39 protein-coding genes and 1 pseudogene are annotated in these 42,204 nt (G+C 70.8%); 18 read left to right on the top strand and 22 right to left on the bottom strand.

All coding sequences use genetic code 11. The features are described from left to right. Window positions 1-286: 286 nt before the first annotated feature. The 4 genes and pseudogenes from E1294_RS27645 to E1294_RS27630 form a co-directional block, all read right to left on the bottom strand. Entirely contained in the window at window positions 287-1,093 is an 807-nt protein-coding gene (locus E1294_RS27645; protein WP_132513072.1) for a DegV family protein, read from the bottom strand. A 13-nt stretch (window positions 1,094-1,106) separates the two neighbouring features. After that, window positions 1,107-2,317: pseudogene (gene hutI / locus E1294_RS27640) on the bottom strand (imidazolonepropionase). A gap of 486 nt (window positions 2,318-2,803) precedes the next feature. Continuing rightward, on the bottom strand, window positions 2,804-4,225 hold the full coding sequence (gene hflX / locus E1294_RS27635) for a GTPase HflX (protein WP_425465229.1): 1,422 nt from the start codon (window positions 4,223-4,225) through the stop codon (window positions 2,804-2,806). Between the two features lie 75 nt (window positions 4,226-4,300). After that, window positions 4,301-4,993, bottom strand: a complete 693-nt coding sequence (locus E1294_RS27630) for a DUF4097 family beta strand repeat-containing protein (RefSeq protein ID WP_132513070.1) — start codon at window positions 4,991-4,993, stop codon at window positions 4,301-4,303. A gap of 162 nt (window positions 4,994-5,155) precedes the next feature. On the opposite strand from E1294_RS27630, the gene aceB reads away from it, so the two are divergent. From aceB to E1294_RS27595, 7 genes are all read left to right on the top strand, one after another. Then, the gene (aceB, locus tag E1294_RS27625; RefSeq protein WP_132513068.1) at window positions 5,156-6,733 is read left to right on the top strand and encodes a malate synthase A; all 1,578 of its coding nucleotides are present in this window, start codon (window positions 5,156-5,158) and stop codon (window positions 6,731-6,733) included. A gap of 36 nt (window positions 6,734-6,769) precedes the next feature. Beyond that, window positions 6,770-8,206: an FAD-linked oxidase C-terminal domain-containing protein gene (locus E1294_RS27620; protein WP_132513066.1), complete on the top strand. Its 1,437-nt coding sequence runs from the start codon at window positions 6,770-6,772 to the stop codon at window positions 8,204-8,206. Continuing rightward, the gene (locus E1294_RS27615; RefSeq protein WP_132513064.1) at window positions 8,206-9,393 is read left to right on the top strand and encodes an FAD-binding oxidoreductase; all 1,188 of its coding nucleotides are present in this window, start codon (window positions 8,206-8,208) and stop codon (window positions 9,391-9,393) included. The genes E1294_RS27620 and E1294_RS27615 overlap by 1 nt, the downstream gene beginning before the upstream one ends. Before the next feature lies 1 nt (window position 9,394). Continuing rightward, a complete protein-coding gene (locus tag E1294_RS27610; protein WP_132513062.1) occupies window positions 9,395-10,597 on the top strand; it encodes a (Fe-S)-binding protein in 1,203 nt (400 codons plus the stop codon). Further along, window positions 10,594-11,346, top strand: coding sequence for an IclR family transcriptional regulator (locus E1294_RS27605; RefSeq protein ID WP_132513060.1), 753 nt, complete (start codon window positions 10,594-10,596; stop codon window positions 11,344-11,346). The genes E1294_RS27610 and E1294_RS27605 overlap by 4 nt, the downstream gene beginning before the upstream one ends. Before the next feature lie 110 nt (window positions 11,347-11,456). Further along, window positions 11,457-12,197, top strand: a complete 741-nt coding sequence (locus tag E1294_RS27600; protein WP_181958560.1) for an IclR family transcriptional regulator — start codon at window positions 11,457-11,459, stop codon at window positions 12,195-12,197. 3 nt (window positions 12,198-12,200) lie between these two features. Beyond that, complete coding sequence (locus E1294_RS27595; RefSeq protein WP_132513058.1) at window positions 12,201-12,413, top strand: DUF2277 domain-containing protein; 213 nt, start codon at window positions 12,201-12,203, stop codon at window positions 12,411-12,413. Window positions 12,414-12,422: 9 nt separating this feature from the next. Here the strand turns inward: E1294_RS27595 and E1294_RS27590 are convergent, their stop codons facing one another. Then, window positions 12,423-12,845 (bottom strand): hypothetical protein, encoded by a 423-nt coding sequence (locus E1294_RS27590; RefSeq protein WP_132513056.1) that lies wholly within the window; start codon window positions 12,843-12,845, stop codon window positions 12,423-12,425. Window positions 12,846-12,939: 94 nt separating this feature from the next. On the opposite strand from E1294_RS27590, the gene E1294_RS27585 reads away from it, so the two are divergent. From E1294_RS27585 to E1294_RS27570, 4 genes are all read left to right on the top strand, one after another. After that, the gene (locus E1294_RS27585) at window positions 12,940-13,620 is read left to right on the top strand and encodes a response regulator transcription factor (RefSeq protein WP_132513054.1); all 681 of its coding nucleotides are present in this window, start codon (window positions 12,940-12,942) and stop codon (window positions 13,618-13,620) included. Further along, a complete protein-coding gene (locus tag E1294_RS27580) occupies window positions 13,617-14,873 on the top strand; it encodes a sensor histidine kinase (protein WP_132513052.1) in 1,257 nt (418 codons plus the stop codon). Before E1294_RS27585 ends, E1294_RS27580 begins: the two co-directional genes overlap by 4 nt. A 51-nt stretch (window positions 14,874-14,924) precedes the next feature. Then, a complete protein-coding gene (locus E1294_RS27575) occupies window positions 14,925-15,497 on the top strand; it encodes a hypothetical protein (protein ID WP_132513050.1) in 573 nt (190 codons plus the stop codon). 76 nt (window positions 15,498-15,573) lie between these two features. Further along, window positions 15,574-15,900 carry a PepSY domain-containing protein gene (locus E1294_RS27570; RefSeq protein WP_132513048.1) on the top strand — a complete coding sequence of 109 codons (327 nt, stop codon included), beginning with the start codon at window positions 15,574-15,576 and terminating at the stop codon, window positions 15,898-15,900. 42 nt (window positions 15,901-15,942) lie between these two features. Here the strand turns inward: E1294_RS27570 and E1294_RS27565 are convergent, their stop codons facing one another. Beyond that, window positions 15,943-16,527 carry a TetR/AcrR family transcriptional regulator gene (locus E1294_RS27565; protein WP_246083320.1) on the bottom strand — a complete coding sequence of 195 codons (585 nt, stop codon included), beginning with the start codon at window positions 16,525-16,527 and terminating at the stop codon, window positions 15,943-15,945. A gap of 268 nt (window positions 16,528-16,795) precedes the next feature. Between E1294_RS27565 and E1294_RS27560 the strand changes: the two genes are divergently transcribed. Together E1294_RS27560 and E1294_RS27555 are read left to right on the top strand one after the other, a co-directional pair. Beyond that, complete coding sequence (locus E1294_RS27560) at window positions 16,796-17,692, top strand: LLM class flavin-dependent oxidoreductase (protein ID WP_132513044.1); 897 nt, start codon at window positions 16,796-16,798, stop codon at window positions 17,690-17,692. Continuing rightward, a complete protein-coding gene (locus E1294_RS27555) occupies window positions 17,689-18,606 on the top strand; it encodes an alpha/beta hydrolase family protein (RefSeq protein WP_132513042.1) in 918 nt (305 codons plus the stop codon). The genes E1294_RS27560 and E1294_RS27555 overlap by 4 nt, the downstream gene beginning before the upstream one ends. A 592-nt stretch (window positions 18,607-19,198) precedes the next feature. Here E1294_RS27555 and E1294_RS27550 read toward each other — a convergent pair. Further along, complete coding sequence (locus tag E1294_RS27550; RefSeq protein WP_132513040.1) at window positions 19,199-19,798, bottom strand: CGNR zinc finger domain-containing protein; 600 nt, start codon at window positions 19,796-19,798, stop codon at window positions 19,199-19,201. Window positions 19,799-19,900: 102 nt separating this feature from the next. Here E1294_RS27550 and E1294_RS27545 point away from each other — a divergent pair, with 102 nt between their 5' ends. Then, entirely contained in the window at window positions 19,901-21,073 is a 1,173-nt protein-coding gene (locus tag E1294_RS27545; RefSeq protein ID WP_132513038.1) for an epoxide hydrolase family protein, read from the top strand. Between the two features lie 60 nt (window positions 21,074-21,133). Next, window positions 21,134-22,732, top strand: coding sequence for a hypothetical protein (locus E1294_RS27540; protein WP_220447970.1), 1,599 nt, complete (start codon window positions 21,134-21,136; stop codon window positions 22,730-22,732). A 223-nt stretch (window positions 22,733-22,955) separates the two neighbouring features. On the opposite strand, the gene E1294_RS27535 is transcribed toward E1294_RS27540, so the two are convergent. The 6 genes from E1294_RS27535 to E1294_RS27510 form a co-directional block, all read right to left on the bottom strand. Further along, the gene (locus tag E1294_RS27535; RefSeq protein ID WP_165977503.1) at window positions 22,956-23,714 is read right to left on the bottom strand and encodes an endonuclease/exonuclease/phosphatase family protein; all 759 of its coding nucleotides are present in this window, start codon (window positions 23,712-23,714) and stop codon (window positions 22,956-22,958) included. Window positions 23,715-23,781: 67 nt separating this feature from the next. Further along, complete coding sequence (locus E1294_RS27530; protein WP_246083319.1) at window positions 23,782-24,450, bottom strand: HNH endonuclease family protein; 669 nt, start codon at window positions 24,448-24,450, stop codon at window positions 23,782-23,784. Between the two features lie 60 nt (window positions 24,451-24,510). Continuing rightward, window positions 24,511-27,618, bottom strand: a complete 3,108-nt coding sequence (locus E1294_RS27525) for a 2Fe-2S iron-sulfur cluster-binding protein (protein WP_132513034.1) — start codon at window positions 27,616-27,618, stop codon at window positions 24,511-24,513. Then, window positions 27,615-27,857 carry a sarcosine oxidase subunit delta gene (locus E1294_RS27520; RefSeq protein WP_132513032.1) on the bottom strand — a complete coding sequence of 81 codons (243 nt, stop codon included), beginning with the start codon at window positions 27,855-27,857 and terminating at the stop codon, window positions 27,615-27,617. The genes E1294_RS27525 and E1294_RS27520 overlap by 4 nt, the downstream gene beginning before the upstream one ends. Beyond that, on the bottom strand, window positions 27,857-29,059 hold the full coding sequence (locus tag E1294_RS27515; protein ID WP_132513030.1) for a sarcosine oxidase subunit beta family protein: 1,203 nt from the start codon (window positions 29,057-29,059) through the stop codon (window positions 27,857-27,859). The genes E1294_RS27520 and E1294_RS27515 overlap by 1 nt, the downstream gene beginning before the upstream one ends. Next, window positions 29,056-31,506, bottom strand: a complete 2,451-nt coding sequence (locus E1294_RS27510; protein ID WP_132513028.1) for a GcvT family protein — start codon at window positions 31,504-31,506, stop codon at window positions 29,056-29,058. Before E1294_RS27510 ends, E1294_RS27515 begins: the two co-directional genes overlap by 4 nt. Window positions 31,507-31,764: 258 nt before the next feature. On the opposite strand from E1294_RS27510, the gene E1294_RS27505 reads away from it, so the two are divergent. Beyond that, a complete protein-coding gene (locus tag E1294_RS27505; RefSeq protein ID WP_132513026.1) occupies window positions 31,765-32,763 on the top strand; it encodes a helix-turn-helix domain-containing protein in 999 nt (332 codons plus the stop codon). A gap of 68 nt (window positions 32,764-32,831) precedes the next feature. On the opposite strand, the gene E1294_RS27500 is transcribed toward E1294_RS27505, so the two are convergent. From E1294_RS27500 to E1294_RS27475, 7 genes are read right to left on the bottom strand one after another with little or no spacing between them, the layout of a single operon-like run. Continuing rightward, a complete protein-coding gene (locus E1294_RS27500) occupies window positions 32,832-33,212 on the bottom strand; it encodes an SDR family oxidoreductase (RefSeq protein ID WP_246083318.1) in 381 nt (126 codons plus the stop codon). After that, complete coding sequence (locus E1294_RS56095; protein WP_246083317.1) at window positions 33,212-33,355, bottom strand: SDR family NAD(P)-dependent oxidoreductase; 144 nt, start codon at window positions 33,353-33,355, stop codon at window positions 33,212-33,214. Before E1294_RS56095 ends, E1294_RS27500 begins: the two co-directional genes overlap by 1 nt. 33 nt (window positions 33,356-33,388) lie before the next feature. After that, window positions 33,389-35,665, bottom strand: a complete 2,277-nt coding sequence (locus E1294_RS27495; RefSeq protein WP_165977501.1) for a tetratricopeptide repeat protein — start codon at window positions 35,663-35,665, stop codon at window positions 33,389-33,391. A 19-nt stretch (window positions 35,666-35,684) separates the two neighbouring features. Beyond that, complete coding sequence (locus E1294_RS27490; protein WP_246083316.1) at window positions 35,685-36,440, bottom strand: SCO6745 family protein; 756 nt, start codon at window positions 36,438-36,440, stop codon at window positions 35,685-35,687. A gap of 48 nt (window positions 36,441-36,488) precedes the next feature. Continuing rightward, window positions 36,489-37,301 carry a diaminopimelate epimerase gene (dapF, locus tag E1294_RS27485; RefSeq protein WP_132513022.1) on the bottom strand — a complete coding sequence of 271 codons (813 nt, stop codon included), beginning with the start codon at window positions 37,299-37,301 and terminating at the stop codon, window positions 36,489-36,491. A gap of 9 nt (window positions 37,302-37,310) precedes the next feature. Then, complete coding sequence (gene miaA, locus E1294_RS27480) at window positions 37,311-38,216, bottom strand: tRNA (adenosine(37)-N6)-dimethylallyltransferase MiaA (protein ID WP_246083315.1); 906 nt, start codon at window positions 38,214-38,216, stop codon at window positions 37,311-37,313. Window positions 38,217-38,229: 13 nt separating this feature from the next. Then, entirely contained in the window at window positions 38,230-38,766 is a 537-nt protein-coding gene (locus E1294_RS27475) for a methylated-DNA--[protein]-cysteine S-methyltransferase (RefSeq protein WP_132513018.1), read from the bottom strand. Between E1294_RS27475 and E1294_RS27470 the strand changes: the two genes are divergently transcribed. Beyond that, the gene (locus tag E1294_RS27470; RefSeq protein ID WP_132513016.1) at window positions 38,765-39,664 is read left to right on the top strand and encodes a ribonuclease Z; all 900 of its coding nucleotides are present in this window, start codon (window positions 38,765-38,767) and stop codon (window positions 39,662-39,664) included. The two genes, E1294_RS27475 and E1294_RS27470, sit on opposite strands and share 2 nt — an antisense overlap. Here the strand turns inward: E1294_RS27470 and E1294_RS27465 are convergent. Both E1294_RS27465 and E1294_RS27460 read right to left on the bottom strand, forming a co-directional pair. Then, a complete protein-coding gene (locus tag E1294_RS27465) occupies window positions 39,658-40,398 on the bottom strand; it encodes an isocitrate lyase/PEP mutase family protein (RefSeq protein WP_132513014.1) in 741 nt (246 codons plus the stop codon). The genes E1294_RS27470 and E1294_RS27465 overlap by 7 nt on opposite strands. A gap of 137 nt (window positions 40,399-40,535) precedes the next feature. Next, window positions 40,536-41,039, bottom strand: coding sequence for a hypothetical protein (locus tag E1294_RS27460; RefSeq protein WP_132513012.1), 504 nt, complete (start codon window positions 41,037-41,039; stop codon window positions 40,536-40,538). Between the two features lie 471 nt (window positions 41,040-41,510). Between E1294_RS27460 and E1294_RS52980 the strand changes: the two genes are divergently transcribed. Further along, entirely contained in the window at window positions 41,511-41,966 is a 456-nt protein-coding gene (locus tag E1294_RS52980; protein WP_165977500.1) for a hypothetical protein, read from the top strand. Window positions 41,967-42,204: the final 238 nt, after the last annotated feature.

The following is a 42,204-nucleotide window of genomic DNA, read 5'->3' as shown; positions in this document are numbered from 1 at the left end:
AGAGACAGGTGGCATCGTGATCGAGCGCAGCCGGGACTCGGCGATGGCTCGTTCGGCCGTCGGATCGGGGGTTCGCACGCGGGTGAAGGTAGGGCCACAGGCGATCGTGCCAGGGGACCGAACGGCGTTCTGTGGACAGCGCCCGCGGCAACGGAGGGGTTGTGGAAGCGCGGGCGACACCACGCTCTGCGGACAACCCTCGCGACAACCGAGAGGCTGCGGAAACCCGGGCGACACCACGCACTATGGACAACGCCCGCGGCAAGGGAAGGGCTGTGGAAGGCGGCTAGAGAGCGGTGACGGTCAGGCCGAGCATGCCGGGCCCCACGTGGGCGCCGATCACCGCCCCCACCTCGACCACCCGCAACTCCGCCAATGAGGGCATCCGCTTGGACAGCTGCTCGGCCAGCGCCGTGGCGCGTTCCCGGGCCTGCAGATGTTGCACCGCCACCTCCACCAGCCCCTCGCCCGCCGCCTCCACGGCCAGGTCTTCGAGCCGGGCGAGGGCGCGCGACGAGGTGCGGACCTTTTCGAGGAGGGAGATCTGGCCGTCCACGATGTGGAGCAGCGGCTTGATCATCAGGGCCGAGCCGAAGAGGGAGGCCGCTGTGCCGATGCGGCCGCTGCGACGCAGGTAGTCGAGGGTGTCGACGTAGAAGAACGTACGGGTGGCCGCCACGCTCCTGCGGGCGGCCGAGGCCGCCTCCTCCAAGGAGGCCCCGCCGGCGGCGGCGCGGGCCGCCGCGAGGACCGGGTAGCCGAGGCCCATCGCGATCGAGCGGCTGTCGACCACCTCCACCGGTACGGGGGCCTCGGAGGCGGCCGCCAGGGCGGACTCGGCGGTGCCGGACATCGCGGCCGAGAGGTGGACCGACACGATGCCCGTGGCGCCCGCGGCGGCCAGGGACGCGTAGCAGGAGGCGAACGTGGCGGGCGCGGGCCGGGAGGTGGTGGCGGAGGCGAGGTCGCCGGTGAAGGAGCCCTCGTCATGAGGCACGCCCTTGGCTATCACTTGGACGGGCACGACCGTGACCCGCGGCACGGGCGGCAGGTAGGCGGTTGAGTCGGTGACGACGGCGACCGTGGGCGGCATGTCCCGGGGTCAGTTACTGGACAGGGGTGCCGCCCCGCCACACCCGGCGCGGCTGGAGGCCGAAGGACCAGGCGAAGGCGCCCTCGTGGTCGGCGTCCCACTGCACGATGTCGGCCAGCCGGCCCGGGGCCAGCACGCCGCGGTCGGGGGCGCCCAGAACGGTGGCGCCGCCGAGGGTGGCCGCGCGGAGCGCGTCGTTGACGCTCATCCCGAACGCCGACACCGCCATGGCGATGACCAGGGCCATCGAGGTGATGCCGCAGTAGCCGGGGTTGTGGTCGCTGCCGAGCGCGATCTGCACGCCGTGCTTGATCATCTGGCGGACCGGCGGAAGGTGGCCGCGCTGCAGGGCGGTGGCGGGGCAGACGACGGCGGGCACGCCGTAGCGGGACATGATGGCGATGTCCTCGTCGGACATGTGGTGCAGCCCGTCAGCGGAGGCGCAGCCGAGCTCGGCGGCCAGCTGCACGGCGCCGCGGCGGCTGTATACTGGCCGGCGTGGATGCGCGGCAGCAGGCCGACGTTGCGGCCGGAGGCGAGGACCCAGCGGGACTCCTCGGTGGTGAAGTGGCCCTCGTCGCAGTAGACGTCGACGCTGTCGGCGCCCGCGGCGGCGGCGTCGGCGCACCAGGAGCCGACGGCCTCGACGTATTCGCGCTGCCGGCCGAAGTATTCCGGCGGGACGACGTGCGCCGCGAGGAAGGTGACGTGCACCCGCGGCATCATCGGCTCCTTCTCCAGCTCGCGCAGGAGCCGCACGTCGGCCAGCTCGCCGTCGCGGGTGAGGTGGTAGCCGGTCTTGGCCTCGACGGTGGTGGTGCCGCTGAGCAGCCAGTCGCGCAGCCGCTCGCGCACGCCGTTGCAGAGCGTCCAGGGGTCGGTGCCGCGGGTCACGGTGACGGTGGAGCCCACGCCGCCGCCTGCCGCGGTGATCGACGCGGACGTGGAGCCGCCGGTGCGGATGGCCAGCTCGGCGTAGCGGTTGCCGGCGTAGACCGGGTGGGTGTGGGCGTCGATGAGGCCGGGCGTGACGAGAGCGCCACCCAGGTTTTCGACGTGGTCGACGTCGACGATGTCGTCGACGACTCCGGGCACCGTCTGCGGCAGGTCGGGCGCGCGACCGACCCACGCGATGCGGTCGTTGTGCACGAGGATGGCGGCGTTGCTCAGGACTTCGTTGCCGGTCCAGAGACGGCCGATGTTGGTCAGCAGCCGAACGGTCACCGCATCACCGCCCCGCGAGGGCTTCTGCCCGATTCCCGGCATGGCCCCAGCGCCCAGTGCACGGCCTGCGCCGCGCCCACTGAGTCCGCTCCGGGTCCGGACGACATGGGGGGTCTCCTGCTCTAGTCCGCGTCATGCTGTGCGGTGACCGTATCGCCGGAGACATGACCCGGCGATTTCAGTTCAGTTACGTTATTTCACAGGCTGGGCCGCTGTACAGGGTTATTCGGAAGAAAGACCACTGATCCCATCCGTCACCCAGCCCTGCCTCGTCCCCATGGCCCCCGTTGACGACTTGCACACCACTAGTCATCATCGAAACCTAGAACCCGAACCCAAAATGCAGACCAACGTTAGGTCTGGCCAATGGTAGCAACCCCAGGGTGCGGGGACCACTGCCGCTTTTGGGCAGCTCTGCACGCTTTGAGGCGAGAGCTGCCCAACCGCTCCGCGATATAGCGGCGGGCGCCGGCCTCCCAGGGAGCCCTAGGAGACGCGCTCGACCGGCTTGCCCACCCGCACCAGCTCCTGAGACAGGCTCGGCAGCACGCGGGCGTGGAGGATCGTGCCGTCCTCGACGTGCTCGACGGAGAGCACCTCGCCCTCCTTGTGAGCGCGCGAGATCAGGTCACCCCTGTCGTACGGCACCAGCAGGTTGACCTCGTGGTCGAGCCGCGGCAGCTCCCGGTCGATGAGCGACATCAGCTCGGGGATGCCCTTGCCCGTGCGGGCCGACACCACGATGCTGTCGCGCTCGCGCCGGAGGATCCGGTCGACCGTTTCCTGGTCGGCCAGGTCGGCCTTGTTGATCACGACGATCTCACGGATGCCGGAGGCGCCCTCGATGTCGGCGAGCACCTCGCGCACGGCCGCCAGCTGACCCTCGGGATCGGGGTGGGAACCGTCGACGACGTGCAGGATCAGGTCGGCGTCGGCCACCTCTTCCAGCGTGGAACGGAACGCCTCGACGAGCTGGTGCGGCAGGTGCCGGACGAAGCCGACGGTGTCGGCGATCGTGAACAGCCGGCCCTCGGGCGTGCGCGCCCGGCGCACGGTCGGGTCGAGGGTCGCGAACAGCGCGTCCTCCACCAGCACGCCCGCGCCGGTGACGCGGTTGAGCAGCGAGGACTTGCCGGCGTTGGTGTAGCCGGCGATCGCCACGGCCGGGACCTCGCGCCGCTGGCGCTGGTAGCGCATGGTGTCACGCGAGGTGGACATGCTTCCGATCTGGCGGCGCAGCTTGGCCATCCGCTCGCGGATGCGCCGGCGGTCGAGCTCGATCTTGGTCTCACCCGGGCCGCGGCCGCCGATGCCGACGCCGCCCGCGGCGCGCCCGCCGACCTGCCGGGACAGGTTGCCACCCCAACCGCGCAGGCGGGGCAGCAGGTATTGGAGCTGCGCCAGCTCGACCTGGGCCTTGCCCTCGCGACTCTTGGCGTGCTGGGCGAAGATGTCGAGGATCAGCGCGGTGCGGTCGATCACCTTGACCTTGACCGTCTCCTCGAGCTGGCGGAGCTGGCCAGGGGTCAGCTCACCGTCGCAGATCACGGTGTCGGCGGCGGTCGACTCGACTACGTCGCGCAGCTCAAGAGCCTTGCCCGAGCCGATGTAGGTCGCCGGGTCGGGCTTCTGGCGGCGCTGGATCAGGCCGTCGAGCACCTCGGACCCGGCCGTCTCGGCCAGGAGCTTGAGCTCCAGAAGGGAGTTTTCCGCGTCGTCGACGGTGCCGGAGGTCCAGACGCCGACCAGGACGACCCGCTCGAGCCGCAACTTGCGGTATTCGACCTCGGAGACGTCCGTGAGCTCTGTGGACAGGCCCGCCACGCGCCGCAGCGCCTGGCGCTCCTCGAGGTCCATGTCGCCGGTCTCGTACGCGTCGAGCGTGGAGTATTCGTGCATTCGTGTCATCTCTATGAGGAAACGTCTGGACACCACGGTGTCTTCCCACGATGGTGGCATGACATCCCTGGCGCAATCACCTGGTTATCCCGGCTCCACGTCGACGTTGCCCGAACCCGCCGTCACCGAGATCTTGTGCGGCGAGGAGCCGTCGTTGTCGACCTTGACGTTCTCGTCGCCGGATCCCACGTCGGTCGTCACCGCGTACTTGCCCGCGGGCACGACGAGCTTCGTGTCGCCCGAGCCGGTCTTGAGCCGCGCGTCGTCCGGGGCGCTGCGGTATTTCAGCTCGATGTTCCCCGATCCCGCCTCGGCGTACACCTTCTTGCCACCGAGACCGGCGGCGTCGACGTCGCCCGAGCCGAGCTTCACGTCGATCGTCCCGGTCAGGTCCCTGAGCGTGATGTTGCCCGAGCCGGCCTCGAGGTCGACGGCCAGCCCCTTGGGAATCTCGATCTTGTAGTCGACGCTGCAACTGCCGAAGCTCGACGGGCAGTCGTAGGTGACGAACAGCGCCTCCCCCTCGACCTTGTGCTCGGGGGTGGGCTTGTCGTCGCCGCGCCAGCGGAGCGTCTCGGTGACGCGGACGGCGGCGCCGTCGGTCTCCGTGATCACGGTGTCGCCCGCACCACTCTCGAGCCGCAGCTTGGTGACCTTGTCCGTCACCTGGTAAGAAGCGGTGTCCTGCTCGGTGGGGCCCCCGATGTTCGCGAGCCCGCACCCGGTCAGCGCCAATGCGGAGGCCAGCAGCCCGCCCGCGATCGCCATCGTTCTCATGCCCCGCATCCTTTCGCGGCGCGCCACCCGTCCACATCGGGGATGCCCCGGACGATCCCCTGGAGGAACCCCGTCTTTGACCGGGAAAGGACCATAAGGGTAGCGTCGATTCCATAATCCAGAAGTCGTTTTCCACATCGCGAAAATGCGGAAAGAGGTCCCATGGAGATCACCGGCCCGATGCTCGACCGGTTCGACGAGATCCTCACGCCGGAGGCGCTGGCGTTCGTGGCGACTCTCCAGCGCGAGTTCGACGCCAGGCGGCTGGAGCTGCTGGAGGCCCGCCGGACGCGGCAGGCGGAGTTGTCGGCCGGCGCCATGCTCGACTTCCTGCCGGAGACGAAGGAGATCCGGGAGGGCGACTGGCAGGTCGCCTCCCCGGCGCCCGGTCTTGAGGACCGCCGCGTCGAGATCACCGGCCCCGTCGACAAGAAGATGACCATCAACGCGCTCAACTCCGGCGCCAAGGTCTGGCTGGCCGACTTCGAGGACGCCAACTCGCCGCTCTGGGAGAACTGCGTGAGCGGCCACGTCAACCTGCGCGACGCGCTCGACCGCACGATCGACTTCGAGTCCGGCGGCAAGACGTACGCGCTGCGCCCCGACGACGAGCTGGCCACGGTCGTGGTGCGGCCGCGCGGATGGCACCTGGACGAGAAGCACGCCCAGGTTGACGGGCGTCCGGTCGCGGGGTCGCTGTTCGACTTCGGCCTCTACTTCTTCCACTGCGCCCAGCGGCAGCTCGACAAGGGCAAGGGCCCGTACTTCTACCTGCCCAAGATCGAGTCGCATCTGGAGGCGCGGCTCTGGAACGACGTGTTCACCCGGGCGCAGGAACTGCTCGGCATCCCGCACGGCACGATCAGGGCGACCGTGCTCATCGAGACCTATCCGGCGGCGTTCGAGATGGAGGAGATCCTCTACGAGCTGCGCGACCACTCCGCGGGACTCAACGCCGGCCGCTGGGACTACCTGTTCAGCGTGATCAAGAAGTTCCGCACCAGGGGCAGGGAGTTCCTGCTGCCCGAGCGGAACGCGGTGACGATGACCGCGCCGTTCATGCGCGCGTACACCGAGTTGCTGGTGCGCACGTGTCACAAGCGCGGCGCGCACGCCGTCGGCGGGATGGCGGCGTTCATCCCCTCGCGGCGTGACCCCGAGGTGAACGCGGTGGCGCTGGAGAAGGTGCGGGCCGACAAGACGCGCGAGTCCGGCGACGGGTTCGACGGGTCGTGGGTGGCGCACCCCGACCTGGTGCCGGTCTGCCGCGAGGTGTTCGACGGCGTGCTGGGGTCGCGGCCCCACCAGCTCGACCGGCTGCGCGAGGACGTCAGCGTGTCCCCCGCCGACCTGCTGGCGGTCTCGGAGACGCCCGGCGAGATCACGGAGGCGGGGCTGCGCAACAACGTGGACGTGGCGCTGCGCTACCTCGCCGCCTGGATGGGCGGGCAGGGCGCGGTGGCGATCCACAACCTCATGGAGGACGCCGCCACGGCCGAGATCTCGCGCTCGCAGATCTGGCAGTGGATCCACAACGACATCGACCTCGCCGACACGGGCGCGCGGGTGACGAAGGAGCTGGCCGAGCAGATCATCGCTGAGGAACTGACCAGGATCGCGCAGGAGCCGGGCTACGACGAGGGGCTGTACGCCCAGGCCACGGCGCTGTTCAAGGAGGTCGCGCTGGATGACGACTTCGCGGAGTTCCTGACTCTTCCGGCTTATGCTCGAATGCCATAAGAAGGGCAGATACCCACAGGAAAAGGGGGATCGGTGATGGAAACGCTGATAGCGGCCCTGCGGTCGCTGCTGCCCCACGACTCGGTGATCACCGATCCCGTACGCCTGCGCACGTACGAGTGCGACGGCCTGACCTACCACCGGGCGACCCCCGGCGTGGTCGTGCTGCCCGGCACGGCCGAGCAGGTCGCCCGCGTGGTGCGCCTGTGCAACGAGTTCGGCGTGCCCTTCGTGGCCAGGGGCTCGGGCACCGGCCTGTCAGGGGGCGCGCTCCCCCGCGAGGACGGAGTGCTCATCGTCACCTCGAAGATGCGCGCGATCCTGGAGATCGACCTCGGCAACCGCAGGGCGGTGGTCGAGCCGGGCGTCACCAACCTGGCCATCACCGAGGCCGTGCGCGACCGGGGCCACTATTACGCCCCCGACCCCTCCAGCCAGCAGATCTGCTCGATCGGCGGCAACGTCGCGGAGAACTCCGGCGGCGCCCACTGCCTGAAGTACGGCTTCACCGTCAACCACGTCGAGGCCTGCGAGATCGTCACTCCCGACGGCGACCTGGTGACGCTCGACCGCATGGACCCCGGTTATGACCTGCTGGGGGCGTTCGTCGGCTCGGAGGGCACGCTCGGCATCGCCACCAAGATCACGGTACGCCTCTGCCGCGCGCCCGAGTCGGTGACCACGGTGCTGGCCGCGTTCGAGAGCATCGAGCAGGGCGGCGAGGCCGTCTCCGCGATCATCGGGGCGGGCATCGTGCCGGCCGCGATCGAGATGATGGACGCGCTGGCCATCGAGGCGGCCGAGGCGGCGGTGGCCTGCGCCTATCCCGAGGGCGCGGGCGCCGTGCTCATCGTGGAGCTCGACGGGCCCGCCGCGGAGGTGGAGCGGCAGTTCGCCCAGCTCAGGGAGATCTGCTCGGACGCGTTCGAGCTGCGCGTGGCGGCCGATCCGGCCGAGCGGGCGGCGATCTGGAAGGGCCGCAAGTCGGCGTTCGCGGCCGTGGGGCGCATCAGCCCGGCCTACATCGTCCAGGACGGCGTGGTGCCGCGCACGTCGCTGCCCGGCGTGCTGGCCGCCATCGACCGGCTCTCGGCCGAGCACCGGATCAAGGTGGCCAACGTCTTCCACGCGGGCGACGGCAACCTGCACCCGCTGGTGTTGTTCGACGACGCGGAGCCGGGCGCGGGCGAACGGGCCGAGGTGGTCTCCGGCGCGATCCTCGACCTGTGCATCGAGCACGGCGGCTCGATCACGGGCGAGCACGGGGTCGGGGTCGACAAATCGCGCTATATGCCAAGGATGTTCAGCGAGGACGACCTGGACACCATGCAGCTCGTCCGGTGCGCGTTCGACCCGCGGGGCCTGGCCAACCCGGGCAAGGTGTTCCCCACGCCGCGATTGTGCGGCGAGGTGCCGGGCGTGCGCAAGGGCGTGCACCCGCTGGTCGAGTCGGGGAAGGCGGAGCAGTTCTGATGACCCTGGCGGCGACCGGCGTGACGGTCAGGCGGGCCGGCGAGAAGGACGCCGTGAGCGGCGTGGCGCCGCGCTGGGTGGCCCTGCCCGAGACGGTGGAGGAGATCTCGGCGGTGCTGCGGGCCTGCGCGGAGCAGGACCTCGCGGTGGTACCCGCGGGCGGCGGCACCAAGCTGCACTGGGGCCACCCGCCCGAGCGGTGCGACGTGCTGCTCGACATGTGCTGCATGAACGAGATCATCGAGCACGCGGCGGGCGACCTCGTGGTGCGGGCACAGGCGGGCGTCACCATGGACGCCCTGGCCGCCGCGCTCGCGGACGAGGGCCAGGAGCTGGCGCTCGACCCACCGTTCACGGAGCACACGACGGTCGGCGGCACGCTCGCCACCGCGACCGCGGGCCCGCGCGCCTTCCGCTACGGCACCGCCCGCGACCTGCTCATCGGCATCACCGTCGTGCTGGCCGACGGCACCGTCGCCAAGTCGGGCGGCAAAGTGGTCAAGAACGTCGCCGGCTACGACCTCGGCAAGCTCTTCACCGGTTCCCGCGGCACGCTCGGCGTGATCGCCGAAGCGACCTTCCGCCTGCACCCGCTGCCCGCGGAGCGGCGCTGGATCGTGACCCGCACGAAGGTCGCCGATCTCGCCGGCGAGACACTGCGGCGCCTGGCCGCCTCCCAGGCCGAGCCCTCCGCCGTGGACATCGACTGCCCCGACGGCCGGAACGCGACGATCGCGGTGCTGGTGGAGGGGTCGGCCGCCGGGCAGCGGGCGCCGGCCCTGCGCGACGTGCTCGGCGACGGCACCATCACGGCCGAGCCACCCGACTGGTGGGGGCTGATCCTCACGGACGACGTGCTGCTGGAGGTGCGCTTCCCGCCCGCGCGCACGGCCGAGACGCTGGCGGCGGTGGGCGAGACCAGGTTCTCGTTCCGCGGCTCGCCGGTCACGGGACAGGCCTACCTGGAGCTCTGGGACGACGTCTCCGAGGAGGAGCTGACAGCCGCCGTCGACCGGCTCAGGGCGCGGCTCGAGGCGCTGGGCGGGCGGGTGACCGTTCCCGCCTCGCCGTACGAGGGCGTCGACAGGTGGGGGCACGTGAGCACGTTGCCGCTGATGCGGCGGGTGAAGGAACGGTTCGATCCCGGGCGCAGGATGTCCCCCGGCCGGTTCGTGGGAGGGATCTAGCGTGGACCCTGAGCTGATCAACGACTGCGTCCACTGCGGGTTCTGCCTGCCGACGTGCCCGACGTACGCGTTGTGGGGCGAGGAGATGGACTCGCCGCGCGGCCGCATCCACCTGATGAAGCAGCACGTCGAGGGCACGCCCATCACCCCGGAGATGGCCGGGCACTTCGACGCCTGCCTGGGGTGCATGGCGTGCGTCACGGCGTGCCCGTCCGGAGTCCAGTACGACCGGCTGATCGAGCAGACCAGGGTCGTGGTCGAGCGGGAGCACGTGCGCGAGCCGGAGGACCGGGCCGTGCGCGGGATCGTGTTCAGCCTCTTCCCCTACCCGCGCAGGCTGCGGCTGCTGCGCCCGACGATGTGGCTGGCCGGGCGGATGGCGCCGTTCCTGGTCCGGGTGCACCCCGGCCTCGGCTCCATGGCGGGGCTGGCGCCGCGGGTGGAGCACCGCCAGCGTATGCCGCGCGTCGTCAGGGCCAGGGGGGAGCGCAGGGCCGTGGTCGGCATGCTCACCGGATGCGTACAGGGAGAGTTCTTCCCCCAGGTCAACGCGGCCACCGCGCGGGTGCTCGCGCTGGAGGGCTGCGACGTGGTCATCCCGCGCGGCCAGGGCTGCTGCGGCGCGCTCAGCGTGCACTCCGGGCGCGCCGAGCAGGCCAGGAGGCTCGCCCGCCGCACGGTCATGACGTTCGAGAAGGCGGGCGTCGACACCGTCGTGGTGAACGCGGCCGGCTGCGGCTCCTCCATGAAGGAGTACGCCGAGCTGCTCGGCCGCGAGCCCCGGTTCAAGGTCGCCGACCTGTCCGAATATCTCGCCAAGCTGGGCCCCGTGGCCAAGCGGCACCCGCTGCCGCTCACCGTCGCCTACCACGACGCCTGCCACCTGGCCCACGCCCAGGGCATCCGCGACCAGCCGCGCGAGCTGCTGCGCGGCATTCCCGACCTGGAGCTGCGCGAGATCCCCGAGTCGGCCATCTGCTGCGGGTCCGCGGGCACGTACAACATCCTGCAGCCGCAGGCCGCCCACGACCTCGGCGACAGGAAGGCCCGTGCGGTCGGCACGACCGGCGCCGGCCTGCTGGTCTCCGCCAACCCCGGCTGCACCATGCAGATCGCCGGCGCCATGCGGCGCGCCGGCGAGGAGATCAGGGTGGCGCACACGGCCGAGGTGCTCGACGCCTCGCTCCGCGGTGTGCGCCTATGAGCGTCCAGTCGGTCGAGCGGGCGCTCGACGTGCTGGAGGCGCTGGCCGAGCACGGGGGCGAGGCCGGCCTGTCGGAGATCGCCGCCAGGACGGGCCTGCCGTACGGGACCATCCACCGGCTGCTGCGGACACTGCTCGCGCGCGGCTACGTACGCCAGGAATCCGACCGCCGGTACGCCCTCGGCGGCGGGCTCGTGCGTCTGGGCGGCATCGCGGAGAGCATGGTCGGGGTGTGGGCGCAGCCGTACCTCGCCAAGATGGTCGAGTTGTCCGGCGAGACCGCCAACCTGGCCGTGCTCGAAGGCGACTTCATCGTCTACGTGGCCCAGGCGCCCTCGCCGCGCAGGCTGCGGATGTTCGCCGAGGTCGGCAGGCGGGTGTTGCCGCACAGCACGGCGGTGGGCAAGGTGCTGCTGGCCGGGCGGCCGGCCTCCGAGGCGGTCGCCGTGTTCGAGCGCACCGGCATGCCGCGGCGCACCCCCAACACGATCACCGGGCTGACCGCCATGCTCGCCGAGCTCGAACGGGTCAGGACGTGCGGCTACGCGATGGACCTGGGCGAGGAGGAGCTGGGCGTCCACTGCCTGGCCGTGCCCGTCTGGGACGGCGACCGGGTGGTGGCCGCGATGTCGGTGTCGGGCCCCGCGGAACGCATCGACTGGCTCGACCGTGACGAGCTGGCGGAGGGCATGCGTAAGATCGCGCTTGACTTCGGGAACGAGCTCAGCCCGGTGGCCGGCGGAAGTTGAGTAGTCAACCACTTTCTGGCCCCCTGACGTGCGGAAACGCGGCGGATACCCCTCACCGAGCACGAAGATCCCCGTGAGAAGCTCCGTGCGGCGAAGTATGCTGTTGCGGTATGAGCAACACCGCGACCGTGCAATCAGTAGATCGGGCCATCGCCATCCTGGAAATCCTCGCCCGTGAGGGCTCGACCCGAGTGACGGACCTCGCGACGGAGCTCGACGTGCACAAGTCCACGGCGTTCCGGTTACTCGCCGCCCTCGAGCAGGGCGGTCTGGTGGAGCAGAGCAGCGACCGCGGCCGCTACCAGCTCGGGTTCGGCGTGGTGCGGCTGGCCGGCGCGGCCACGGCCCAGCTCGACCTGTCGCGTGAGGGCAGAGACGTGTGCCTGCGCCTGGCCGAGGAGATCGGCGAGACCGTCAACATCGCGGTCCCGCAGGACGGCGACGCGGTCAACCTCACCCAGATCCGCGGCCCCGCCGCGATCAGCGGGCACAACTGGGTCGGGCAGAGCACCCCCGCTCACGCCAGCTCCAGCGGCAAGGTGCTGCTGGCCTTCGGCGCCCTGCGCATGCCCGACGAGCTCGACCACTACACCCCCAGGACGATCACCTCCGAGGAAGAGCTGGAGCTCGACGCCATCAGGGAGCGCGGCTGGGCCTCGGCCGTGGAGGAGCTCGAGGTCGGGCTCAACGCGGTCGCCGCGCCGATCAGGGGCAACGACGGCTCCGTCGTGGCCGCCGTCAGCGTCTCCGCACCCTCCTACCGGCTGACGCCGGCCCGGCTGCCCGAGGTGGGCGAGCTGCTGGTCGAGGGCGCGCGGGAGATAAGCCAGCGCATGGGCTATTACCGTTAAGGCATGTGCAGAAGCATCAAGACCCTCCGTCCCCCGTACACCGAGAGCGTCACCGAGGAGGACGTACGCGCGGCGGCGCTGCAGTACGTCAGGAAGATCTCCGGCTTCCGCGCACCCGCCGCGCACAACGCGGAGGCGTTCGACCGGGCCGTCGAGACCATCACCAGGGCGTCCGAGGAGCTGCTGGGGGCGCTGCAGGTTCGCGGGAGCAGCTGACCGGCGTGGCTAGGACGAGGTGCGGGCGACGGGCCGGCCGCCCGAGCAGACGATCGTGAGCTCGATCTCGTCGCCCTCTTCCGGCTCGAACTCGACCTTGGTCACCCGCGCGGGCCCCGGCTCGACGCCGTCCACCGCATAGCCCTGGGCGGGGCTCCACGAGCGCAGCGTCACCCGGTCGCCGTCGCAGGAGGCGATCACGGTCCCGCCCGCGCTGCGGATCAGCTTCTCCTGCTGGGGCCTGGCGGTCGAGCCGGTCGGCGTCGCGACCGCACGCGGGGTCGCGGTGGCCAGGGCCGCACGCACCTCCGGCGCGCTGAGCACGTGGCTGGAGGCGCCGGTGAGGCCGTTGCCGAGCAGGCCGAGCACCGCCACGCCCGCGCCGGTGGCGGCGACGGCGGTGGCGGCCCAGGCCAGGACGAGTCTCTTCATCGGCTCCCAGCCTCCCCTCTCTCCGGCTAAGACCAGGTTAAGGCGACCCTAAGGCGGCCCAAGGCATCACCATCGAGCGTCTACGTTCATGTACATGGCTGACATCCTGCTCATCGAGGACGACGTGGCGATCCGCACGGCGCTCAGCCGCGGGCTGCGCGAGCTCGGCCATGCCGTCTCCTCCTCGCCGACGGCGCTGGACGGGCTGCGGCTGGCCGTACAGGACCGTCCCGACCTGATCGTCCTCGACCTGGGGTTGCCCGACCTCGACGGGGTGGAGCTGCTGCGCATGTTGCGGGCGGTCAGCCGGGTGCCGGTCATCGTGGCGACCGCCCGCGACGGTGACGCGGAGATGGTGCCGGTGCTGGACGCGGGCGCCGACGACTACGTGGTCAAACCGTACAGCGCGGCGCAGCTCGACGCCCGGGTCAGGGCCGTGCTGCGGCGGTCGGGCGGCGACTCCGCGCCGGAGCCGCTGGCGGTGGGAGCCCTGCGGGTGGATCCGCGGGCGCGGACGGCCACGCTGGACGGGGCGGCGCTCGACCTGACGCCGCGCGAGTTCGACGTCCTGCACTATCTCGCCGCGCGGCCGGGCGAGGTGGTCACCAAGCGGGAGTTGCTGACGGAGGTGTGGCAGCTCCCCTACGGCGGGGCCGACAAGACGGTGGACGTGCACCTGTCGTGGCTGCGCAGGAAACTCGGCGAGACGGCTTCCGAGCCCCGCTACCTGCACACGGTGCGCGGCGTCGGCGTCAAGCTGGTCGAGCCGTCATGAGACGGTGGCTCGCGCTGCTGGTCGCCGCGACCACGTCCGTCGTGCTGATCGCGCTGCTGGTGCCGATGGCGCTGCTGATCCGCGCCGTGGCCGAGAACGGCGCCATGAGCAGGGCCACCGCCACGGCCGAGTTCGTGGCGGTGGCCGTGGGCACGCCCGACCTGACGCTGGCGGTGCAGCAGGCCGGGCGTCCCGTGACCGTGTTCCTGCCCGGCGGCGGCACGGTGGGCGGGCCCGCTCCCCGCTCCGACGCCGTACGCCTGGCCTCGACCGGACGCAGCGTCACCGCCGCGGCCCCCGGGGGCAGGGAGGTGCTGGTCTCGGCGCAGACGCTGGAGGGCACGGCCGTGATCAGGGTGTTCGTGCCCGACACCGAGCTGACCAAGGGGGTGCGGGAGGCGTGGCTGGCGCTGCTCGTGCTCGGGCTCGCCCTGGTCGTGCTGGGCATCGTGCTGGCCGACCGGCTGGCGCTGGCCGTGACGCGGCCCGTGGACGGTCTCGCCCGGGTCTCGCACCGGCTGGCCGGCGGCGACCTGTCCGCCAGGGCCGAGCTCGGCGGTCCCCCCGAGGTGCGCTCCGTGGCGCTGGCGCTCAATCATCTCGCAGGGCGAATCGACGACCTGCTCGCGGCGGAGCGGGAGTCGGTGGCGGACCTCTCGCACCGGCTGCGTACCCCTCTGACGGGTCTCAGGCTGGACGCGGAGTCGCTGTGTGACCCGGAGGAGAGGGCGCGCGTGCAGAGCCGGGTCGACGCGCTCCAGCGCGCGGTGAGCACGGTCATCACGGACGCGCGGCGGCGCTCGGCAGGTCGTGACGCGTGCGACGCGGCGGCGGTGGTGCGGGAGCGGGTGCGGTTCTGGTCGGTGCTGGCCGAGGACCAGGGACGGGACGTGTCGCTCGCGCTGTCCGACGCCCCGCTGCCGGTGGCGGTGGGTGCCGAGGAACTCGCCGCCTGCGTGGACGCGCTGCTCGGCAACGTGTTCGCGCATACCGCCGAAGGGGTTCCCATGGCGGTACGCCTCGGGCCGCACGACGCCGGGGCCCTGCTGGTGGTCGAGGACGCCGGCCCCGGCTTCGATCCGGCGCTGCTGGAGCGCGGGACCAGCGGGGGCGGCTCGACCGGGCTCGGCCTCGACATCGCCCGCCGCACCGCCGCGTCGTCGGGCGGCGGCCTGACTGTCTCCACCGCCGCCGGGGGCGGCGCACGCGTGGAGGTCGTCCTGGCCACGTCCGTGCCTGAAGCCCGTCGATAGGCCTGGCTGCGGTACGGGAGGGGTCCCGACGCATCGGGTGAAGATTGTGACATGGATGAGGATGAAAGGGTCGGCAAGGAGCTGGAGGAGTCGGAGCCTCTGCCGGCCTGGTGGCGCGTCATTGTCCTGTGCCTCGCGCCGGTCGCCCTGGCGCTGTCCGTCAATGCGGTCTTCCAGCACCTTGCCACGGCGAACCTCGGACTCTCCCACACAGCAGGCCCTGCCCCGGACATCCACTTCAGCTTCCGTCACGTGGGCGCTGGGCTCATAGACGACGAGCACTACGCCTTCACCTGGCAGGTACGCGACAGCCTCGAAAGCACCCTGAGCGTCCGGCGGCCGTACTCTGTGCCCCACCTCCGCCACGTCGACGACGTGTCGGGCACGCTGACCGCGTACGTCCCGGCGGGCTGCGCGGACCGTGCGATCCGATGGCGGATCACCGTCAACGGGCGGGAGGCCGGCGCAGGTACTTTCCAGGGGCGGCGGGCGTACGCGATCCCCACCGATTACTCCTCGGACGGCGACCTGGACACCGTCGTGGTCGCCGCCGGCTGGGACGGCGGCACCGAGACGTGCCCCCGCTTCCGGCTGGTGTGGGACACCAAGGCGCTGGAGCCGTAGACCGCATCCGTCCACGCCACCGTCCGTTAACCGTGGCTTAGCGCGCGATTAGCGGCGATCGCGGTTTCGTGGAGTCATGCGAATCACGAAGAAGTTCATCGTTGCCGGTGCCGGGGTCGTCACGCTGGTCGCGGGCGGAGGCGCGGCCGTCGCCGCCACCTCCGCGCCCGCCCCGAAGGTCACGGCGGAGCAGGCCATCGAGATCGCGCACAAGCAGGTGGCGGGCGCCTGGGTCAGCGAGCTCGACTTCGACTCCCAGGGCACGCGGGCGGACGTGTGGGAGATCGAGCTGACCAAGGGGTCGCAGCTACACGAGCTGAAGATCGACGCTGCCACGGGCAAGGTCACCAAGAACGAGACGGAACGGGCGGACAAGGACGACGACGACAGCGACGACGACTGACCGGATCTCGCGAGGAACGCCGGGCCACCGTGGCCCGGCGTTTCATGGTTGTGGGCGGAGTCCGGCGATGAGGAGGGCGACCATCCGCCGAGCGTCGTAGCGGGGGTCGTTGTCGGCGCCGATGCAGAGGTTGCCGACGCCGCGCATGAGTTCGAGGGCGTTGAGGTCGGAGCGGATCTCGCCGGCGGCGGCCGCCGCGTCGAGCAGCCGGCTGCAGACGGGCACGAGGCGGTCGAGGAAGTACGCGTGCAGCGTGTCGAAACCGGCGTTGTCCGACTGCAGCACGGCGGCGAGCCCGTGCTTGGTGACCAGGAAGTCGACGAACTGGTCGATCCATCGCCTCAGCGCGTCGTAGGGACTCGCGGCACTCTCCAGCAGGGCCGGGCCGGCCTCGGCGCAGGCTTCGACCTGGTGCCGGTAGACGGCGACGATGAGGTCGGCCCTGGTCGGGAAGTGGCGGTAGATCGTGGCCACCCCGACTCCCGCCCTGGCCGCGATGTCGCGCACCGGCGCCTCGACGCCCGAGGTCACGAAGACGGCCGCGGCGGCGTCGAGGAGCGCCCTCTCGTTGCGCCGGGCATCGGCCCGCTTACGGGGCGCCGCACGCCCCGCGCCTCCGTCGTTCACCGTGCTGTTTCCCTCCATGCCGGACTTGCAAAACGGAACGACGATCCGTATCGTAGCTGGAACCAGATTCCGTTTAACCCATGATGCCAGAGCGCCGCCCGGACGGCCAAGCCGCGCATCTGCCCCAGCGCCTCAAGAGAGGCCGACCGGCGTGCGCCTATTGGGCCGACCGCGACGAACGGCTCCAGCATGCACCGAAAGCACGTTCCGTTTACTCCTCGGCGGCGCGTCCGTCAGGACGGCCGCTCACGAAGGGAGCAGTGCCTCAATGCCGCACACCACCCGGCCCCGCTTCGGGATCATGACCGCCCCCTCACAGGTCGGCTACCGCGACGTCCTGCAGGTCTGGCAGGAGGCGGACACGATTCCGGAGATCGAACACGCGTGGTTGTTCGACCATCTCCTGCCCATCTTCGGCGACCCCAACGGGCCGATCTACGAAGGCTGGACCCTGCTGTCCGCCCTCGCCGCGCAGACCCGGCGCCTGCGGCTCGGCGTGATGGTGACCAGCAACCGCATCCGGCCGCCCGCGCTCCTGGCCAAGATCGCCGCAACCGTCGACGTCATCTCCGGCGGACGGCTCGACTTCGGCATCGGCGTCGGCTCACGACCCGACTGGCCCCTGGCCCGGCGCGAGTACGAAGCCCACGGCCTGCCCTTCCACGACACCGCCCACGCCGTGGGCAGCCTCGCGGAAGCGTGCACGGTGATCCGGCGGTTGTGGACCGAGACGAAGCCGTTCGACTTCCACGGCACCTGCGTCCAGGTCACCGGAGCGTACGGCAACCCCAAGCCCGTCCAGCGTCCCCACCCGCCGATCCTCATCGGCGGCCGCTCCTCCGCGACGCTGCGGGTGGCCGCCCAGCACGCCGACCTGTGGAACATTCCCGGCGGCGACATCGCCGACGTCGTCAGCCGCAGCGCGCTGCTGGACCGCTACTGCACCGAGATCGGCCGCGACGCCGCCTCCATCGTCCGCTCCATCCACCTGCCCGTCTCCTACGACCAGCCCGACATCACCCGCGACGCCATCGGCGAAGCGATCGACGCCGGCTTCACGCACATCGTCCTCGGGCTGCCGGCGCCCTACCCCGCCGGCGTCGCGCGGTGGGTCACCGACGAGCTCATCACCAAGAATCGTTGGAAGGAGAGATCATTCTCATGACGGAAACAGACCTCGCAGCCGGCTCCCCCGCTCCGATCGTCTCGGTGAAGCCGGTCGTCCTGCCCGCCCCGGGCCGCGGCGAGGACCTCCAGGTCCACGTGTCCGCCCCGGTGATCGGCACCGGCCTGCCCGTCATCGTGTTCTCGCACGGCTTCGGCCAGTCGATGGACGGCTACGCCCCGCTGGCGGACCACTGGGCCGCTCACGGGTTCGTGGTCCTGCGGCCCAGCCACCTCGACTCCCGGACGCTCGGCCTCCCGCCCGAGGACCCCCGTACGCCGCGGGTCTGGCGGTTCCGCATCGAGGACCTCAAGCGCACCCTCGACGGGCTCGACCTCCTCGAAGCCGCCGTACCGGGACTCGGCGGACGCCTCGACCGCAGCCGCATCGCCGTGTCGGGCCACTCCTGGGGAGCCCAGAGCGCGAGCACGATGCTGGGCGCGCGCGTCCTCGGCTCCGACGGCGTTCCCGGGGAGGACATGTCCGATCCCCGTGTCAAGGCGGGCGTGCTGCTCGCCCTTACGGGCCTCGGCGACGACCTGACCCCGTTCGCGGCCGAGCACTTCCCTTTCATGAGGCCGTACTTCGGCGACATGACCACCCCCGCGCTCATCGTCGCGGGCGACAAGGACCAGTCCGCGCTGTCCACCCGCGGCCCCGACTGGTTCACCGACCCCTACATCCACAGCCCCGGGAGCAAGAGCCTGCTCACGCTCTCCGGGGCCGAGCATTCGCTCGGGGGCATCTCCGGGTACGAGGTCGCCGAGACGACCGACGAGCACCCCGCCCGCGTCGCCCTGATCCAGCGGCTCACCACCGCCTACCTGCGCAGCGTCCTCTGCTCCGAGGACGCCGGCTGGAAGGCGGCGCTGGACGAGGACCTCGGCCCGTTGGGCAGCCTGCGGAGCAAGTAGGCGTACCGCGTCCGTCGTCCGTGAGCAACCTCGGTTCCGTACCCTCGTTCGGACTTGGTTTCAGGAACGCCAGGGCGGCGGCCTGTTCGGACGGCAGATGGAGCAGCAGGCCCGCGGTGCGTGGCTAAAGCCCAGTTGAACTGTGAACGCGATCTCTCGGGCGGGTCGGGGTCAGCGTGGGCGGCCAGGTGCTCGATCTCGGGCGCCAGCCCGGTATGTCATCTTCCTTCCGTGACGACACATCGCGAGCACCTATATTGACCGCTGCTGCGTATCGACGGTAACGAGATCTGGGGCGAGCACTTCGACGGCTTAGTCGACGAGGTGCGAATCTGAAACCGCGCCCGGACCAGCGACCGAGATTAAGGCCGACATGGATACCTATGTCGGCGCCGCAGGCATGGGTGGCGACCCAGCGGGTGCAAAAGAATTCGCCTACCGAGGTTTAGCAGCTTGCGAAGAGCCGATGAGCGTCGCCGATCAAGTAAAACGTAGACGTACTGATTGAGGACGTTGATCGAAGGCGACGGATGGCACTTAGTGGTGCCGCTGGGGTGCACCCAACGCGACAGATGTGTCGCAGGCGTGGGGCTCACTTGGATGTGCCGAGGTAACGATCACTCCGCTGATCTGGGTTTTTGCTCCGGTTGGCATTGAAGCGCGCCTTCTTCTGACGATTCCCGCACGTGTTCATGTCACACCATTTGCGGGTGCGACTTTGGCTGGTGTCGAAGAAGGCGGCCTGGCAGGTTGGCGATGCGCACAAGGCCAGTTTCCCGTCTCGCTCACCTGCGATGATGCTGATCGCGTCGGCGGCGATCACGCTGAGGGCATCTTCCACGCAGGAAGCCGAGCTGAGCCGCCATCGCCGCTTACCCTCGGGCGTCAGGACAGCCGCGGCCCGCCCCTGAGCGCTGCGGTCATTGATGACATGGACAGCAGGCACAGGGAGAGCGTCCTGGATCGCGGCCGCTGTCGCGGCGGCGTGAATCGACTCCCTCAGTTCCCGAGCGAGGTCGAGCTGGGCAGTGGTGCAGGAGTCCACGGCGAGGCCGTTCACTGCCAGCCAGTCGATGAGTCGGTGCGGCGTGGGAATGCGCTCCACGGCCTTGCCATGACGCTCCGACAGAGTCCCCGTGAAGCTGGTCGCTAGCACGTTACCGAGGCGGAAGGCAGGGAACCCAGCACGCATGGAACCACCTTAGCAGGTTGCACGCTGCATCAAGGCATGTTAGAACCTTCTTAGCCGGTTCGCAGCAGTTCGCAGCCGGTTCCGCGATGGCCAGGAGGTCTCATGCCCCGTCCAACCAGCGACGTGCAAGCATTTGAAGCCCACGCAACCGACGCCGACCTCGACGATCTGCGCGCGCGGCTAGCCGCGGCGCGGCTACCGGAAGCTGAGACGGTCTATAGCGCCGCGCCCGACCCTCGCCGATGGGAACAGGGCGTTCCGCTCGCCGACCTCGTCGATGTCGTGAACTACTGGCGCACCGGGTACGACTGGCGGTCGTTCGAAGAGCGCCTTAACCGGGTCGGCCAGTTCCGCACGACCATTGATGATCTGGGAATCCATTTCCTGCACCGCCGATCCGCGCGCGCAGATGCCACTCCTCTGATTTTGACGCACGGCTGGCCGGGCAGCATTGCCGAGTTCATCGATGTAGTGGACGAGCTGGCAGATCCGAAAGATGCGGACGCGCCGGCGTTCCACGTCGTGGTCCCGTCGCTACCAGGCTTCGGGTACAGCGACAAACCGACCACCACCGGGTGGGGAACCGAAAAGATCGCGGCCGCATGGGTGGAACTGATGGGAAGGCTCGGTTACGACAAGTTCGCAGCCCACGGCGGCGACTGGGGAGGTAATATCGCCACGGTTCTCGGCGGCAGGTTCCCGGCGCACGTTCTCGGCATCCACACAACGTTCGCGGAGGCGCCGCCCGGGTTGACCACGGACGGGCTCACGGCGGTCGAGCGCAGGTGGACCGAGGAAACCCGCGATTTCTGGCGCCACCGCGCGGCGTACGCGAAGCAGCAGGCGACCCGACCGCAGACCATCGGCTACTCGCTCGTCGACTCACCGGTCGGACTTCTTGCCTGGATCCTTGACAAGTTCGCCGAGTGGACAGATACCGAAGACAGCCCGTTCGAGACGATTTCCAGAGACCGCGTTCTTGACGACGTCACCCTGTATTGGCTGACGCGGACCGGCGCATCGTCGGCCCGCATTTACTACGAGAGCCACAACTCGCTCGACCCCGAACTTCGGGTCGACGTCCCGTCAGCAATCACTATGTATCCCCGCGACATCGAGAAGCATCCGCGCCCCTGGGCACAGGAGCGGTACCGACAAATCGTCCGATGGAGGTCGCCCGAAAACGGGGGACATTTCCCGTCGCTGGAGGTTCCCGAATATTTCGTCAAGGACCTGCAAGAAGGCCTCGCGGCAGTGCTGGCCGCTCATCGGTGAACGCGGATCGGCGATCCGGAATCTCGCCCCTCAGGACAGGAGCGATGACAGTATGTGACCATGCGTCCACCCCGAGCGAGATCTTTCAACACCGCGGGCCCGTGCGACCCCCAGCTGCACTACATGCTGCCGCCCACACCTCGGCTTCCCGAGGCGCGAGCGCTGATCGACATGGACCGCTACTTCGTGGTCCACGCGCCCCGGCAGACCGGCAAGACCACCGCGCTGCGCACTCTGGCGTCCGACTTGACGGCCGGAGGCGATGTCGCGGCTCTGGTGTTCTCCTGCGAGCGCGCCAAGGTGGCCCGCGACGACGTGGGCTGGGGAGAGTCGATGCTGCTGGATTCGATCCGTGCGGCCGCCAAGCGGTCGGGCTGGCCGGACGAACTGCTCCCGCCGGACCCCTGGCCGCAGGCCACGCCGGGCAGCCGCATCGACGTCGCGCTGAGCGAGTGGTGCCGTCGATGTCCGCGCCGGGTGGTGCTGCTCTTCGACGAGATCGACGCCCTGCAGGGCGACAGCCTGATCAGCTTTCTCTGCCAGCTCCGTGACGGTCACAACGCCCGGCCCGATGGGCACCCGTTCCCCACGTCCGTGATCCTGTGCGGGCTACGCGACGTCCGTGAATACAAGACCGCTGTCGGTGCCGACCCTGGCCGGTGCAATCCGACCAGCCCGTTCAACATCGTCACCGAGTCGCTGCGCCTGGGCGACTTCACCGCCGACCAGATCGGTGAGCTGTACGGCCAGCACGCGCAGGCCACCGGCCAGGAGTTCGCCAAGGACGCGGTGGACCGGGTGTTCGAGCTGACGCAGGGCCAGCCGTGGCTGGTCAACGCCCTCGCCCACGAGATCACCTTCAAGATGAAGGTGACCGGCGTCATCACTGCCGGACGGGTGGACGAGGCCAAGGAGCGACTGATCCGGGCGCGCGCAACCCACCTGGACGCCCTCGTTGCGCGCCTGTACGAACCACGGGTGGAACGAGTGATCGAACCGATCGTGGCGGGAACGTGGCCGGGCACGGACACGTCCTTCGACGATGACGTCTCCTACGTTCACGATCTTGGCCTCATCCGGGGCACCAGGGACCTGGAGATCGCCAACCCGATCTACCGAGAGGTCCTGCTGCGGGTTCTGGGAGATCGTACGGAGCGGTTCGTCAAGGCCGACCCGCGCAGCTTCGTCCTGCCGGATGGCCGGTTCGACCTGGTGCGCCTGTTGCAGGAGTTCGTCGTGTTCTGGCGCGAGCACGGTGAAGTCCTCATCCAGCAGGAGGGCTACCACGAGGCCGCCTGCCAGATCATCCTCATGGCCTTCCTCCATCGCCTGGTCAACGGCGGCGGCCACCTCGACCGCGAGTACGCCGCCGGCACCAAACGCCTGGACGTGCTGATCCGCTGGCCCTACCCGGGTCCGGACGGCGAACGGCTGATGCAACGGGAGGCCATGGAGCTGAAGGTCTGGCGCGCCGGCAAGGACGACCCGCTGCCCGACGGCCTCGCCCAGCTCGACGGGTATCTCGACCGGCTCAGCCTCACCACCGGCGTGCTGGTGATCTTCGATCGGCGCCCCGAGGCCACGCCGTGGAAGGAACGCGGCTGCTTCGAGCGGGCGACCACGCCGTCCGGCCGCCAGGTCACCGTTCTACGTGGATAGCGCAGTATGTGCCACACAGCTACAGCCACCCATAAAAGCGAGCGGAGTTCGTCCCCACGGAAGATGCACCAAAGTCCGCAGACATAGGCACCTATGCCCAGATGAATGCCTGAGCTCAGCCGAAACGCTCCATCTCGCAGACGATGGCCATCGCGGCCGAACGCCGGCATGATTCCGGGTGAGCTCACGGGCACCCCGCGCGCTCACCCCGGTCACCCGCACTTCAGCGGGTCATTCGCATGACGATCGGCCGGTGATCGGACGCCGTGGTCGAGAGTACGGAGCCGCTCGTCGTGGTGACGCCCTTGGTGTAGATGTAGTCGATGCGGGCGTTGCCGAGCGTCGGCTTGTCGGCGTATTCGGCGCCCGTGTCGACCCAGCCCGCGCTCACGAACCGCTTCGACAGCGCGTCCGCGGGCTTGGCGTTGAAGTCGCCGGTGAGGATGATCCCCGACCTGGAGCCGAAGTAGGAGCGCACCTTGTCGGCCTGGGCCTCGCGGCGGGCCACCGATGTCGCCGACAGGCCGGGCGACAGGTGGGTGGTGAACACCCGGACCGTCCTGCCGCCGCCGAGGTCGAGCTTGACCCCGGCCATGGAACGGTTGACCGGGCAGGTGGCGAAGTTCGTGAGGGGGATCGTCACCCGTTCGGCGATCGTGAACTTGGACAGGATCGTGTTGCCCGCCTTGCCGGGCTGCGGTTTGTCGCACGGGCCTGGGTTGTCGCCGGCACCGAAGTGGGCGTTGTCGCTGATGTGCCAGCCGAGCGCGTCGGCGAGTTGCCGCACCTGGTCGGCGCCGGGTTTGCGGTGGATCTCCTGAAGGGTGACGATGTTTGCGCCGCTCTTGCGGATCACGGAGGCGATGGCCTGCATGTCGGCGCTCTCGCCGTGGATGTTCCAGTCGAGCACGACGAGGCTGACCGCTCTGGCGTGCGCGGGTGCCACGGTGGTCGCGGTGGCGAGCACGGTGAGCGCTGTCATCACTTGAATCCGTCTGGTCACACGCATGCTCACGGATCTTACGCACACCCTGACTCTGCGTACAGGGTCAGCAGGCGTCGAGGACGGTCTCCATGGCCTGCTTCTCCGCCTTGGTCACCCAGACGTCGTACTTGGCCTTCACGTCGATCTGCCGGCTGACATAGGCGCACCGGTACGCCTTGCGCGGCGGCAACCAGGTGGCGGCGTCGGAGTCGCTCTTCTGCCCGTTCAGCGGCCCGTCGACGGCCAGAAGGTTCAGCGGGTCGTTGGCGAACTCCTTGCGCTTGGTCTCCGGCCACTGCTGCGCGCCCTTCTGCCAGGCGTCCGACAGCGGCACCAGGTGGTCGATCTGGACCTTCGAGCTGGTGTCCTGGCCGCGCTTGAACTCGATGGTCTTGCCGCTGAACGGGTCGTCGAGCGTGCCCGTCAGGACGACGCAGTCGTGGGTGCCGGGTTTGAAGGTCTCGCCCTCCAGGTCGCGTTTGAGGATGTCGTTACGGGTGTCGCAGCCGTTGTGGTCGACGTCGGACCAGGCAGGGCCGAACTCGTCGCGGTCGAAGCCGGTCTTCGGGGCGCGGCCCTTGACGTCGAGCCCCGCCAGCTTGTCGCGGGCCTCCGACACCGAGGCGAAGTCCGGCTTCTCCACGTGCTGACCTGCCGACTGCACGGTCAGGCCGCCACAACCGGCCAGCATCCCCGACATGGCCAGACCGGCCACGCATCCCCGAACCCGCACCGCACACCCCCGGACCTTGTTTTCGTAAAGTCTAGGGATACAAATGCCCATCAACGGGTCTTACGAAGCCTCCAGGGCATCGATCAGCCACTCTGCCAGGTATTTCGCGAAAGATGATCTGACGTAGATCCGGTACGTTTTGGATGATCGCCGCTCAAGGATCACCGACGTCTTGGCCAGCAGGGTCTGGGCGTGCCCGGGGAAGACCGACGGGTCCAGATCGATCGGGCAGCCGGTGATGAGCACGTCGTGGGCGGCGGGGCCGGCGAGCTCCAGGACCGTACGCTGGCCCGACACGTCCACCCACCCGGGGCGTGGCGGGACGTCGCCGGTCACCAGCCACCAGTCAGGCCCCAGCCGCAGCCCCGTGCCCGGATCCGTGCCCCGCACCTCCCACATGGGCTCGAACGGCACCTCGCGCAGGCGCGCCCGCGGGGTGCTCGCGGCCTCGAACTGGGCGGCGAAGGCGGCGGCGGGGCTCTCCGCCCGGCACTCCCCCGCGTACGGGGCCGGCGCGTCCGCCAGGGGGTCGCCGTCGCGGCGGGCGTTGTCCGGGTCGTAGAAGACGGGCTCCACGACGGTCACCGGGGGCGCCACGTTCCCTGACACCGCCGTGAGCCGGTCGCCCGGGGTCACGTTCCTGGCCATGGCCAGGCTGAACGTGCGGCCGAGCGCGGCGCTGTGGTAGCTGGAGGTGACGTGGCCGAGCATCGGTGCCACGCCCGCGGCGGTCAGCTGGGCGCCCTCCTCCACGAGCGCCGCCGGATCGTCGGCGAGCAGGCCGACCAGGCGCTTGCGGTCCTGGCGCGCGGCGTCCGGCCGGGCGTGGGAACGCTTGCCGACGAAGTCCGGCTTGCGCGCCGAGACGATCCACCCCATGCCGAGGTCCTGCGGGGTCACGGTCCCGTCGGTCTCCTGGCCGACGATCGCGAACCCCTTCTCCGCCCGTAGCACGTGCATGGTCTCGGTCCCGTACGGCACCGCGCCGAGCCCCAGCACCGCCTCCCACAGCGCCCTGCCGTACCGCCACGGCACGTTGACCTCGTAGGCCAGCTCGCCGGAGAAGCTGATCCTGAACACCCGGCCCGGCACGCCCAGCACGGGCACGCTCGCGTACCGCATGAACGCCAGCTCGACCGCCTCGGGCGCGACCGCCGCGATGACGTCGCGGGCGCGGGGGCCCGCGACGGCGACCGTCGCCCAGTGGTCGGTGACCGAGGTGAACGACACGTCCAGGTCCGGCCACTCCGTCTGCCGCCACTCCTCCAGCCAGTCGAGCACCGCGGCGGCGTTGCCCGTGGTCGTGGTCGTCAGGTAGTGGTCGTCGGCGAGCCTGGTCGTGGTGCCGTCGTCGAACACCATCCCGTCGGCCCCGCACATCACCCCGTAGCGGCAGGCGCCGACGGCGAGCGTGGAGTACATGTTCGTGTAGACACGGTCGAGGAACTCGCCCGCGTCCGCGCCCCTGATGTCGATCTTGCCCAGGGTGGATGCGTCCATGGCGGCGACGGCGGTGCGGGCCGCGTGGCATTCGCGCCGCACGGCGGCCTCCATGTCCTCGCCGTCCTGGGGGAAGTACCACGGGCGTTTCCACTGGCCGACGTCCTCGAACACGGCTCCACGCGCGACGTGCGCGTCGTGCAGGGCGGTGGTCCTGACGGGGTCGGACAGCGCGCCGCGGTCGCGTCCCGCGAGGGTGGCGAAGGACACGGGCGTGTACGGCGGCCGGAACGTGGTCGTACTGACCTGGCCGGGCGCGGCGCCGAGCAGCGCGGACATGACGCCCACCACGACCGTTCCCGACGTCTTGCCCTGGTCGGCGCCGGTGCCCGCGGTGGTGTAGCGCTTGACGTGCTCCACCGACCGCATCCCGGTGCCCGTGGCCCTGGCCAGGTCGGCCACGGTCACGTCCCGGTGCAGGTCCGCGAAGGCGGGATCACTGCCCGGGGCTCTCTCGACGAGCCACAGGGCCGCCGGCCGCCGCAGGGGCCGCTCGTCGCACTCCGGCACCCTGAGCCCGGGCACGGTGCGCCCGGCGGCCTCCGCTCCCGCGGCGTAGCCGTCGGCGATGGCCTCGCGCGTGCCGTACAGACCTCGGCAGGCTCCTGCCGACCGCTCGGCCTGCGCCGACACGCCGGGGACGAAGGCGGCAAGCTCCTCGTCGAACCTGGTCCTGCCGCCCGACTGGCTGAACAGGTGCACGGCCGGGTTCCAGCCTCCGGCGACGGCCAGCAGGTCGGCGTCGAAGTGCCGGGCGCCCACCTGGACGCCGGTGAGCACGCCCTCCGCGTCCGCGGTCGTGCCCGTCACCACCTGCCCGGCGAGCACCTCCACGTCCGCCGGCAGCGCGGAAGGGCGCGGATCCACGACGGCGAGCACGTCGACACCGGCCGCCGCGAGGTCCTCGGCCGCCTCGTAGCCGGAGTCGGCGCAGGCGAACACCACCGCCCGCCGTCCGGCGCGCACGCCGTAGCGGTTGGCGTAGGCACGGGCGGAGGCGGCCAGCATCACGCCGGGCCGGTCGTTGCCGGGGAAGGCGAGCGAGCGCTCGTGCGCCCCCGTGGCCAGCACCACGCGGCGCGCCCTGATGTGCCACAGCCGCTCGCCCCGAGCCCGCCGCTCCACGGCGAGCACGTAGTTGTGGTCGTAGTAGCCGACGGCCGTCGTCCTGGTGAGCACCCTGGCGGGCAGGTCGAGGCCGGCCACCCAGTCCAGCGCGGGGGCGCCGTCCAGGAGCAGGCGGCTGTCCAGCAGGTCGCCGCCGGGCCGCGGCTGGTCGTCCACGAGGATCACCCGCGCCCCCGACCGCCCCGCCGCGAGGGTGGCGGCCAGCCCGGCCGGTCCGCCGCCGACCACCAGCACGTCACAGTGCAGGTAGCCCTTGTCGCAGCGGCGCTCGTCCACCGCGTCGAGATCGACCCGGCCCTTGCCGCGCAGGCTCTGCACCTCCAGCCCGTCGTAGAGCTCCACGGTGGTGGCCGCCAGCATCGGGTCGGCACCCACGCGGACCAGCGCGTTCGGCTCCTCGGGACCCGCGGTGAAGATCCCGCGCGGACGGCCCAGATCGACGCTGCGGCCGACCACCCGCACCCCGTTGCGCAACAACGCCGCGGCCAGCGTGTCACCCGGCTCACCCGTCATCGGGCGGCCGTCGAACGTGAACCTCATCGTGGCTTCCTGATCTCGTGGGTGACCGTGTGGCGCTCGACCGTGAACCAGGTCCGGCAACCGTGCACGTGGAACCAGCGCTCGTGGAACCAGCCCTTGGGATTGTCGCGCATGAACACGTACTCGGCCCACCGTTCGTCCGTCATGTCGCCGGTGGGGCAGGCGATGCCGGCCTGGCCGCCGTAGTGGAACTCGTTCTCGTCGCGGGGCCCGCAGTTGGGGCAGTCGATCAGCAACATCAGTGCGCCACCGCCGCCGCGCCGTGCTCGTCGATGAGCGCCCCCGTGGTGAACCGGTCGAGCGCGAACGGCTCCGCCAGCGAATGCGGCCGGTCGTGAGCCAGGGTGTGGGCGTACACCCAGCCAGAGCCCGGGGTCGCCTTGAAGCCGCCGGTGCCCCACCCCGCGTTGATGTAGAGGCCCTCGACGGGAGTCGGGCCGATGATGGGCGAGGCGTCAGGGGAGACGTCGACGATCCCGGCCCAGGTGCGCAACACGCGCACCCTGCTGAAGATCGGGAACAGCTCCAGGGCAGCCGCCATCTGCGCCTCGATGACGTGCACGCCGCCGCGCTGCCCGTAGGAGTTGTACGCGTCGATGCCCGCCCCCATGACCAGCTCGCCCTTGTGCGCCTGGCTGACGTACACGTGGACGGCGTTCGACATGACGACGCAGTCGAGCACCGGCTCCAGCAGCTCGGACACCAGCGCCTGGAGCGGGTGCGACTGCAGCGGCAGGCGGATCCCGGCCCGCTCGGCGAGCACGGAGGTGTGCCCGGCCGCCGCCAGCGCGACCTTCCCCGCCGCGATGCGCCCGCGCGAGGTCTCGACGGCCGTGACCCGGCCGCCGGTGATCTCGAAGCCGGTGACCTGGCAACCCTGGATGAGGTCGACGCCGTACGCGTCGGCCTGGCGGGCCAGGGCCCAGGCCACGTGGTCGTGCTTGGCGATGCCGCCGCGCCGCTGCAGGGTGGCGCCCATGACGGGATAGCGGGCCCGGTCGCTGACGTTGATGATCGGGCAGAACTTCTTGACCTCGTCCGCGTCGAGCCACTCGGCGTCCACGCCGTTGAGCCGGTTGGCGTTCACCCGGCGCCGGCCCTCGCGCACGTCGCCCAGGTTGTGCGCCAGGTTGAGCACGCCGCGCTGGCTGAACTGCAGGTCGTAGTCCAGCTCGTCGCTCAGCCCCTCCCACAGCTTGAGCGAGTGCTCGTAGATCGCGGCGCTCTCGTCCCACAGGTAGTTGGAGCGGATGATCGTGGTGTTGCGGGCCATGTTGCCGCCGGCCAGCCAGCCGCGTTCGAGGACGGCGACGTTGGTCAGGCCGTGGTTCCTGGCCAGGTAGTAGGCGGTGGCCAGGCCGTGACCGCCGCCTCCGACGATGACGACGTCGTAGGCGGGCTTGGGGTCCGGGTTGCGCCAGAGGAAATCGGGGTGGGTCAACGTCTGATCTTCTCCATCCCGGGGTCGAACAGGGGTTCCGTCGCGACCTCCGCGGGAACGCGGCGGCCGAAGTAGGAAATATCCACGTGCGTCCCTGGTTCGGCGAGCTCGTCGGGCAGCCAGGCGTACGCGATGGGCCGATGGATGGTGTGCCCGTACGCCGCGCTCGTGACGTACCCGACCGTGCAGCCCGCATGCCGCACAGGCTCCTTGCCCATGACCACCTCCGTGCTGAGCAGCGGCACCAGCCTGCGCGTGACGTCGGTCGTCAGCGCGTCACGGCCGACGAAGTCCTTGTCCGTCCTGACGGCAAAGGCCAGCCCGGCCTCGTACGGGTTGTGCTCGGTGGTCATGTCGACGCCCCAGAGGCGGTAGCCCTTCTCCAGCCGCAGGCTGTTGAACGCGGACCGCCCGCCGGCGGTCGTCACCCCGGGCGACCAGAGCGTGTCCCACAGCTTGAGCCCCATGTCGGCGGTGGTGTAGAGCTCCCAGCCCAGCTCGCCCACGTAGGAGACGCGCATCGCGAGCACCGGCACCTGACCGACATATCCGGACCTGCAGCTGAAGTAGCGGAAGTTCTCGTGCGACAGATCCATGTCGGTGAGCCCCTGCACCAGCTCCCTGGCCTGCGGGCCCCACACGCCCACGCAGCACGTGCCGGGCGTCAGGTCGCGCACCCGCACCCCGCCGGGCGCGTGCCGCGTCAGCCACTCGAGGTCGAGGTTGCCGTTGGCGCCAACCTGGAAGGTGTCCTCGTCCAGCCGCGCCACCGTGAGGTCGGACTTGATGCCGCCCTTGACGTCCAGCAGCAGGGTGTAGGTGACCGAGCCGGGTTTCTTGTCCACGTTGTTCGTGGTCATGCGCTGCAGGAACGCCGCCGCCCCCGGGCCGCTGACCTCGACGCGCTTGAGCGGCGTCATGTCGTAGAGCGCCACCCGCTCCCTGGTCGCGTACGACTCCGCGGCGGCGATCGGCGACCAGTAGCGGCTCGCCCACTCGTCCCGCTGCGCGGCCCCCAGGAACGGCTCGACCGCCATGCCCTGCGCGTCTTCCGGCACGTCGGCGTGCTCGTCCCTGCGGCGGCGTACGAGGTCTTCCAGCAGCGGCACGTTGGCCTCGAACCAGTGCGGCCGCTCCCAGCCCGCCGCCTCCAGGAAGAATCCGCCCAGTTCCCGCTGCCGCGGGTAGAACGGGCTGGTGCGCAGCGGCCGCGGCGACTCCATCGGCTGCAGGGGGTGGATGACGTCGTAGACCTCGACGAAGCTCTGCTTGCCCCGCTCCTCCACGAACGCCGGCGACAGCTGCGCCTGCTCGAACCTGCCCAGCTCGCACTCGTGGAGGTCGGCCGACGAGCGCCCGCCGACGAGCACCTCGGCCACCGCCCGCGCCACCCCCGCCGAGTGGGTCACCCAGACGGCCTCGGCCAGCCAGAACCCGCCGAGGTGAGGCGCCTCGCCGATCAGCGGGAACCCGTCGGGTGTGAAGGAGAAGACGCCGTTGATGCCCTCCTCGTACTTCGACTCGGCCAGCGCGGGCAGCAGCTCGACCGCGTCGCGCCAGGAGGGGTCGAAGTCCTCCTCGGTGAACGCCTGCACCGACGGCATCGTGGTCGACCGGGGGCCGATCTCCTCCTGGGTGACCGGCATGGGCCTGTGGGCGTAGGAGCCGATGCCGATGCGGTCACCGTGCTGCCGGAAGTAGAGGTCGCGGTCCTGATGGCGGAGGATGGGGCCCTCCGGCTGGGGCGCGAGGGGGCCCGACTTGGCGTACTGGTGGGCCAGCGGCAGCAGCGGCACGGTCAGCCCGGCCATCGCGCCGATCGAGGGGCCCCAGAAGCCCGCCGCGCACACCACCACGTCGGCGGGGATCGTCCGGTGCCCGTCCGAGGTCACGACGGAGACGCCGGTCACCCGGCCGCCCCGCTGCCCGACGCCCACCACCGTGTGGCCGGGCAGGAACGTGGCCCCGCGCTCCGTGGCCCGCTCCGCCTGCGCCTGCCCGCAGGCGACCGCCCCCGCCAGGCCGTCGCCGGGCACGTGGAAACCGCCGAGCACCCTGTCCTTGTCCAGCAGCGGCCACAACTCCGCGCACCGCCCGGCGTCGACCAGCTCTCCCTCGACGCCCCACGACTCCGCCCAGCCGTGCTTGCGGTGCAGGTCGGCCCAGCGTTCCGGGGTGGTGGCCACCTCCAGTCCGCCGATCTGGCGGAAGCAGCTCTCCCCCAGCGCGGTGTACTTGCGCACGGTGTAGGAGGCGAACTCCGTCATCGTCTTGGACGGGTTGGTCTGGAAGACCAGGCCGGGCGCGTGGGAGCTGGAGCCGCCGGTGGCGAAGAGCGGGCCCTGGTCGAGCACGGTGACGTCGGTCCATCCCCGCTCGGTGAGCTCGTCGGCGAGAGCACACCCCACGATTCCCGCCCCTACGATCACCAAACGGGGTCCACTCATGGCGCCTCCGGTTGTTCCTTCATCCCGATTGTTCCTTAATACGCAACAGGCACCGCACTACGCAACCGAACATAGAGCCATGCGCACCTCTGGAACAAGAGCGGCTTTCCGGAACACGGTGAACTCGTCTCCCCCAACCTCCGCCGAACCGCCCAACGCGGCCTGGGATGGACCGCTGCCCGCAGTCCGCACCGCAGCCAGGTGGACCGCTGAACGCGGTCACCTTACGCTTGTGGGGATCTTGGGGGTGAGGGCGACATGGCGCAGCGGCGCTTGCTGGAGGGGCTCGGTGTCACCGCCGCCGAGGAGACGGCCTACCGCGCCCTGCTCGGACACGGCCCCGCCACGTTGAGCCGGCTCGCCGCCGAGACAGGCTCGTCGCCCGCCGCCATCCGCCGCATGCTGCCCAGGCTGGAGGACCTCGGGCTGATCTCCCGCGTCGCGGGCCGCCCGCTGAGACTCGTCGCCACTCCCCCGAACGTCGCCATCGACATCCTCGTCGCCCGACGCCAGGAGGAGATCGTCCACAGCAGGGCCGCCGCCGCGCTGCTGGCCACCGAGGTCGCCGAGCGCAGCGGGCCGCAGCCCGAGGAGGTGCTGGAGGTGGTGACCGGGCGCGACGCCGTGGCCCGCCGCTATCTGCAGCTCGAACGCAACGCCACCCGGGAGATGCTCGTGCTCGTGCATCCCCCGTACGCGGTCGACATCAGCGACGACCAGGAGAACCGGCAGCGGGCGGCCCGCCATGGAGCACCCACCCGTGGCATCTACAGCCCGCTGGCGTTCGAGCACCCCGGCATGCTCGCCCACACGCGCCGCGCCGTCGCCGACGGCGAGCAGGCCAGGCTCGGCCAGGTGCCGGTCAAGCTGGCCGTCGCCGACGCCCGCACCGCCATCCTGCCCTTGGTCTCCGACGATGACAGAGCCGTGGAGAGCGCCCTCGTGGTGCATCCGTCCGCGCTGCTCGACGCTCTGGTGGGGCTGTTCGAGACGTTGTGGCGGGCCGCCGTGCCGCTGCGCCTGACCTCCGGCGAGGCCTTGGAGCCCGAAATGTGGCCGCAGGCCCCCGACGCCGAAGTGCTGGCCCTGCTCGCGGCCGGGATGAAGGACGACGCCATCGCCAGGCAGCTGGGGTTGAGCCCGCGCACGGTGCAGCGCCGCGTGCAGGTGTTGTGCGAGCGGCTGGGCGCCAGGACCCGCTTCCACGCGGGCTTCCTCGCCGCCCGGCACGACCTGCTCGTGGCGGGGCCCAAGTGAACAGAGCCCGCCGTCCACCGCTCGTGGCGGGGCCTAAGTGATCAGCATCCCGCCGTCCACCGGCAGTGTCACCCCGGTGATGTAGGCGCAGTTCCTGCTGCCTGTGGTGGGCCGCTGGACGCGGCCCACCACAACGACGCCGCGTCGCCCGCCAGGAAGACCGCGGCGGCCACCAGGTCGGCCGGGTCGCCGATGCGGTCCATCACCACCCGCGACTCCACCATCCGCTCCAGATAGCCGGGTTTGTACTGCTCGGTCATCTCGGAGGCGAAGAAGCCCGGCTCCAGGCAGTTGACCCTGATGCCGCGGCGACCGGTCCACTGCTGCACGAGGTCGCGCGTCAGCCCGGTCACCGCCGCCTTGGACGCGCTGTAGGCGGCCTGCGGCAACCCTGCCGTGGTCTCGCCGAGCACGCTGCCGATGTTGACGATCGACGAGCCGGGCCGCATCACCCGCGCGCACGCCTGCGCCGGGCGCCGATCACGACGTCGGCGCCCGCCTCGGCCAAGCCCTGGGCGAAGGCGACGCCCAGCCCGGCGGAGGCGCCGGTGACGATGGCCACCTTGCCGTCGAGCCGGAAGCGCTCCAGCACGTCAGCCCTCGACTTTCCGGTCGCCCGGGAGCCTTACAGGCCGTATTCCTTGACGATGCGCTCGTGCCGCTCGACCTCGACGTCGAGCTCGCGGGCCAGGTCGAGCCAGGCCAGCGGGTGCACCCACCGCTCGGTGGCGTCGTCGAGCAGGGCGTCGACCTCGTTGGGCGACACGTCGGGCGGCACCGCGACCCAGCCGAACACACCGGGCAGCGGCTCACCCGAGGACGGGTGGGAGACGGTGTAGTTTTCGTCGCTGTAGACCCACATCGGCCAGCCGCGCTCGGCCATGACCTCGGTGAACTCCGCCCAGTCCTCCTCGCTCGGCGCGGCGCCGTCGAAGAAGTAGCTGGTGTAGCCGCCGGGCCGCAGGATGCGCACCGCGGCGAAGGGCGGCACGAAGTTCTGCTGCTCCTCGGGGTCCTCGGGCACCGGCTCCAGCAGCTGCGGGTCGAAGACGACCAGGTCGCCGGCGTTGTAGTCCATGCCGCGCGGCTGCGGCAGCGCCAGCCTGGCGGTGGCCGGGCCGGTGCGGATCGACAGGACCTGGCGCTGGCCGCCGTCGGGGGCGGGCAGGATGACCCTGATGAGGCCCATCTCCTCCTCGATCGGGCCTTCCTTGGACTTGATCGGCATGCCGACCTTGGCCGCGCCCTGGTGCACGAGCTCCCAGTTCTCGGCGGAGGTGGCCATGACGATCATGCGCCAGACGTCTTCCTCGACGAGCTCGTCGAGCACTTCGTGCAGCACTCCTGCCGCCCTGTCGTTCTGGTCGAGCTGCTGGGCCGCGCCCGACAGCAGGCGGCGGGCCTCGAGCCCGGCGCCGGCCGCCACGGCGTGCTCGGCCGCTTCGAGCGTCTCGGGCCAGCGCTCGCGGGCGCTGTGCAGCCGGGCGAGCGCGAGGTATTGGGCGTCGTGCGGCAACAGCGCGGCCATCTGCTCCAGCCGCTCGTCCTGGCGGGCCTCGATGAGCAGCGTGGTGAGGTAGGCCACGTCGTCGGAGTCGGCGGTGGCGATGTCGCCGGAGTCGACCAGCATCGTCCAGTAGATGTCGGCGCCGGTGGCGGGGTAGCCCAGGAAGCCGGCCGTGGTCGTGTGGCGGCGGGTTGCCTCGAGGTCCTGCCCGGACAGCGGGGCCAGCCAGCCCACCCACTTCTCCGGGTCGGCGTTGAAGCCGTCGGCGGCGTCGAAGAGGCCGACCCGCTCCTCCAGCGGGCCAGGCGGCTCGGGCTCGCCCGTGGCGTCGGCGGTCGCCCGCAGGGCGGCGACGCGCTCGGCGAGCCCTTCGGTCTCGCGCAGCTCGGCGACTCCCGACTCGGCGAGGTCGGCCAGCAGCCTGGCCTGCCAGACACCCTGCCTGCCGATGGCCAGCTCGCCCGCGACCAGCGCGAGCTCGACGCGGGCGCGATAGCCGCCCATCATGCTGAAGTAGTCGATCCACTGGCGCAGCACGCGGCCCAGCTGCCAGGTGTTGGTGATCTGGGCCGAACCGGCCAGCTTGCCGACGGCCTGCGACCACTCGACGAACACCCGCGGGTGCTCGCCCACCACGTCGAGGTCGGGCAGCGCGTCGACGGCCTCGGCGATGCGACCGAGCGTGGCCAGGATGAGCGACCTGCGCACGCCGTCACGGTGCTCCTTGGCCACCGGGTCGTCCGGCTGGAACTCCGATGCGGCCTGCAACGCCTGCAGCGCGTCCTCGGCCCGGCCGGCGGCGAGCAGTGCGCGGGCGCTCTCGGCGCCGAGCTCCCAGCTCGCCTCGCGACCGGCCACTGTCAGCCGCTCGACGGCCGACTCGGCATAGGTCACCGCCTCGCCCGGCCGGCCCGCGTCGATGAGCGCGGCCACATATTGCGTGACGAGCCCGGTGAAGGCGGGCTTCTCCGGGGTCAGCGCCTCGATCTGCGTGCCCAGCAGGTCGAGCCGCTCGGCGGCGTGGCCGGGGCCGTCGGCGTTGGCCCACGCGATGGCCATCGCCTCGATCGCCGCCGGAGCGGCCGGGCACTCGCGCACGTCTTCGCGCTGAGCGAACTCGAGCAGCTGCTGGGCGTCGTCGATGGCGACCGCGCCCTGAGCCCGGTCGCCGATGCGGCCGATCAGGTGCCAGTAGCGGGCGTAGAACTCGAGCCAGGGCAGCTCCAGGGCCTCTGCCTGCTGCGCGATGGCCGGAGCCATGACGTCGAGCTGCGGGTTACGGCCCTCATAGGCCTGTGCGGGAAGGTCTCCCAGCGCCATGGCGAGGCCAACGTTGCCCGCCTCAGAAAGCTGCTGCTGGGTTTCGCCGACCCAGGCCCAGATGTCCACGTCCATGGGCAGCCAGTCTGCCAGGTCAACGAGCGTCCCCAAAACGCAGAAGCCCGATCAGCTCGTCCGATTCGCTGTCGCTCAGGACCGAAAAGGCGCGCGCCATGAGATCGTCGGTCGTCTCCTCCACGGCGGCGCGCCGCTCGACCACGTCGGGGCCGGGCTGCGGGTAGGGCTCCGGCCAGGTGAAGAACCGGGCGATCCGCTCCCCCGTCGTGTGCCCGAACGGGGTCGCGTCGTGGCCGGCGGCGAGCGTCGCCTCCAGGGGGTCGAGGCCCGCCGCGATCACGGCGTTGGCGTGCAGGCCGCCGCGCAGCTCGCGTACGACGTGCATGAGCTGCACGGCACGCGCCGGTGAGTCGTCGGCCAGCGGCACCGCCCGCCAGCCCGCGAACAGCGGCGCGCCGACGGGCGAGGCCTCCTCGGCGACCCGCTGGAGCAGCTCGGCGATCCTGGCGCAGCCGTCGTGGCCGCCCAGCTTGCGCCGCCCCCAGGCCCTGCACACCTCGGCGTACAGCTCGACGGCCTGCTCCGCGGCGAGCTTGCGGCCGCCGTTCCAGCTCTCTTCGACGTGCTCGGGCGGGAAGAAGACGACGACCGCGCTGACCACGTCGGCGTCACATTCGCCTAGCACGCCGCAGCGCCCGCGGAAGTAGAACTCGCGGGGGCCGAGGCCGTACTCGTCGCAGACGGCCTTGGCCTCTCTGGAGAGCATCCAACCGCCACCGAGCTGGCCGATCGAAGGCCTGACCTGCGTCGCGGTCGTGCGTGGGTCTGTCATGTCCACCTCTCAGTTCGCGAAGTGAACCCAGCATTCCTCAGGAGAACATCATTCTGCAAGCATCAGTTCGCCACTCGCCACGATGACCGCGGGACCGGAAAGGTAGCTGGTGTCCTCGTCGAGGATGACGGTCAGCGTGCCGCCGGCCACCTCGACCGTCCACGTGCCGGTGTTGTCGCCCGACAGGCTCGCGGCGGCGACGGCCGTGGCCACCGCGCCGGTGCCGCACGAGCGGGTCTCGCCGGAGCCGCGCTCGAAGACGCGCATCACCGCACGGCTGGTGCCCACCGGGTTGAACAGCTCGATGTTGACGCCGCCGGGGAAGACCCCCGTGTCGAAGCCCGGCTGGTGGGCGAGGTCGAGCTGGGCGACGGGATCGCCGATGGCGCAGGCCAGATGCGGGTTGCCCATGTCGATGTACAGGCCGGTGTATTCGTGGCAGCCGACGGTGGCCACGCTTTCGCCGTGGACGACGGGCCGGCCCATGTCGACCGTGACGTCGCCGTTCGGCTCGACGCGGACCTTGCGCAGGCCACCACGGGTGGCCACCGCGAACTCCGAGTGCTCCACCAGCCCGGCGTCGATCAGGTAGCGGGCGAACACGCGCACGCCGTTGCCGCACATCTCCGCCATGCTGCCGTCGGCGTTGCGGTAGTCCATGAACCACTCGGCCGCCGACGCCTGCCCGGCCACCTCATGGCTCTGCTTGGTGCGCACGACCCTGAGCACGCCGTCGGCCCCGATGCCCGTCCTCCTGTCGCAGATCTTCGCGACGAGCGAGGCTGAGACGTCCAGCTCGCCGTCAGGATCGGGCAGGATGACGAAGTCGTTCTCGGTGCCGTGCCCCTTGAGAAAGCGCATTCTAGGAGTTTATGCACTCCGGCTCGCCGCGATCCGACCGAGGGATCGCTCAAGCAGATCGGGTGCGTCGTAGGGCAGCCAGCACACTCGCGGATCGCGGCGGAACCACGACTCCTGGCGGCGCGCGAAGCGCCTGGTCAGCCTGATGGTTTCCGCGATCGCCTGCTCCTCGCTCCACTCACCCTCCAGGAAGCGGATGACCTGGGCGTACCCGAGAGCGCGGCTCGCCGTGCGGCCCTCGGCCAGCCCTTCTCCGAGCAGCCCCCGCACCTCGTCGACCAGGCCGGCCCGCCACATGCGCTCGACTCTGACCGCGATCCGCTCGTCCAGCTCGGGCCTCGGCACCTCGAGGCCGATCTGCACGCTCGGGTAGACCGCTTCGTAGGAGGGCATCGTGGCCGAGAACGGGCGCCCGGAATGCTCGATGACCTCAAGGGCGCGGACGATGCGGCGGCCGTTGCTGGGCAGGATCGCCGCCGCGGCGGCCGGGTCGAGCCCGCGCAGCCGCTCGTACAGCCGGGCGGTGCCTTGCTCGGCCAGCTCCGCCTCCAACCTCGCCCTGATCTCCGGGTCGGTGCCGGGGAACTCCAGCTCGTCGATGGCCGCCCGCACGTAGAGCCCGCTGCCGCCGACCAGGACGGGCACGTCGACGCGCTCGAAGACGGCCCTGGCCAGCTTCTGGTACTCGGCCACGCTGGCCGTTACCGTGACGTCCCAGACGTCCAGCAGGTGGTGGGAAACCCCGCGCTGCTCGGCCGGGGTGAGCTTGGCCGTGCCGATGTCCATCCCCCGGTAGAGCTGCATGGAGTCGGCGTTGACACACTCGCCCCCCAGCCGGAGCGCGAGGTCGACGGCGAGATCGGACTTTCCCGCCGCGGTGGGGCCGACGACGGCGATGACAGGCTGCTGGCTCACGCTGACCAGTCTGCTAGAGGTCGAGCAGCGTCGGTTGCAGATAACCCTCATGGGTCAGCAGCCGGCGCTTGGTCTCCACGCCCTCGCCGCCGCTGAAGCCACCCAGGCCTGTGCCCGCGACCACGCGGTGGCAGGGCACGAAGATCGGGATCGGGTTGGAGCCCATGATCGAGCCGATGCCGCGGGCCGGCACGCTGGAGCCGCTGCGCCGCGCCAGCTCGCCGTAGGTGACGGCGGTGCCGTACGGGACCTGGTGGAGGGCCTGGAGCACCCGCAGCCGCGAGCCGGACATCAGGCGCCAGTCGATCGGCGTCTCGAAGACCTTCAGGTCACCGGCGAAGTAGGCGTTCAGCTCCGCGACCGCGAAGGCCGTACGATCCGCATCATGAACCTCAGGCAGGCCGAGCCCGTCGGCCAGGCGCGCCCGCGACCCGTGTGCCGACGCCCAGCCCGATGCCACGAGGCCGGTCTCGGTGACGGCCAGCACGAACAGGCCGACCGGCGTCGGCACCTCGGCGAAGGCGGCGGTCTCTGCGGCGGTCGGCATCATGTCCTCACGTGAGCTCGTGGTGCTGGGCACCTCCAGCGCGGTCCCTACCCGACACCGTAACCACAATGGCTACCTCCTGCGCTGGGACGGTCAGGGCTTCCTGTTCGACCCGGGCGAGGGCACGCAGCGGCAGATGGTGCACGCCGGGGTCAGCGCGCACGACGTGCACTGGCTCTGCGTCACGCACTTCCACGGCGACCACTGCCTGGGCGTGCCCGGCGTGGTCCAGCGCATCGCCCGCGACAAGGTCAGGCACCCGGTGCGGGCACTCTTCCCCGGTTCCGGCGAACCCTACTGGCGCAGGCTCCGCCACGCCGCCGTGTTCGCCGACACGTCCGTCATCTCCGAACATCCCCTCGACGGCGACCTCGCCGCCGTCGGCCCGCTGACCGCGCGCCGCCTGTCCCATCCGGTCGAGTCCTACGGCTACCGCCTCCAGGAGCCGGCCGGCCGCCGCATGTTGCCCGACCGGCTGGCCGCCCACGGCATCCGCGGCCCCGAGGTCGGCGAGCTGCAGCGCACCGGCTCCGTGCGCGGCGTCACGCTCGACCAGTGCAGCGAGCCCAGGCCGGGGCAGAGCGTGGCCTTCGTGATGGACACCCGGCTCTGCGACGCCGTCTTCGAGCTGGCGTCGGGGGCCGACCTGCTGGTGATCGAGTCGACATTCCTGTCATCGGAGAGCGCGCTGGCCAAGGAGTACGGGCACCTGACGGCGTTCGAGGCGGGGGCGGTGGCGGCGGACGCGGGGGCGCGCAGGCTGGTGCTCACGCACTTCTCCGAGCGGTACGGGTTCGCCGAGGAGCCGTCCTTCGCCGCCGAGGCGCGGCGCAGCTTCGACGGCGAGGTGGTGCTCGCCCGCGATCTGATGAAGATCCCCGTGCCGCGCCGCCGTCAGTAGGGGCTCCGGCCCTCCCTGATCTTCGCCAACAGCCCACGCGTGTAGTCGTCGGACGCGCGGTGCAGCCCGCCGCCGAAGCTGATCCTGGCCACCCCCAGCTCGGCCAGGCGCGCCGGCGAGGAGCACCCCGGCCAGAAGTGGATGTTGACCATCCCGCCCAGCTCGCCGGCCAGCGCCCGGATCTCCTCCTCGTCCGCCAGGCCGATCGGGTAGACGCAGTCGGCTCCCGCCTCCAGATAGCGCCGTCCGCGCTCGACGGCCGCGGCGCGGTCGCCGTGTCCGTGCAGGTACAGGTCGATCCTGGCGTTGATCACCAGGTCCGGGCCCGCAGCGGCTCGTACCTCGGCGAGGAAGTCCGCCTGAACGCCGGTCTCCACCATCTCGCCGGTGCCGGGGACGGAGTCCTCCAGGTTGCACCCGACGGCTCCGGCGCCCGCCAGCGCCTCGGCGAGCGCGGCCGGTTCGAGCGCGTACCCGCGCTCGACGTCGGCGGTGACGGGCACGTCGACCGCTCTGGCCACGCGCGCCACCGCCGCCATCATCTCGCCGACGGGGGTACCCTCGCCGTCCTCGTAGCCCAGCACGCGCGCGATGGCGGCGCTGCCGGTGGCGACCACAGGGAAACCGGCATCCTGTACGGCGCGCGCCGACGCGGTGTCCCAGACGTTGGGCAGGACCAGCGGGGTGCCCGGCACGTGAAGGGCTCGCAGCGCGGCCGCCTTGTCAGTCGTCATGCGGCGACCTTACGGAGCGCCGCGGCACCACCGAAGGTCCAATACCGGCGAAATACGGCAAGCCACTTCACCGGCACCCGAGCGAGTGACCTGCTCACCGGGCACTCATGACGAGCGGCCCCGGCCTTCCTGACGCCTCAGCAGCCGCCCGTGGCGCACTGGCCGTTGACCAGGCCCGCCGGACCGTCGGCCGGGGTGTCGCCCTCGTCCTGCGGAGGCTTGCTCGGGGACGTCGTCGCGGGCTTCTTGCCGGTGCTGGTCTGCTTGGTGCCATCGGACCGGTTGGAGCCCGTCGAGCCCGTGTCGTCGTTGCCGGGGCCGCCCTCACCGTCGTTGCCCGTCCTGGCGTCGCCCATGCTGCCGTCGTCCTCGCCGGTCGGCAGGTTGTCGTCAGGAGCGTCGGTCTTGGCGTCGCCCATGGTCGCGTCGTCGTCGCCCTGGAGTTCTTCGTCGCCGCCGGCGCTCTGCGAGGCCACCGGCTGCGCGCCTCCTGGCTGTGCGGGATCAGCAGGGTTTCCTGCCAGCAGGTAGCCGCCGCCGGCCGCCGCCACCAGGGCGACCGCAACCGAGGCGACGATCACGGCGATCTTCTTGTTGTTCTTCGAGGGCTTGTGCCCCGGGGGCGCATTCCTCGAAGGCAAGCGGTTGTCCCCAGGCCCAACCAGGATCTCCTGATGATCCGGCTCACGCGAACCTTGCATGGTGTTGCAGCTCCCTGCGGTCGTATCGGGAAAGCTCACCGCCTTCCGCGGGTGATGGACCACACTAGCCGCAACACCGGAATGCTCGCAGAACAATCACGAAGGAATCACGACTTGTCCCCCCTTAGATCCATAAGCCCAGGTAGCCGCGCCCGCCTGGCACCACTGGCCGGAGCAGCCGGGGTACTCGTCACCGCGACCCTGGGGATTTTCCTGGCATTCACCGACTCGCCAGAACCGTCTCCGCAAAGCTCCGCCGAAATCGATCAGGAATCTCCGCAGTCCTCAAGATCGATAACGCCTTCACCACCACTCTGGGCGTCGAACATGACACCAATCGCAACCGCGCCCCCATCTCCGGAGCCATTCCTTGGAACGTTCCCGCAACCGTCCGCACAGATCGTGGACGCCGTGATGGGGCCGTTGTCGCCGCCGTGGATCCAGCCCGTCCCGCCGCCCTGGGGCATCACCGGAACGCCGTCCTTGGGCATCACGGGAACGCCGCCCTGGGGCACGCTCGAACCCGTCCGCCCGTCACCGGTCACGGACCCGCCGGTCGCGACCGTGTCCCAGGGCTCACCGGCACCCCTCCCCGAACGCACGGCCGCTCCTCCGCCGCCCCTCCGCGACCGGTCGGCGGCTCCCCGAACTCCCGTCCAGGTACGGTCCGCGGCGCCCGGCCCTGAGGGCTCGCCCTCTCCGCAGTCGCCCCCTCAGCCACCTCCCCGCGACCCCGCGCCCGTACCCGCGCCGACCCGGCGGTCGGTCGTCCCCCCGCCTCCGGCACGCGGCCTCGACCCCTGCGCCACGTTCGACGACTTCCGCCGGCAGCCCTGCTACAGCTTCCTCGACCGCCTCACTCGCTGACCTCCGCCATCCGGGTCGCGGCCGCGAGAGCGCCTGTCCGGTGCCGGCGCCGGGCAGGAGAGAGCCCACCGTCATCAGTGGGGCCCTCCTGCCCGCTGCTGCGGCCCGCGCGTTCGCCTCGAGCGCCCGCCTGGCGGCCTCGACGAGCATGTCGAAGGCAGGCGTCAGCCCCGGGCGCGAGGGCTGCGCCGGGGTGGCCGGGTCAGAGGGCTGAGCAGGCGCCCGACGAGGTGGGGGC

Source organism: Nonomuraea diastatica (genome assembly GCF_004349015.1).
Lineage (GTDB): Bacteria > Actinomycetota > Actinomycetes > Streptosporangiales > Streptosporangiaceae > Nonomuraea > Nonomuraea diastatica.
Note: the sequence above shows the minus strand (reverse complement) of the source record. Positions and strands in the feature narration are given on the sequence as shown.

What these genes read in the sequence shown, in the direction of transcription:
- E1294_RS27605 (WP_132513060.1), top strand. Translation starts at nt 10,594, where the DNA reads ATGAGCGTCCAGTCGGTCGAGCGGGCGCTCGACGTGCTGGAGGCGCTG.
- E1294_RS27535 (WP_165977503.1), bottom strand. Translation starts at nt 23,714, where the DNA reads ATGACAGCGCTCACCGTGCTCGCCACCGCGACCACCGTGGCACCCGCG.
- E1294_RS27520 (WP_132513032.1), bottom strand. Translation starts at nt 27,857, where the DNA reads ATGTTGCTGATCGACTGCCCCAACTGCGGGCCCCGCGACGAGAACGAG.
- E1294_RS27505 (WP_132513026.1), top strand. Translation starts at nt 31,765, where the DNA reads ATGGCGCAGCGGCGCTTGCTGGAGGGGCTCGGTGTCACCGCCGCCGAG.
- E1294_RS27510 (WP_132513028.1), bottom strand. Translation starts at nt 31,506, where the DNA reads ATGAGTGGACCCCGTTTGGTGATCGTAGGGGCGGGAATCGTGGGGTGT.
- E1294_RS27490 (WP_246083316.1), bottom strand. Translation starts at nt 36,440, where the DNA reads ATGACAGACCCACGCACGACCGCGACGCAGGTCAGGCCTTCGATCGGC.
- E1294_RS27560 (WP_132513044.1), top strand. Translation starts at nt 16,796, where the DNA reads ATGCCGCACACCACCCGGCCCCGCTTCGGGATCATGACCGCCCCCTCA.
- hflX (WP_425465229.1), bottom strand. Translation starts at nt 4,225, where the DNA reads ATGACACGAATGCACGAATACTCCACGCTCGACGCGTACGAGACCGGC.
- E1294_RS27595 (WP_132513058.1), top strand. Translation starts at nt 12,201, where the DNA reads ATGTGCAGAAGCATCAAGACCCTCCGTCCCCCGTACACCGAGAGCGTC.
- E1294_RS27615 (WP_132513064.1), top strand. Translation starts at nt 8,206, where the DNA reads ATGACCCTGGCGGCGACCGGCGTGACGGTCAGGCGGGCCGGCGAGAAG.
- dapF (WP_132513022.1), bottom strand. Translation starts at nt 37,301, where the DNA reads ATGCGCTTTCTCAAGGGGCACGGCACCGAGAACGACTTCGTCATCCTG.
- E1294_RS27555 (WP_132513042.1), top strand. Translation starts at nt 17,689, where the DNA reads ATGACGGAAACAGACCTCGCAGCCGGCTCCCCCGCTCCGATCGTCTCG.
- E1294_RS27550 (WP_132513040.1), bottom strand. Translation starts at nt 19,798, where the DNA reads ATGCGTGCTGGGTTCCCTGCCTTCCGCCTCGGTAACGTGCTAGCGACC.
- E1294_RS27470 (WP_132513016.1), top strand. Translation starts at nt 38,765, where the DNA reads ATGTCCTCACGTGAGCTCGTGGTGCTGGGCACCTCCAGCGCGGTCCCT.
- E1294_RS27575 (WP_132513050.1), top strand. Translation starts at nt 14,925, where the DNA reads ATGGATGAGGATGAAAGGGTCGGCAAGGAGCTGGAGGAGTCGGAGCCT.
- E1294_RS27585 (WP_132513054.1), top strand. Translation starts at nt 12,940, where the DNA reads ATGGCTGACATCCTGCTCATCGAGGACGACGTGGCGATCCGCACGGCG.
- E1294_RS27570 (WP_132513048.1), top strand. Translation starts at nt 15,574, where the DNA reads ATGCGAATCACGAAGAAGTTCATCGTTGCCGGTGCCGGGGTCGTCACG.
- E1294_RS27580 (WP_132513052.1), top strand. Translation starts at nt 13,617, where the DNA reads ATGAGACGGTGGCTCGCGCTGCTGGTCGCCGCGACCACGTCCGTCGTG.
- E1294_RS27500 (WP_246083318.1), bottom strand. Translation starts at nt 33,212, where the DNA reads ATGCGGCCCGGCTCGTCGATCGTCAACATCGGCAGCGTGCTCGGCGAG.
- E1294_RS27645 (WP_132513072.1), bottom strand. Translation starts at nt 1,093, where the DNA reads ATGCCGCCCACGGTCGCCGTCGTCACCGACTCAACCGCCTACCTGCCG.
- E1294_RS27590 (WP_132513056.1), bottom strand. Translation starts at nt 12,845, where the DNA reads ATGAAGAGACTCGTCCTGGCCTGGGCCGCCACCGCCGTCGCCGCCACC.
- E1294_RS27630 (WP_132513070.1), bottom strand. Translation starts at nt 4,993, where the DNA reads ATGAGAACGATGGCGATCGCGGGCGGGCTGCTGGCCTCCGCATTGGCG.
- E1294_RS27475 (WP_132513018.1), bottom strand. Translation starts at nt 38,766, where the DNA reads ATGATGCCGACCGCCGCAGAGACCGCCGCCTTCGCCGAGGTGCCGACG.
- E1294_RS27495 (WP_165977501.1), bottom strand. Translation starts at nt 35,665, where the DNA reads ATGGACGTGGACATCTGGGCCTGGGTCGGCGAAACCCAGCAGCAGCTT.
- E1294_RS27465 (WP_132513014.1), bottom strand. Translation starts at nt 40,398, where the DNA reads ATGACGACTGACAAGGCGGCCGCGCTGCGAGCCCTTCACGTGCCGGGC.
- E1294_RS27525 (WP_132513034.1), bottom strand. Translation starts at nt 27,618, where the DNA reads ATGAGGTTCACGTTCGACGGCCGCCCGATGACGGGTGAGCCGGGTGAC.
- aceB (WP_132513068.1), top strand. Translation starts at nt 5,156, where the DNA reads ATGGAGATCACCGGCCCGATGCTCGACCGGTTCGACGAGATCCTCACG.
- E1294_RS27540 (WP_220447970.1), top strand. Translation starts at nt 21,134, where the DNA reads ATGCGTCCACCCCGAGCGAGATCTTTCAACACCGCGGGCCCGTGCGAC.
- E1294_RS27545 (WP_132513038.1), top strand. Translation starts at nt 19,901, where the DNA reads ATGCCCCGTCCAACCAGCGACGTGCAAGCATTTGAAGCCCACGCAACC.
- E1294_RS27600 (WP_181958560.1), top strand. Translation starts at nt 11,457, where the DNA reads ATGAGCAACACCGCGACCGTGCAATCAGTAGATCGGGCCATCGCCATC.
- E1294_RS27620 (WP_132513066.1), top strand. Translation starts at nt 6,770, where the DNA reads ATGGAAACGCTGATAGCGGCCCTGCGGTCGCTGCTGCCCCACGACTCG.